The following is a 48,728-nucleotide window of genomic DNA, read 5'->3' as shown; positions in this document are numbered from 1 at the left end:
TTCTGTATGTCCCACGTACTGGTAAGGACTGGGTGACCTACGCCTCGATTTATACGGAAGCGTTGCAGGAAGAGGGTATTTCGTCCTTCGTCCATCTACCACTGTCTGACGCGCCAACGGATGAACAGCTCGCGCAACTACAGCAATGTCAAGGGATCATCATCTCCGGTGGCGAGACAGAATTGTATCAGCAATACTTGGTCGCGACACCGATTGGTGACATCATCCAGTCGCGTTTCGTAAACGGTGTTCCGGTCGCCGGCTTTTCTGCCGGTGCCCTCGTTTCGCCTGAACGGTGCGTGATTCCGGAGATTGACCAACGCGATAATCGACGCCTTCGCTTGCCTGGTCTTGCCCTGCTGAAAGACGCGGTCGTCTGTGTGCATTACGAGACGTGGGGTGAAGCCGCCCACCTCGTGCAATCCTTTACGGAAGAAGGCACGAGCCGTGCCTTCGGACTTGCCGACGCAAGCGGGATCTATCTGTGCGATCAGTACCTGATCGAAACAGAAGGAACCGATCCCGTCGTGTTATCGCGGAGTCCCGTCAGATGACGGCGATCGTCCCTGCTGTCAAAGGCATCATCATTCACGAGCAACGTCTCCTGATCGTCCGCCGGGCTGTCGCTGACTTCGGCGGCGGAACATGGGAATGTCCAGGTGGAAAGATCAACTTCGGTGAACTGCCGCTCGACAGCCTTGTTCGCGAGATAAAAGAAGAGACACAGTTGACGGTTACGCCAGAACGTCTACTCTATGCCTCTAGCTTCCTAACGCATCCCGATCGACAAATCATTTTGTTGATGTACGTCTGCTCGACGAACCAGACGAGCGTTCAGTTATCCGCAGAACACGACGCTTATCTCTGGGCGGACGAAGAAATGATCCGTCAGTTGATCGCTCCAAATATTTTGGCTGATTTTGAGCGATATGATGTCTGGTCTCTCCTTAGTTGAACGTAATATACTGCCCTGTCCAATGCTCTCGTCAGACAAGACAGTATTTTTTTCATTACCGGACAGTTGTTGTGTTTTTAAAGTAATGAACAGGGAATCCCTTAAATATATCTATCGTATACATTATTAAGGGGGAATCTTTCATGGACCGTCAAGCCGAAAAACGAAAAAGTAAGATGCCGTTCTTCATCATTCTTGTCATTGCCATCTTTGTCATCGTTGCTGCTGCGTTGATCATTTATGTCACGTCTGAACCAAAAGAAGAGACACAAGCACTTATGACACATCTTGCGACTGTCCTTCCGATTTACATGAACTAGATTCACAAGACCTTTACACAAGTCGTACAACGCCTTCATACATGTTGAGCCATCTCCTCCCGATAGGATTACGGGAGGAGATATTTTATGCCAAAGAAAAAACGATTACTGGCACAACAATTAAATGGATGGTTGATTCCGATCGTCGCCATCGGACTGACCGTGATCAGTGGTCTAAGCGTTTACGCGTCGTACCAACAATCCGTCGCAGCGACTGAGGAACGGCTGATGCGCGAATTAACGATGTTTGATGCGAACGTCCGGGCAACGTTTCTCGCATATCCGAATGACGCAACAGACCGTACGCGTGCCATTAAACGATTGCAACAGCAACAACGAACCGACTTATCACGTGATGACTACACGACTCGCTTTCAAAGCCTGAACACGAGTGAGGCGTTCCGACCGTTGACACTCGACCCAGCAAAACGGAAACAACTACTACAGCATTTAAAAACAGCTCGTACATATGCCTTTTCAAATCAAGACCAGTTTCTTGTCGCGATGACGATTCCGGAACTCGATGACGTCATCTTGCTGACGACCGATCGTGATAAATTAATCGCTCCTGCTCGAGATTTAGCTTGGACACTCGTCTGGGTCAGCGTGATCACACTTGTCAGCATCAGCCTCTTGATCCGCTGGCGAATTCAACGACAACTAGCACCGTTATCGAAACTCGCTCTACAGATTGAAGAAGCCCATGCGAAGCGATCGTATCGTCCGTTAACGCTTAAGACGACGACCTTTGAGTTACAACAGCTCACGTTTCAATACAATCAATTGATGCAACAGATTGGGGATTTGACGGTCGAGATGCAACAAGCCAGTCAGGAACTTGAATCCGTCCAGCCCCACTTTTCCTCGCATTTATCCGCGATGGATGAATCGGTGCATGCCGTCGATGAAGTCGCCGGTTCCTTACTTGCGCAATCGACGCAGATGAATCAGACGATCATCGCCTCCACACGTTTGACTGCCCAAGGACACGATGCGTTAAGCGAAATGCAAACGACACTTCTGAACAGCCAACGTGCCGTAACTCGTTTTCAACAGACTGTTCAGACGAATCACACGACACTGGGGACATTACAACAAGAAAGCCACTTGCTGAAGGAACAATCCGCGACGACAGAGCAAATCTTGCAACAGACCTCACATCTACAGCAGCAGATGGAGACCTCAATTTCCCACATCCAGCGTGTCGCTGAAGAGACGCGCCGCCTATCGCTAAATGCGCTGATCGAGGCAACTCGTGCTGGCGAAGCCGGTCGTGGCTTCACGGTCGTGGCCAAGGAAGTCGAAAGACTAGCGATCGATATCCGGACGAGTACGGACCACATCCGTCAGGTCAATCAGACGTGGACGACGGGTCTCGATCAAGTCGAACAAGCGCTCTCGCAGATGACGGAACGGTTTCTCTCGACGTCACAACAGCTCGAGACGGCAACGGAGCACTTGCAACAGATGCTGACTGAAGCGACGACGATCGAGACGACACTGGGGACCGTTGAACACCAACGTCAAATCGTCGCAGAAGTCCAGTCGAATATGCAACAGCATCTACAATCTGTCCAAAAGTTGATGTCAGAGCTCTCGTCCTACAGCCAAGTACTCGGGGATCAAATGCAACACCACGTCATTCAGCAAACGGAATTGAAGACACATAGCGCGGTACTCGAGTCACGGATCAGTTCGTTGCAACAGACCGTTCGCTCGAGCGAATCGTCGTCTTAACAAAAAGAGCGCCTGCCATTCCTGGCAAGCGCTCTTTTCCTCTGTTCTCAGCCGATATAACGTGCTTCCTTTTTATCGATGATATTGCGAATCCGGTTCTCAGTCACCTGATACTGCTCCGCCAGTTGACGAATCGTCTTCCCTTTTTCATATTGGGCGCGAATCGCTCGAATCTGGAATGATGACAGTGTCACATGTTGTTCTAATAAGAGATCAAACTCACCAAGTAGTTCGGTATACTGCTGATCAAATGAAGGCAACACGTCTAAGTTCGACAACTGATCATCAGCTCGTTTACCGTTGCGTCGGACGAGTCGCACTTCCGTAACGTCGACCGTCAGAAAAGCTTGCGCAACGAGTAGACCGACCTGCACTCGTTCTCCTCGCCCCCGTTGATAGAGCGTGACTTTCCGATATCCTTCCCGATTGAGCCGCGGTCGGAGCAAGACACCTTTTCGGCGTTGCCGGACGCCGCGACACGTCACGATCGTCCGATCAAGCGACCTTACGCGACCAAGTGACGAGACTTCATATATACCTACATAGCCGATGACGGCCTTCCATTGCTCTTGCATAGTTGTCCTCCTTCAGACAAGGACACGACGGGACTTCATACCTGAATTATATCAAATTACGAACAAACGTTCTAGTGATGTCACTCATCGGAATGTGCTATTCTTAGCAGAAAAAGGAAATGAGGTTCGTCCATGAAATTTGTCTTGTTACTTGGTCCCCAAGCAGTCGGAAAGATGACGATTGGTCAGGAAATCGAACGGTTGACGGAGATGAAAGTCTTCCATAACCACCAGACGATCGACTTGTTATTGCCTTACTTTGATTTCTCTGAACCCGCCCATCACCGCTTAAAAGATACGATTCGGCGCGAGATGTTCAAGGAAATGGCGAACAGTTCGCTTGAAGGTGTCCTGTTTACATTCCTCTGTCTATTCGGCGTCGAAGGTGGTGGTCTCGAGTTCATCGAAGAAACGGTTGAGTTGTTCGAACAAGCAGGTGCTGACGTCTATATCGTTGAACTGGATGCGCCGGTCGCGACCCGTCTGCACCGGAACACGACCGAAAACCGATTGACGCACAAAGTGACGAAGCGCGACCTCGCTACTTCTGAACAAGACTTACGCGAGACGGCGGACGGATACCGGACACGCTCGCTACCAGGCGAATTGCCGGACGTCAATTACCTCTTTCTTGATACGGAACAGTTAAGTGCGCGTGAAAGCGCTGAAGCGATTTGCGAACATTTCAACTGGTCGAAAACAACGGTCTAATCACAAATAAGCCCCGTTCTGCTCAGCAGACGGGGCTTTAATGATGAAGTTCGCGTGCATATCGATTCGCCTGCAACTGAAATCCGTTCCGACGCCAGACCGTGTCACTGCCCGCTTCACTATAAACACGCGTCAGTAATAACGTCCGTGCGAGATAAGACAAAATCGACGTCAAGGCTTCTGTGATGTACCCGTGCCGATCGTCCTCATCAGTCGTCGTGTAACGTAAGGTTCCGGTGGATGCATTCCAAGTGAAGATAATCGTTCCGATGATCGTTTTCTCACGTATCGCATGCAACGTCCACTTACAACCCGATTCTTCATCCGTTGCTTCGACAAATAATCGTGACGTTTTAAAATCCGGATGCCGTCCTTGCATTCAGCTCTCCTCCTCGACCTCAAACGTTGCTGTCGCGTAAGCCTCTCCATTAATCAAAATCGTCAATGTGTGTGTACCAGGATAATGGACACGCGTCGTCATGTTCCGAAACGATTGGCGTCGTTCGACTTGTAAGACACCTTTAACTTCCCGCTCCCGCAGTTGAAACACCTTCCGACTCGTTCTGCGTTGTTTGACGTAATCGATCGCGTACTCCAAGCGTAAACGTTGTGGAACTGAACTCGTCACAGTGAACGAGAAGTCGAGCTCTCCACCAATCGTAACCGGCGAGACGACTAAATTTGTAATCTCGACCTCACCTTGCGTAACGTGACCGAACAATTGTAAGACTTCTGGATTTCCGCGTTTGAGTAACGTCCGGGAGGCGTGGCGCAAAATCCAGTCCGTGTTCGGATCTGTTCCTAAGTGACGTTCGATCCGCTCAATCAGATATTCCGGATGTGTCTTTGAAATATCGTTCAAGTGATTGGCGACACTTTTTCGGACGTAGAGTGACGGATCCTGTAGTAACGCGTCAAGAACCGGTAACGCCGGTCGCGGATCAGCAATCAGACTCGGAATCGCTTGTCCCCATGGCAGACGCGGTCGTGTCCCTTCCGACGCTAAGCGCCGAACATGTTCATCGTCTGATGTTGCCCACATGAGTGCTTGCTCGAGATAACGCTCTTGATCAGCGAGTAGAAAACGCCGGACAGCGAACTCAGACGTCGAATACGGTGTCAATTTAGCGAGTGTCTCTAACGCAAGCTTCCAGTCAACGAGTGTTGCTGTCCGCTCTACATACTCGGGAAAAACGATCCCTGGTAACCCAGTAAACTGTGGTGCGAGTCGTTCCAGCTCCCCAATCGAGTCCGGAAACGGTGGCAGGACGGATTCTAGCGTCTCCGTAACACGACGGACGCGTTGTTTAAACGCAAGCTCGTCCCAGTCCTTGCGTTCGACTCGTCTGCGAAAGTCTGGTACATCGACCGCTTCTTGTAATTCATCGAGCCAACTCGGTGAAAACACATCTTTAATCAAACTCATCCTATATCTAGTCCCTTCCGTGTACGCTCCAGTTTGAGCAATGTTTCCTTGCGTGCAAGTCCCCCGGCGTATCCACCTAAATCCCCATTCGTTCGAATGACCCGATGACATGGAATGATGATTGCTAGTTGATTTGCTCCGTTTGCTCGTGCGACAGCGCGGACGGCGGTTGGTTGACCAATTCGGATGGCCAGTTCTTGATACGAGATCGTCTCGCCACTCGGAATCCGTTCAAGTTCTTCCCAGACGCGGCGTTGAAAGGGCGTTCCGTACCGCATCAGTGGCGTCTGAAACAAGACCGGTTCTCCTTTGAAGTAACGACGGAGCTCCCCTTCAATCTGTTTAAAGACGAGTGACTCCCCAGGCACGATGACAGCACGCGCTTTTTGACGCAATTGTTCAATTTCTCGCTCAAGTCCCCGTCGATCGACGAATTCAAGGAGATGTAAGTGTTGTTCATCAGCAATCGCAAGCATCGAACCGAGCGGTGTATCAAGCCATTTCGCGCGCAAGACCTGTCCGTCAAAACGTGATGGTGCTTCCCCGAGCATCCGTGCTGACGCTTCACGAAAACCGCTGCTTGATTCATAGCCTCCTACTAACTGCCCTTCGATGACCGGCTTCCCAGTCCGAATCTCTTTCATCGCTAACCCCATCCGCCGTGCCCGAGCATAGGCAACGAACGTCATCCCGAATCGTTTCTTGAACTGGCGCCGTGCTGTTGATTCGTCCAAACCAAGTGCTCGGAAATCAGCTTCTTTGAACCGTTTATCTGGTTCCGCCTCGACTGCTTCGATCAAGCGTTGAATCGTACCGTGATCGCCTGGATAAGCGAGCGGATGACACCGTCTGCACGGTCGATAAGAGGCAAGCAATGCCTCTTGCGCCGTCTCGAAAAACTCGCAGTTCTCCGCCTTCGGTTTTCGTGCCGGACATGTCGGACGGCAAAAAATACCGGTCGTCTTGACCCCGACGAAAAACGTTCCTTCGTACGTCACGTCTCGTCGAACGAGTGCTTCATAATACGTGTGATGTTCCATCGCTTTCTCCTCCTTTGCCTTTAGTATAACGGCTTGTCCGGTTACGATGTCGCCGAAAATCAGGCATTGATCTGTTTAAGATTCACTTAAGAATTCTCCTCCTGTTTTCGAAAGGGACGACGTGTATACTACATGCTATACTCAACGGAAAGTAGGGTTTTCATGTTAGATTTCTTTAAAAGAAACACTTCACGGAATCGGTGATCTTCGGATTTCAATCAAAGAAGGAGCACAAGGCATCCAACTGATTTGCTCGAATGCGATTGCTAACACCTATACACCAGAAGAATTAAACGAATGGTTGACGCCGTTCGGAACGTCTGACGCATCGCGTTCTTCCGGCGGTTCCGGTATCGGTCTGTCGATTGTTCAACAAATCATGGCGCGCCATCACGGAAGTGTCCAGCTCACTTCAGCAGACAACCGCTTTTCCGTCACGTGTCGTTTTCCGCGTCATTCGTAAGTCAGCATCCGATGCTCTCGTCGGGTGCTTTTTTGGGCTAGGTTGTTACTTCTTAGACACTTCTTTGAAATTGGAATTCGATACACTAAAGACTGTTAGAAATTAGTTGTCGTTTTAAAGGAGTTGTTCGTGTCTTATGAAATCCTCGTCTCGTTCGATTACATATATGCCAGGGCTTGACGGCTTACGTGCTTTCGCTGTCCTGTCTGTCATTCTCTACCACTTATCTGTTTCATTCTTCTCTGGTGGTTTCCTCGGTGTTGATCTCTTTTTCGTCCTATCCGGTTACCTGATTACTGGTCTTTTGTTACGCGAGTGGCAAACGACCGGGCGCCTCGATTTGAAACGGTTTTGGATTCATCGTTTCCGTCGTTTGTTCCCAGCTCTATTCGTCATGCTGTTACTCGTTCTCGGATATGTAACCGTCTTTGAACGCGAGCTATTGCATACAGTTCGTCAAGATAGTGCCTTTGCGCTTATTTACGGAACGAACTGGTGGTATATCTTCCATGACGTCTCGTATTTCGAGTCGTTCGGGAAACCGTCACCGATCCAAAACCTTTGGTCGCTCGCGATCGAAGAACAGTTCTACCTGCTATTCCCGATCCTACTTTGGTTAGGCATGAAAAATCGTCGCCTGTTCCTTCAATTGATTGGTGTCGCGATCGGCGCATCCGTGCTCGCGATGGCGATTCAATTCACACCGGGTGAGGATCCGAGTCGTGTCTACTACGGTACCGATACACGATTATTCGCCTTATTGATCGGCAGTCTGCTCGCGTTCGCGTGGCAACCGACCCGCTTTAAGATTGATATCCCAAAACGTGGTGTTCGATTGTTGAATCAAACAGGTGCTGTCACGTTGCCACTCTTACTTTTACTGATGGTTGTCACGAGTGAGTTCGGAAGCTTCTTATACCGGGGTGGTTTTTTCCTTGTCGCTGTCCTTGCTGCACTAATAATTGCTACGATCGCCCATCCGGCGTCGATTTGGAGTCGTTGGTTTGCGCGTCCATCACTTATTGCGATCGGCAAACGGTCGTACGGCTTATATCTATGGCATTTTCCCGTCATCACGTTGCTGACACCGGTCGAGCAAATTGGAACATTCTCGGTACTACGGACTATATTGATCATAGTTATTCTTGTTGCGTTAACAGAAGCGTCGTATCGCTTCATCGAGCGTCCGATTCGTCAACTCGGACTGTCTGGTTACTTGAAGCGTTTATCGCTACATCCGCAACAGTTACGTCAGTTCTCAACGATACAGTGGGCGAGTGTTGCCGTGTTGACGATCCTTATCGTCAGCTTCATTGGTAACTTATCGATTCTTGCTGTTTCCGATACACCGAAGCCAGAACCCGCCTTCCATAAGATAGCGGCGCCAAAAGAAAAACCGAAACCGGTCCTCAAACCGACGACACCGAAAGCAAAACCTGATCAACGAAAAATTTGTCGACCGACGCTTGCGATCGGTGACTCCGTCCTGCTCGGTGTCGAAGATTATCTCGGCAGTACACTCAAACAACTGACGATTGATGCGAAACTCGGTCGACAGCTACGAGAAGCGATTCCGCTAAGTGAGCAGTATGCGTCGTACAATCAACATGGACGCCAAGTCATCCTTCATCTTGGGACAAACGGCAGCTTCCGCAAAGATCAGTTGAATAGCTTACTCGACCAATTTGCAAATGCCGATCACATCTATCTCGTGACAGCACGGGTGCCACGCCCGTGGGAAGCAGAAGTCAATCAGATGTTACGAGAGGCATCAAAACGGAAACGGGTCGAACTGATCGACTGGCATGCTATTGCTGTCAAACACCCATCCTACTTTGAAGCAGATGGTGTTCATTTGAATATTAAGGGCGCCCGGGCCTATTCGAAGATTCTTGCGAAGGCCACGAATTGCGCCGTTTCGACAAAATAAAACCACGACAAACAAGGTAGCAGATAGTTCCGCTACCTTGTTTTTTCGTGTTCACCCTGTCGCAAGTAGTCCAAGGTAGATCAGACTGACACTAAGAAGGCTCAGCAAGACACCCAATGCATGTCGTCTGAATCCGAGTAAGAGCAGTGGTAAGGTGGCGATCCCAATCATCAAGACCCACCCGTCCCCTGCTGGACCACTGACCGGTAGTTGACCTAGCGTCGGTTGTTCCAGACGACTGAGTGAAGCGCTCGCCATGAACAGCAATACTAAAATGATACTTTCCATCCGGAGTAGTGGACGCGGATCGTACGTTGAGTCGAAACGCAACCGACGCCGGACAAGTGTGCCATTACAAAAGGCGTAGAACAAAAGCGGCAACAACAAAAGATGCTTCAGCAACATGGCTTGACCGTATGGCACGCCCCATAGATTCGGATAACGTTCAAGCGGAATCGCCAGTTGCATCAGCAACAGACCTGACAGAATGACACCGGTAAAAGCAATCCGAGCAAACGGACTGAACCAGTTTAAAAAGGCGGACCAATGCTCGGTCGAACGGGCACCAACAGCTACCCAAAACACGACACCGATCCAAGCCGTCACACATAATAAGTGACTGAACTGGAGCGTCCACCCAAGCGCCCCGTATTTCGCTGCGGCATGACTCGTTCCTGCAATGCCAATCCATATCGGGATCGTCAAGAGTGCGAGTAGGACGGACCGATGTTTTCGCCAGGCAAGTACGATCAATAGGAGTAAGACAGCGAAGTAAACGACAAGAAACATTTGACCGATATGCAAAAGTAACCCCGTTCGTAGAGCCCCCGTCATCGTTTGCGTCGAAAGCAGAAAACGAACGGCACCGATGACCGGGATACTTGTTCCAAGAACAAGCATTCCGAGCCCCGCTACCGCCCATGACGTACCATCCATTAATGGCGGTTTGTGTTTCGTTGAGATGAAGCATAACACCAGATAACCCATCCAAATCGCTCCACCCAGGTAGACGAGCAGTTCTCCTAGAAACGCACTCATGTCGAACGACGACGGAATAAGAGAAGTAAGACGATGCTGACTAATAGTCCACCAACAATCCAAGGAAGTAGCGTCGGAACGAGTCCTTTTGAAACAGGCTCAGCTTCTGGGACGACCGCTGCCTTTGTTTCCATTGGCTCTGCTTTTTCAACTGTCTTCGCTTCAGTTGTCGCGGCACCCATCACTGTAAATCCGATCGTTCCTTTCACGGGATGACCATCATCTGAAATCGATGCCCATTTAATCGTGTACTGCCCTTTTGCTAATGGTTTCGAGACGACGGCACTGAGTTCATTTCCGATGATGAGTGGTTTCGCAAGGGCTTGTTCGACCCCATTCGCGTCTACTACACGTAAAGTACTCGTTTTTTCAACAGCCTCACTGAACGTCAAGCGGATCCGATCGACAGGTTCAGGTAATGCCGAATCCTCTGCCGGATTGGAACTTTTAAGACTCGTGTGTGCTTCGACCGATATAGGCAACAGACAAATGAGGAATAGAAGTGCAAATCGGATGATGCGCATGTCGTTTACCTCCTTTCTGCTTGATGTGTACAAGAAAACCCGCTGTTACCAGCGGGTCGTCCTTTATTGTTGCGGGCGACGACGGAGTGCGAACAATCCAAGGATCGATGCTGCTGCGATACCAAGCAGTGACCAGACGATACCTGTCGTCGATGATGCTTCTTGCATACCACCGAGACCAGTGTTCGGCATTCCAGATGGTGCACCTTTGAATTTATCTGGGAACTGATCGACGATTGCTGTCGCTGTTCCTTCCCCTACACCGTACATATGCGCATACGCTTCGCGAATCGCCGGGTACGCTTTGTCGTAATCTTTTTCATTGTAGCTATTGAAGGCGAGCAAGAGTTGGTCGATGTGAACCTTCAGTCCTTCTTCCAAATCTTTTGCTTTTAAGCGACCTTCCGTTGCTGCATCGAGGAATGCAGCTTGTTCGACACGGTACTCATCGAGTTCTTTTACAGCCATGTCGCGTGCTTGATCATCTTTTGCACCTGTTGCTTTGACGTAGTCGACGAAGTAGCCGATATGGCTCGACCAGATTTTCTTGAATTGTTGTGCTGCTTCACTGCCATAAACGGAACCGATTGAAGCCGACAAATCATCTGTATTTTGACTCAAGGCACCGGCTGCCGCGTCAAAGTCCTTTGCACCGTCAATTCCTTTTTGCATCGCGAGCACCGCAAGCGCTGCGTGCTCTGAGAAGTTCCGGTTGAGCCCGGCACGAAGATCAGCTGCTGGTGTATCGACTTTCGTATTTTTGAATTTGTCCGGATACTGATCAACGATCGCACCAGATAATCCTTCTCCGACCATATACATATGCTCGATTGCTTCACGTAGATTGCTGTAGGCAGCGTCATAATCACCAGCAACGTAACTATCAAACGATGTTAACAATTGTGTGATGTGGACTTTGAGCCCTTCTTCGAGATCTGCTGCTTTCAATCGCCCGCCTGTTGCTTTATCAAGGAATGCAGCCTGCTCGACACGGTACTCATCCAAATCTTTCAATGCTTTTTGTTTAGCATCTTCATCTTTTGCTCCAGTCGCTTTGACGTAATCGACGAAGTAACCGATGTGGCTCGACCAGATATCTTTAAACGCTTTTCCTGCATCGTCACCGTAGACAGAACCGACAGCTGCCGCTAAATCATCCGTATTTTGATTCAATGCGCCTGCTGCTTGTTCAAAATCTTTTTTACCATCAATCCCTTTTTGCATCGCGACGACTGCGAGATATGCATGTTCAGATAGAATTTGATCGAGTGTCGCTCGCAGATCCGATGCTGGAGAGGAGACATCTAGTGAGACTTTTCCTGAACTGTGAGACATCTTACTATGGTCCTCATGACCATGTGCACTGACACCTGCTGCTGGAATCAACAATGCGGCACTTAGCGGAACAGCGAGATACGACTTTTTCATCTTCATCTTATGAACACCCCTTTGATTTTTTGGACTTCACACAGATAACGTAAGGAGTTCATAAATGGTTTTATCTTTTTACATTTTTTATTTAAAATATTTTTTGGTCGAAATACCTCCGTTCATTACTCTAATTATTTTTTAGTTTTTATTTACTCATTTCAAGAAATAAACAACTTATTTTCTAACGATTTCATTAAAATCTTCTTATCACCATATCTTTTATTTATTATTCAGAACAGGAGTGGACTCATGAAACGGATCGTCATTGGCGCATTACTTGCTTCGCTTGTCGTCTCGCAAGCAGTTGAACCTGTCGAAGCAAAAAGTAAATTGAAAAAGAAACCTGTCGTGCAAGTCGATCAAGACAAAAATGGTATTCCGGACGCTTGGCAAAAACAATATCATTTAGGATATGGCAAACACGTCGCAACAAAAGATCACGATCGCGACGGTTTGACGAATGCACAGGAATATCAACTTCGTCTCAACCCAACAAAATCAGATTCCGATCGTGATGGAATCAAGGATGGGGAAGAGGATTCGGACCGCGACTCCCTTACGAATCAACAAGAATACACAGCGCATCTGAATCCATTGAAAAAGGATTCTGATCAAGATGGTATTTACGATGATAAAGAAGACCAAGATCAGGATCGATTAACGACACGCGAAGAGTTCATCGTCGGTACGCAACCATTGAAAAAGGATTCCGATCGTGATGGCATCAAAGATAACGAAGAGGACCGCGATCAAGATACACTTTTGAATGAAGACGAATTCGAGCTCGGTTCTGATCCAACAAAAGCAGACAGCGATCATGATGGGACACGGGATGATCAGGAAGATACGGATCAAGACGGCGTTCAAAATAATCAAGAACTCAAACGGATCATGATTAAAGTAACGGATACGAACAAGAAAAAGTTCGAGTGGCGCTACAGTAATGAACACCAACGGAAAGAACTCCGTTTTAAAGATGAGATTGGCATCACTGATGTCGCGACGTTAAAAGACCGCCTTCTCGTCACGCCATCGATGACGGAAGAGGAATTATTAACGTTAGTAGCTCAGGCACTTCAATTGCCAAACATTAAAACATTACAAGTCCAAGTCAAGTTCTACAATGGACAAGAGCTTGAATCGGAAGATGAACACGCGGATGACGATGGTGCATCGGATGATTCTGGGGATGAAGGCGATGACGATTCCGATGATCATGGCGATGATCATGGTGGTCACGGTGATGATGATTGATCCTCAATACACTAAGAGAGAACGGAAAATTCCGCTCTCTCTTTTTTCATACTCCTATTAATGATGGTGACCGCTACTTCCACCAGCGGGTTTTGCTCCACCTTGTAAGATTTTTAAATCCTGGGCCGACAGTTTTCCGACGATGAATTGCCGTGTCGGCATGATCATCGCACCTTCACTGCTCGCATGCGCTTTGACATAATACAAGCCGGATTTCGGTAATGTCTTCGCAATCGTGTAGACACCCGGCTTCGTCTCTTCTGCCGGTTCCATACTATAGCGGACTGTTCCGTCTGCTTTCCAGATTTCGAAGTGGACATAATCGACTTTTTGAGCCGGTTTCGCTTCACGCCAAACCGTCGCTTCGAACGTTTGCTTTTTCTTTGCGTCCGGTTGTACGTCTTTTGGGATATTCATTTTGATCGATAACGGATGAACGACTGCGTACTGCTCCGCCGCATCAGAATCAACGGCGCAGCCGGCAAGACTCGTCGTCGTGACGAGCAGTCCACCAAGCACGAATGTTTGCATCGATTTACGCATTGAAGAACCTCCTTACACTCGGAATACGACGAATGACGAGGAAATCGAGTAACCAGACGACGAGCAACGAGAGTCCGACAAGTGGGAAGACAATTCCCAGCAAAACAAGCACAGCGAGGAATCCTTTCAACATGAATGCTTTCGGACCTTTTGGTGCCCCCATCCCCTTACTTGGTTTTCGCTTCAACCACAGATAGAAACCACTGACTGCTACGAGAATGATCCCAAGACAAATCAATAGGCTGATCAATTGGTTGAACCAGCCGAATTCCGTTCCTTTGTGAAGCGTGATTCCGGTCGCGACGATCTTCCCGACGACGCCATAATTGTCATAGCGATAGTCAGCGAGGACGGCACCGGAATATTGATCGAGATGGATCGTTGCTTCATCCTGTGCCTTTGCGGGATACGCGGACAGGGTGTAGACTCCACTCGGATCACTCGGGATGCTGATTTTAAAGCTTGGGTCCATTCCCTGTTGCTTGCCGATCGCAACGATGTCATCGATCGAAGCCGGAACGGCTCCTTCGACTTTCGACTGAGGGACATCAAGTGTTTCAGCGGCCCACGGGACTTCTGCGATATCTTTCGTTTGAAGCGTTGACGTCGGTGCCTCCCCACCCCAGATGGACGGTGGATAGCCCAGTCCTTGGTTCGTGACGAGTGACTGGAAGTTCGTTCCCCAGAAACCGGACCATGGGAGACCTGTCAGGATGAGGAATAACATTCCTGCTGTAATCCAAAATGCAGGAACCGCGTGAAGATCACGACGGAATAACTTCTTACCTTGACGAAGACGCGGGAACAAAACACCTGACAGTCCCTTTTGCTTGCGTGGGAACCATAAGAATAATCCTGTCACGATCAAGACGATTGCCCAACAGGCAACGAGTTCGACAATCCGGTCACCGGTCGTTCCTGCCATCAGTTCTCCATGAATTTCTTCAATTTTGTTCATGATTCGATCGTCGTCCGATAATGTTCCGATGATTTTCCCGGAGTACGGATTGACGAAGACTGTCGCCGACATCTTAGGTGACGAGATGTTCACTTCACTGGATCGATCGTCCGATTCACCCGGTCGGTATGACGTAACGAGCGCGTCCGGATACTTCGCTTTGACGCGATTGATTTGTTCCGTCGCCGTGATGCGATCCGCTTTTGGTGTAACTTCATAATACGATTGATACAGGACGTTTTCGATTTGCGGCTTAAATAGATAGATCGATCCTGTCACGGCAAGCATGACGAGGAACGGTGCAAAAATGATACCAGCATAAAAGTGCCACCGCCAAATCGTCCGGTAAGCAGAAGAAGTCGGTGCTTTTTTGACCGTCTCTTCCGTCTGCATGAGATTCATATGTATCCTCCTTCGACAGAAAATATGTCCACTCTGTGAACACCTTTTAGTATAAGCGGTTACAATCCATTTCCACGCACTGGCTTGTGACGATAAATTGCCAATCCAGTGTGTAAATCAGGTAGCTTTTAAGAAGTGATGTGCGTCATTTTTTGACAATGATTTCACTTTTTTTGTAGATTACTTCTTATTTCAAAAAACTATCCTTATTCATAAAACCAAACTTTAACCTAAAAAGCGAATCCATTATCGGATTCGCCGTTTTATATGTGATTTACATCGAGGACTCTTCTTCTAACGCTTGCTTTTGACGATGATGATGGACGATTCCGATGACCGCTGCTCCAATGAGGATCACGATGATTGATCCAATGACACCAGGATTCACCTGTAGCCAGTTCCACAGTTCCCACCACGTCACAGCTTCTCCGATCCGGACGATCAAAAAAGTCCAGAGTCCTGTATACACGCCTGCTGCTAAGAACGTCATTACTAAATAACGCGGTAACGGATAACCGAGAAGTCCGGCGACATAATGAATCGGATGTCTGACGCCGGGTAAGAAGAACGATAGTCCGATTGCCCATAACCCGCGTCGTTCTATGATTGCTTCTGCTCGTTCTAAGAAACGTGATTTCATCCAGCGTTTGACGAGCGGAATCTCACGGAAGAACCGAGCAAGTAGATAAAACCACGTAAAGGCGATGAAGAAGACCGGCCAAGCGGTCAGCCAGATGACGACCGGGTACATCCCCTCTCGTAATCGAAGTGCTGCAAAACTCATCATCAAGACATCGTCCGACAATGGGGTGAACATGATTCCGCCAGCCAGGCGGACGAGTGCCATGATATCCATCACGTATCCCTACTTTCTGTTTCTCTCTATATTCAGTATCCCCGATTTTTCTGAAGTTGAGCCCTATCCATTTCTTAAGTTCTTCTTTAGTTATACTTTTCTGATCAAAAGAGATCATCATCGATGATTTAAAGTCACTTAGACCGGATGACATGTATACGCAATCGTTTAATAAAACATCCTTTTCCCACATCGAGAAAAAGGGTTTCCTCCATCCGTTCGAGAAGGGGTATAACGTACATCCGAACGCTCATCTGATAGGAGGAATTTCCATGTTGCATCGCCGGAAGACCTATACGATTCGTCCCGAACGCCTAGAAGAATTCACTGAGTTTTTTCATACCTACCTGTATCCGCTTCAAGTCAGTCATGGTGCCCGTCTCGTTGGTCGCTGGGTGACGGAAGCAGAAGATGAAGTTATCGCTATCTGGGAATACCGCGACCGTGAACATTACGAACAAGTCGATCGTGATGTCCGAAACAGTGCCTTACGCCGTGAAGCGATGAAAAAACGTGCCCGACTCGGCAAAAATCTCTATATCAAGTCGTATGAAGACTTCATGACGGCGACCGGTACGTACGCTCCTCCTCGTGCCATCGTCAGTGTGACCGCGTACATCACAAACGATGCCGGTGAAGTCCTGCTCGTTCGCAACCTCCACCGGGGTGATACGTATGAGATGCCGGGTGGACAAGTCGAAAATCATGAGTCGATTCTTGACGCGATCAAACGAGAAGTCAAAGAAGAAACCGGAATTGATGTCACAATCGATGGAATTACCGGTATCTATCAAAACATCTCGAGTCACGTCCTGTGCGTCTGCTTCCGCGGAAAAGCGGTTGGCGGTGAACTTGCGACACAAGAAGGTGAAACAACAGATGTCGGCTTCTTCCCGCTGACACGTGATTCGCTGAGTGAATACATCAAACGGGATCATTTCCAGTTGCGGACGCTTGATGCCATGGATCCGCACTACTTCCCGCATGCCTTATATAAAGTCAGACCGTATGAGCTGATCAGCCGGTATGACGGTAATGCAACGTCATCTTCACGATAAAACAAAAAATCCCCTTGCAGATTTTTCTCTGCAAAGGGATTTTTTCAGTTATGTTGTCAATCGAGCAGTGATTCCAGCATCATCGGTGACATAGACAGCATCTGCTTGATCCGTAACGGTATACGCAGAAGACTTCAACGTCTCGATTGCTGCTCGGAGCGTCGCTTGATCCGGATAACGCAGCGTCCAGTAGACAAGTCCGACCGCATCTTCCGGATTCGTCGGTGCGTCAACTCCCGACCAGACGTTCAGACCGATGTGATGATGGTAACCGCCAGCAGCGACAAACAACGCACGCATTCGAGAAGCGTCAGCCGCAACCTCAAAGCCAAGCGTATCGACATAAAATGTCCGCGCTGCTTCCAGTGTCTTGACGTGGAAATGGACATGTCCCATGACGGTCTCGGCCGGCATACCATACCAGTCTTCTTCTCCAGCTTCGACGAGCATACTTTGCCAATCGACAGGATCGGTCGTCATCTTAACATCTCCATTTGCTTCATACGTCCATGTCTCACGTGGACGATCGGCATAAATCTCGATCCCGTTCCCATCCGGATCCGATAGATAAAAGGCTTCACTGACAAGATGGTCACCTTGACCAATCTCAATCCCTTGTTCGATCAAATTGCGGATGACGAAACCGAGTTCTTTTCGGTTCGGTAGCAAAATCGCAAAATGGTATAACCCGGCAACCGAGTTCGGTGGGAAACGGCGGGCATTCGGATGAACTTCGAGCTCAACGAGTGGTGTACCTTGTGCGCCAAGAACTGTTAGCTGATCCGTTTGTGTCAGTATACGTAATCCGAGGGATGCTGTATAAAATGAAACGGAACGGTCAAGATCGGTGACGCGTAAACGAACGGGACCGAGTGTAATCTGTGGGTGAATCGACATGTTGTTTCCTCCTTCAATGAAATAGCTTGTACCTCTATTATTACGCGGAAGTGATGGAAGCGGAAGTAGGCACGAATAAGTGGTATAGTATCCTAAACGATACCATGAAGGAGGAAGACCGATGGAAGAGACACCAAGCTGTCGAGTCGAGACCGCACTCGAAATCTTGACCGGAAAATGGAAACCGTCGATTTTACTCGTCTTGATCACACACGGAACGCTCCGCTTCAGTGAATTGAAACGACAATTGCCGAACATTACGCAAAAGATGCTGACAGCTCAATTGCGCGAGCTCGAACTAAACGATATCGTGCATCGCGAGATTTACCAAGAAGTCCCGCCACGCGTTGAGTATTCGCTGACGGATTACGGTCGGACACTTATCCCGGTTCTTGACGCCATCAATGCATGGGGCGAACAGCACGTCATTCATCTTGAAAATAAAGAAAAAGTAGCTTCTGCCTCCCAATGAGAAATCCATTTCGATGTGATTTCTCATTTTTGTATGGAATAAACTGTCTATTCCCCCGTATACTAACCTAATAGACTTCTGTTTTCGGAAAGGAATGAGTCCTCATGCATCAACTCCATGCAATCGAGCAACTCGTTGCTCGGCTCAAACAAGATCCTGCAGTCGAAGCCATCTTCTTGAAAGGATCCTTCGGACGAGGAGAAGAAGACGTTCATTCAGACATCGATCTGTACTGTCTCGTCTCGGAAGAACGCCAAACGAAATTTTTATCACGTCGACTGTCCCACCTCTCTGTTTATCGCCCCATAATCTGGAAAGATGAGATCGACATCATCGCACCACAGATGATCGTCGTCTATGATGATTTGTTACATATCGATTTATTCACGGTGACGCTTGATTCGCTAAACCATAAGGATCAATTGCGTGTCCTGTACGATCCAAAACAGCAATTGACGGACTTTACGGATACTTGCGACTTGACGCTTTCCGCACAAGAAGCGACCGATGAAGCGATTGATGCCGTCTGGTTTTTATTCCAATACAAAAAAGCAGCGGCACGGGGAAACGACTTATGGGCAGTCGAGATGCTCCGGAGCGCCTTGATCAAGTTCGCGAAAGTCTTGCTTCATCACCATACTCCAGATCGGGCGCAGCTCGGATTAAAGACGATTCCGACGACATTGCCTGACGGTCCACGCCTTTCTCTTGAAGCAATCTATGAAGTCTTGACACCCGCAACGCATGCTGAAGCGGCTCAACGTTATCTGGCATGTCTAGAGACTGAACGGAAGACACTCGATCGGACGCTCGTCACGCATCCCGAAACACTCGACTTACTCGATCGATTAACGTATGAACTATCGATGCAACAAGTAAAACGATAACAACAAAGGAGTAGCAGGCATTTGCCTGCTACTCCTTTGTCTGCTCACCTATCATCGTGTCAATTGAATCTCTTTTGATTGTCCACCTGCCCAGCCAAAACCGGATGAGACTTCAAGCTTCGGATTTTTGACCTGTTTCGGTAATTCAAAGACGATGTTGCCGGTTTTTTCGATATTCGGGTTGATCGTCTCTAGGAAGAAGCCCATGCCGTCTTCATTCGCATAGAGATCGAGTTCCGTATCGGCTGAATACTCGGTATCGCCGACATTGACTTTAAACATGTTGCTATCAACGAACCGTTCTTCCTTGTCTCCATTTAGAATCGTCAGACCGATGACTAAGAATTGTCCTGACGTTTTCTTTTCGCCGAGGACGTTCGACAATGTATCGACCATCTTGACGTCATTGACGACATACGTCAATTTCCCGACCTTTACCTGATCCTTGATGCCATAGGTTTTCTTGACCGGCTTCGCCGCTGCTTTTGCTTTCACTGGTTTTGCTTCTGATTTGACTGCTTCTTGTTCGACCTCTACTTTTTTCTCTGGTGCTCCTTGTTCTTCATCATCTCCTAGATTTCCAAGGATGACTGCTCCGATTACGATGATTCCTGCCCACTTCAATCCTTTTTTCATGTTACTTCCTCCTTTTAATGTGGCTGACTCACGTCTGATAGCCCTAGTATAGGAAGAAGCAACCCCTTATCCTTTACACTTTTTTAACCAGGTTATTTTTTGTTTATGGTTTGATAAAAAGATTGACAAAAATAAAAGAGAACGCTGATTTCAGCGCCCTCCTCTTCTTATTCTCCTTTGACCCGGATGACGATTTTGCCTTTTGCATGTCCCTCTTCGCCATAATCATGCGCTTCCTTGATTTGGTCGAGATCAAAGATCCGGTCGACGACGGGTTGTAGCTCGCCACGTTCGACGGCTTTAGCGATATGTTGCAAACGCTCACCGGTCGGTTGCATGAAGACATACGCAGAACGCACATTATGTTGCTTCGCTTGCTCCTCATCGGGTGGTGTTGAAATCGAGACGAGCATGCCGTTCGGCTTCAGCATCTGATACAGTTCCCCTTGCTTGTCGCCGCCCATCGTGTCAAAGACAAAATCGACGTCGCGAATACGATCCGCCGGATTTTCCTGTTTGTAGTCGATGACTTCGTCGGCTCCAAGTGCTTTTACCCAATCGACGTTTTTTGTACTCGTCGACGTAATGACGTACAAACCGTTCGCTTTCGCAAGTTGAATCGCAACCGTTCCGACGCCCCCTGATCCGGCACCAATGAAGATCCGGTCACCCGGCTTCGCATCCATCACTTCGAACATGACCTGCCATGCTGTATGCGAGACGAGTGGAAGAGATGCTGCTTCAGCAAAACTGAGCGATTCTGGTTTTTTCACGACAAGATGCGCATCGACTGCGACGTACTCCGCATACGTCCCTTGACGGGCGATTTCCGGACGACTGAAGACGGCGTCCCCGACTTGAAGATCGGAGACGTTTTCTCCAACTTCCTGAATCACGCCAGCAACATCCCAACCGATGACGAGCGGCATTTCGTAGCTCAACATCTGACGCAAGTATCCTTCTCGTAACTTCCAGTCGACCGGGTTCACACTTGCGGCATAGACTTCGATTAACACATCATCCGGTCCGATGACTGGTTTCTCCAGTTCTCCGACCTTGAATTGTTCCGATCCACCATACTGTTCAATGTAAGCTGCTTTCATCCGTTGACTCCTCCTTCGATAATCGTTCCCTATCTTCTTCCCCGTCCGTTCCACCGACAAACAGTCTGAAGATCGACAACAGCTCCCCACCAATCGATGAGGAGCTGTTTCGTTAACGATTCGTTTGCTGCAAGGTGGATGCCGTCTCGTTCAAAGCATGAATCGCCTGTTGCAGTTCCATGACCTGTCCGACTTGGTGACGTGTCAGACCGGATAACGATTCACTTTGCGCGAGCAAGCCGTTCATGAACGTATCAAGTTGACCAGTTGCTGTCGTGATAGCAGTAAGACTGCTCGTCATCGTCGCGAATTGGATCTGCGCCGACTGGATCGAACCGACGACTTCGGTCGCATCCGTTTCAATCGTTTGCAGCGCCAACTGACTCTCTGCCATCCGTTCTTCCTGCTCACGTAACAAGGTCGTACTGGCATGAATCGAGTTGCCGGTTTGTGTGACGTCCTGATCAACACGTTCGATAATCGCATTGATTTCTTTTGACGCTTCTGCCGTCTGTGCTGACAGGTTGCGAATTTCTTGCGCAACGACCGTGAAGCCTTTTCCGAACTCACCCGCGCGAGCTGCTTCAATGGAAGCATTGAGACTGAGCAAGTTTGTCTGAGCCGCAATCGCATTGATGCTCGACGTGATCGCGACGATTTCCTGGAAACGCCCAGCGAGCTGTCCGAATGACGTGACCGATTCATCCATGCTTGTCGTCAATTGTTGCAGCGATTGTCCGGCAAGACCGATCGTCTGCCTGCTTTGTTCAGCTGTTGTCCGCGATGACGAACTCCGCTCGAGCGCACGGTCGACTGATACCGTTACCTCTTGCATCCGGTTAACTTGTTGTTCGTTCAGTTGACGGATTTCACGAATCGCTTGGACGCTGCCTGCCGCTTCACTTGCCAGCTGTTGCATCGCTAGATCGACCTGACTGAAGGAATCCTTCGCCGCGTCGACCGTCTCACTCATCTCTTCTGTGAACGTCGTCACTTCCGTTGCCGTTGCTGCCGTTTGCTCAAGGGCGACTTGCGATGTTGCCGCGTAAGCTTCCGACCGTTCCTGTTCTTGGCGGACTGCCAGCATGACGTTCCGTCCGAAGACGGCAACGAAGACAGCCGCTGAGAAGATCATCAAGTAGATGACATATGCGACGATCAAGTCAAATGTGTTCGTAAAAACAATCGTACCGTTGGCTGTGAATAACGCCATTTCAAGTAGTCCGAAGATCCCAGCCAGAACGACGAGACGCGGAATCAAATAGACGATCGAAATCGTCAAATAAAGATAAGCAATCGTCCAGATACTTAGGGACGGTAATGTCGTCAAAACCAAGGCGAGGACGAGATACGTTAATGTCACTTGAACATATTTCCCACTCGGACGATGTCCGAGGAGGCGGTTGCCGACCAGCAACGCGACCGTCAAGATCAGACCACCGACTAAAAACTGATAGAACACACTGATGGGAACGTAATTCATTTGGGCAAATACGAAAATCAACGGATGCGCAATTGTAATCAACGTTGCAATCAGACGGGATAAAATCTTTGTACTTTGTTGCTCGAGGGCAGATACCATCTTGTTCAAACTCCTTCATCATAGTAAAGTCATACAATTGTTCATCGGCAGAAAGAATTCAATCGTTAAGTCCCTCGGATGACTTTTTTTCTTGACGCTTTCTTGAGAGCGGGAGTACGTTTAACGTAGACTTTTTTCAGAAAAGAGGATTCCTATGCTCTATGTACTCGTAGGTCTCGCAGGTGTTCTCGGTGCCTCTGCACGTTATGGACTTGGACTGCTGATTGGCGACTTTACGACCGGTCCGTTTCCGTGGCCGACGCTTGCGATCAACTTGATCGGTAGCTTTCTGCTCGGCTATGCGACACACTTCCTATTTCGAACGAAACTCTTGCATCAATATGCGATTACAGCTATTGGAACGGGCTTCATCGGCTCATTCACGACATTTTCGACATTCAGCGTCGAGACTGTGACCTTATTTAACGAACGTCATTTAGCGGATGCGTTCCTCTACGTACTCGTCAGTCTATTCGGCGGTCTATTCCTGTCTTATGTCGGTTACGCGCTCGGAACACGACGACTGCGTCACGTGACGAAAGGACGTGAGTGAATGGAATTACTCGCCCTTGCCATCGGTGCTTTTTGTGGAGCCATCAGTCGTTTTGCTGTCAGTCAATGGATGAAGACGTTCTGGAAACATGAATTTCCACTAGCAACATTCCTGATTAATGTATTTGGCTCGTTTTTACTCGGACTCGTCATCGGATCGCATCTCGATACGACCTGGACGTTACTGCTTGGTACTGGCTTTCTCGGATCGTTTACGACGTTCTCGACGTTCAAGATTGAAACGTTACAGCTCTTACAAGATGGAAACCGTAAAGTACTCGCCTTCTACTTGATATGCAGTTATGGATTCGGAATCCTCGCTGCCTTTTTCGGTATCACCTTGACCGCTTGATTAAAAAAAAGAGGCGATGGAAAAATCCATCGCCTCTTACATGTAATTTTAATCATTCATCCAGAACAGACCGACCGTCTCTGCTCCGGCATGTGTCCCAATTGCCGGTCCGAACGTGCCTTCAAGAATTGTCAGATCCGGGAATTTCGCTGCGACCTGTTGGCGCAGTTCTGCTGCCATTTCGGGTGCCATCGTCGTCGCAACATATATCCGGTTCTTATAGAACGTGTGTTGACGCATCGACTCATCGATTTGTTTGACCATCTCGATGTAGGCTTTCTTAAGAGAACGCGCTTTTTTGAATGGTACGACTTTTCCCGCTTCATCCGTCGTGATGATCGGTTTGATGCTGAGTAAGTTCGCAAGGAACAGGTCTCCTGACGAGACACGTCCACCGCGACGCATCGTCTCCATATTACCGACAATCATATAAAAATGGGTCTTTTTCGTCAATGCTTGTAACGCCGCAACGATTTCTTCGACCGATTTCCCCTGTGCCTCAAGTTCCATTCCGTAACGAATGAATTCCTGTTGGTTTTCGAACGCGGTATGGGAATCGATGATATGAACCGGGAAGCTTGCCGCTTCCGCTGCTGATGCTGAGCTTTGAACGGTACTTGATAAGCCATTCGTACAATGTACTGCAATCGCGCAGTCATATCCTTCTTCTTTTAGCCGTTCGTATGTCCCGACGAACTCACCAAAGATCGGTTGTGAAGTTTTTGCAATCAGCTTTTTGTCCGCATCCAGGGCACGAAACAGACGCTCGACCGTAATGGCATTCTCTTGATACGCCGTATCACCAAGTAAAATTTGAATCGGCACGACATTGACGCCAATCGCTTCCGCCTCTTCTTTCGTGAAATAGGCCATACTATCGGTCACCCATGCAATTTTAGTCATTTTCCTTAGCCTCCGTTAGATTCTTCTCGCTCTATCCTACCATATACAGGAGTGGAAATCGCAAGATACCTCATGACATCATCTGAAAATGAAACGATGTACGCTTATGATAGTGCTCACCGGCACGCAAGACAACGGAAGGGAAATCTGGTTGATTGATCGCATCCGGTAGCCCTTGTGTCTCAAAACAGATGCCCAGGTACGGCGTTGCCCGTCTTCCACAAATCGTGAACTCGCCTGACAAGTGATTGGCCGTGTAGACGACGACCCCCGGTTGGTCGGTTACGACCCGTAACCGCCGCCCGCTGATTGGTTCGTCAAGAACGATCTCCCCACCTTCTCTAAGCAGGAAGGGATGATCCACCCCGCTACCCGCTTGACGAAGTTGTTCGTCTGGTGCGTGTGTGACTTCATGTAGAAAACGGGCATCGAGAAAATCAAAAACGGTGTCTGTTACCGGGAGAATGTCACCGGTCGGTACGGCATCTTTCGTCAACGGAATATAAAAAGGGGCGTCCATTCGCAGGACGTGCTGTTCGATTGTCGTCTTCGCCTCACCCGTCAAATTGAAGTACGTATGATTCGTCGGACTGAACGGTGTCGAGGCCGTCGTCTCCGCTTCATAATGAACATGCAGGACGTTCTCGTCTGTCCATTCGAAGGTCAACTCAAACGATAAGTGACCTGGGTAGCCGTTCTCTCCATTCGGACTATCTAATCGTAGGACAAGTCGGTCATCGTTGATTTCGTGCGTGAACATCCGGTTCGCCCAATTCTCGCTTCCCCCGTGAAGATGATGCTCGCCTTCATTTTGTTCAAGTACATACGTCATTCCTTCGAGCGCGAACGCTCCGTTCGCGATTCGTCCTCCGACACGTCCGATCGTTGCGCCTAAATGGTGTGGATCATCCTGGTATTCTGACAGGTCATCAAATGCGAGTACGACGTTTTCAATCATCCCTTGCTGATCTGGAACCCGTATCGCAAGAATTTTTGCGCCTCGGTTCAAGATATCGACACTATGTCCATGAACATTCTCTAACGTGAACCGCAACAAGTACTGATCTCCTAGTTGACCCACTTCTGTTGTCGTAATCATCATCTGCTTCCTCCTGTACAATACGTTTTGCTGTTTTCCTATTTACCCTTGAAGCAACACAAAAAAACAACAGTAGCAAAGTGCCACTGTCGTCAAGGCGATGGAAAAGGTAGCCGGACTTCGATTCGTGTTCCTTGATGGATAATGGAATAGACGCGTAGTGACGCAGCCGGACCATATGTCACATCCAGTGCGCGTCGAATCAAGAACAGATTCGAATCACCTGATTCTTTTTGATCCAGTTGTTGCATCACAGCAAGCGGCATTCCTTGCCCATTGTCTGCGACTTCGATAACCCAACCCGTCGTCGACTTAAAGGCGCGGACATCAATCCGGTGATGCCGTCCTGCCCTTACGAACGCGTGACGTAGTGCATTATCGACAAGCTGTGTCACGAGGAACGGGAAAACGAAGTATTCCTCAACGGAAGTCTCGATGTCGAGATCGACCGTGATATCAGCGGATGTCAATTGATTCGGACGGCGGCGTGTACCTTCGAGCGATAGATAAGCTTTTAGCGTCGCTAGTTCCTCACGCAGTGGATGTTCATCGTGCCGCGTCGCTGTCGTCAAAAGTTGAAGCAACGCATTCAATTGATGTTTTACAGGAGTTCCGGGATCGGCTGTCCGCTGAATTTCTTCGATGATGCCTTTGAGATAACTGACGTGTAACATAGGTTTCATCTTTCTACCGCTTAATCGGAGCAACTGCTCTTCTCGGTGCATGTATAACTCTCGTGCTAATAAACGGACAAGTTGTTCCGTCATTCGCTCGACCGTATCGTCAAATAGATCTTTCGAGAAATAACAGATGACACCCGCCTTTTGACCGTTGATGCGTATTGGATGAAAGCTTAGAATCTGTCCCGTCAGTTCATCTTCCTGTCGGACGGGTTCTTCTGCCTCAATCCATTGTTGTTCCTCACGTCTCGGTTGTTCGCCACAGACAGCAGGTTGCTGTTCCGTCATATCAATGACGACTTCCGTCGCTCCGAGTAAGACGACACGTTGCATTTTCGTCTCCTTTAATAATGTCGCTCCGATTTGTCGGGCGACTTCTGACGTCAACCCCTGCTTTCGTAAGGGTTGCAACGCTTGTAATAACCGATCAGAACGCTCCGTTTGTCGGACGAAGAGATCACCTTCGAGTCGAAGTTGCGTTCGTAAAATCATGATAAACAGTACCACACCACATGTGTTCGCGAACAATAGCGGAAACACCGCATGACTGATTAAATCAAGCGCCTGCGTCGTGTCTGGAGCCAGCAACAACGTGATTCCACTTTCAAAGAACAATGCGGCTAAGACGATGCCGACTGGTGGAATCAAGGCATAGTCATCCCGTAAGCGCCAACGTTTCCGGTACCATCCACTCACGAGTCCAGCTATCATCGCAATGATCCAACCTGCTTCTGCTCCTAGAGAACCGAGTAAATAGCGGTGCAACCCGACTAGACATCCTGTGATCCCACCGACGATTGGTCCACCGATCAGACCGCTCGTCACGATGACTGCTAAACGTGTATCAAGTAATAAAGCATCCTTTTTGACGGATAACCCGAGTAACGGATCGATCGTTGTATCATTCGAAAGCACGATTCCCGCATAGTTCATTAAAATACCAGATGATACGAATGCTAAAAGAAGTGGTACATTCATCCCGCGGTCCATCTTGAATATGTATCGAGAAATGCGCCACTGGGACAATAGAAAGGCTAACAGTGCTAACATACCTAAACGACTCAGTAAGAATGGAATCTGATCAAGCACGGAATACCTCCTCGTTTCATAGGACGCGAATCGACAATACGGTAGTTGTAGATTACATTCCCGCTCACTCCACCATTCTCCTATCATGACCGTTGAAAGTTCACACAATCCGCAAGTTCTTAATTTTTTGACTGATGTGATATAAAAAAATCGGCTCCTCGATGAGGAACCGACCATCTTATCCTTCTGCTTCTACTTGTTCAGCTGGATGCAACCAAATCTTGACGCGATTGATTTGATAGTTCTCCATCTCCATTACTTCAACCGAAAAGTCTGGTGTATCGATGTGCTCACCGGGTTGAAGATCAATGTTGTGCATCTGAATCCAGCCGCCGATCGTATCCACGTCCTCGACGTTCGTAAATCGAATGTTGAAACGTTCTTCTAAATCCACGAGTAATACAGTACCGTCCAGTAAAAATTCGTCAGATTTGATTTGTTCGATTTCTTCGACTTCATCTGCATCGAATTCATCACGGATTTCGCCGACGATTTCTTCGAGTAAGTCTTCCATCGAGACGAGTCCTGCTGTTCCACCATATTCATCGACGACGAGTACGAGGTGTGTCCGGGTCCGTTTCATCTTCCGCAATGTGTCCTGAAGTGATGTTACTTCAGAAACGACCGGTAGTTCCTTGACGTAATGTGTCACCGGATGTTCGTTCCCGTTCGCAAAATCCGTCAAGACTTCCTTGACGTTGACGTATCCAAGAATCCGGTCTTTATCGTTCTCTTCTGTGACCGGATAACGCGTATACGGATTATCCATGAAGATTTCCATCAGTTCATTCTTCGTCAAACGTTCCGAGATCGTCTCCATCCGCATTCGTGGAACCATTAAGTCTTTGACAATATGCTCGTCAAAGGCGAAGACGTTCTGCATGAGAGCAAGTTCCGTCTGATTGATTTCACCACTTTGGAAACTTTGCGCCATGATGATTTTCAATTCATCTTCTGAGTGGGCTTGTTCATGTCCTGCTGGTTTGACACCGAACAGACCAAGGAACATGCGTGCTGAACCGTTGAGTAACCAGATGAACGGATACATGATCTTCCCGAACACATACAGCGGACGAGCAAATAACAATGTCATGCGTTCTGCATACTGAATCGCGAGTGTCTTCGGAGCAAGTTCGCCGATGACGACGTGTAAGAACGTTACGGATACAAATGCGATACCAAACGACAAGAGTGTTGAAACAGCAGCAGAGATCCCGAAGTCATCGAAGACCGGATGCAAGATCTTTTCGACTGTCGGTTCTCCAAGTGCCCCAAGACCGAGTGCCGTGACGGTAATACCGAGCTGACAGGCAGACAAGTAATAATCAAGATCACCGGCGATTTTTTTCGCAAGGACCGCACTTTTATTGCCTTCCTGGATCATCTGATCCAAACGCGACATCCGCACTTTGACGACAGCGAATTCCGATCCGACGAAGAACGCCGTCAACACAATCAACAACACCACTAAAAATAAATTGATGAATAATATAGTATCCAAAATCCCCTAAACAGGGGTCACCTCCATTGTTTTGTATTAAAGCTGTGCAATCAGAGAAGCAATCAATGTCAGACGCCGGGACAGTTCTAAGCGAATCGCTTGTTTTTCGACTTCCGTCGACTGCAACAAACGTTGCTCGAGTCCTTCAACCGTCGTCTGTAATTGTTGTACTTCCTGATAAATCGTCTCTCCTGTTTTTTGTTCTCGTTCCGTAAAAGAAGCAAGAATCTCTTGCAGGGAAAGCCGTTGAGACTTCAAATATTCAATCTTTTCGATTTGATGAATGACCGATTCGTCATACAAACGGTAGCCCGATGCAGTACGCTCTGATGTTAAGAGACCGAGTGATGTGTAGTAATCAATCGTTCGTTTTGATAAGCCGGTGGTCTCCGCGACCTGACCGATTCGAAGTAACGCCTTCCCAAAAGATTCTCACCTCCTTGCCATAGTTAGTCCTTTTATTTTATCATGTCAAAACCGTACAGTAAAACGTCATGCTTTTAATAAAAAAACGATTACTCCCGTTGATACGAGAATAATCGTTTATACACTTCTAATTTTAAACTGTGGCAATTGGCTCTTCGACCGCTATACCAACGATCGAGCGTTCTAATAATTCGACGACATCATACGTGGCGACCGCTTCATCCACTTCCTTCGCCTTCGTACCGTCACTAAGCATCGTCAAACAGTACGGACATGCTGACCCGATGACGGATGGTTGGACGGTCAACAATTGTTCCGTCCGCGCGACGTTGACACGTGCACCAACTTTTTCTTCTTGCCACATCATACCGCCACCAGCACCACAACACATGCCTTTTTCACGGTTACGTTCTGTCTCGACGAGAGTGATGCCTGGAATCTTCTCGAGAATATAACGCGGTGCGTCGTAAATATCATTGTATCGACCGAGGTAACACGAATCGTGATAGACGACCCGCTCCTTAACTTCATGTAACGGTGTAATGCGTTTCTCATCAATCAGACGAGCGAGCAATTCGGTATGGTGATAGACTTCGACATCCAGACTGAGTCCGAAGTCTGGGTACTCATTTTTGAATGTATTGTAGGCATGCGGATCAATCGTGACGATCTTTTTGACGCCATACTTCTCAAATGATTTGATGTTTGCTTCCGCGAGTTCTTGGAACAAGACTTCGTTACCGATTCGACGTGGTGTATCGCCCGAGTTCTTCTCATCGTTTCCGAGAATCGCAAACGAGATATTTGCCTCGTTCAGAATACGCGCAAACGCCCTAGCGATTTTTTGACTCCGGTTATCGTACGATCCCATCGCCCCGACCCAGAACAGGTACTCGAACTCTTCGCCTGCTTTCTTCTTTTCTTTCGCTGTCGGAACGACGAGTTCATCACGGTTTTTCCGCCAGTTTTCGCGCTCTTTTCGGTTCATCCCCCACGGATTACCTTGACGTTCGATGTTTGCCATCGTCCGTTGCATTTCCGGATCCATCTTGCCTTCCATCATGACGAGATGGCGACGGAGGTCGATGATTTTATCAACATGTTCGTTCATGACCGGACACTGATCCTCACAGTTTCGGCACGTCGTACACGCCCAAATTTCTTCTTCCGTAATGACGTTCCCAATCAATGAATCCGGGACGATATCCATCTGTCCGGCTGCTGCGAGCGCGGCAATTTGATTTCCTTGCGATCCTTCGAACGCAAAAGCAGGTGCCCATGGTGAACGTTGTGTGATGGCTGCCGTTTTCATATTAAGATGGTCCCGTAATTTAACGATCAAATCCATCGGTGACAACATCTTCCCAGTTCCGCTTGCTGGGCACATGTTCGTACAGCGACCGCACTCGACGCAGGCATATAGATCAACGAGTTGCTTTTGATTGAAATCTTCAATCCGATTGACCCCGAAGCTGAATTCCGCTTCGTCGTCTTCTGCTTCTTCCATGACGGATAGATCAATCGGTGCCAAACGACCAACCTTCGATGTCCGCCCGAGCCAGACGTTTGCTGTACCGGCAATCAAGTGCGCATGCTTACCTTGTGGGATGTAGACCATGAAGCTAAGTAGGAACAAAAGATGTGCCCACCAGAAGAAGACGAATAATCCGAAAGCGACCGATTTCGGTACCCAGCCGAATAAGAACGCAATGCTTGAAGCGACGGGTTCACCGAGCGTCGAGTGGTTCTCATAGACAAGGAAGAATCCATTTCCGAAGAGGACGGCAACCATCAAGCCACCGATGAAGATCAAGGCAAGACCTGCTAAGAAATTTCGCTTCAGACGGACGAGCTTCTCGACATACCGGCGATAAAAACCCCAGACGACGGCAATCAAGATGACGAGCATGACGATCTCTTGAAAGAATGTAAAAAATGGATAAAGTGGACCGAGCGGGACATGCGGAAAACGCTGACCAACGGCAAGTCCTTTCCAGATAAAATCAATCGCTCCGAATTGAACGAGTAAGAATCCATAGAACATCATGACGTGGATGGCGCCACTTTTCTTATCTTTTAATAGTTTCTTTTGACCAAAGACGTTAACTAAAACTGCGTCTAGTCGTTCTTTATTCGTCAGCGTCCATTCCGCCTTTTTCCCCCGTTTAATGGCGGCATAACGACTTTTGACGAGTGATGTGAACAGATAGCCTGCATAACCGATGACGAGTAGGAAGGCAATCCAGTTAATGATTAAAAACGTATTCATGTTCGAACAAACCCCTTTCCCCCTAAAGCAGTTGTGTTGAAATGAGTATAGCATATAATGAATGACTATTCATTCATAAATTTTNNCATTCTAAGCAAAAGAACGGATACACTCCTTTATAAGGATGATCCGTTCTTTTTGCTTACCACTTCATCTCTTCAAACATATAATAACCTTTGTGTTGTTCTGTTAAGTATGTATATAACGGAAGACGGACATCCTCACTTGTGATGTATTCCGTTAGCTCCCTTTGATTGATCCACTTCGTCTCGCTAATTTCTTCATCAGGATCATTCGGATCGAGTACTCCGCTCACCTCGCAATCAAAATAAGTGACGAGACTGTGCGCTTGATAAGTTGGCATGAAGTTCTCCGTCAAGAAGGCAAACGACGATGATGTGACTGCCAAGCCAGTCTCTTCAGCAACCTCACGACGAAGTGCTTGCTCGAGTGTCTCCCCAGCTTCAATCTGTCCACCGGGTAAGCTCCACCGATTGTCCTGACCCGATTGATTGTTGACAATGAGCAGTTGATCGCCCTTCCGGATGATCGCGACGATGATTCGATAGAGTGGATACATGACGCTTCCTCCTAAAAAGACCACCTTGTCTAAAACAAGATGGTCCACTGATTGTTTATTCTAGACCGAGCGACTGTGGCAGACGGACTGCACGTGCGAAGGCATTTTTATAATCCTTTTTCGCGACTAACTTTTCGACTTCACGGATCGCTGGATGCTGTTCGTCCGCAAACGCACCCAGGATCGTCAAGTAACGCTCATATACTTGATCGTCTTCCTGACGTGCTTTCAAAAGCGCTGTATACAGCATGACGGTATCTTCACCGTATAAGACAGGTAATTCTTCATTGATTAAAAGTAGCGTATCGATTGACTCCGGATCGACCTTCGGATTGTATTCCGTGATGACCTGCTCTGCGAGTCCTTCGAGTTGATCACGCCATTCGTTGTAGCGCGGCTCATCGTTCTCGAGCCACTCGAACCATTCCTCTTCCAACATCTGTTCCATTTGACGTACTGTTTGTTCAAATGCCATTCGTCTCACTCCGTTTCCAAGTTAAATCAATCGTATACGTACCGACTGCTTGTCCATTCATTTTTAATGTATAGCGAAACTTCATCTGCTGCGGTTTCATCTCAATCGTCTCCGTGTCTGTCTCCATCAACATTTGACCGAACTGACTGCCATACTGGCTTTTAGTCGTCTCTTTTAAAATGAAGACATGATGCATCGCAACAGGACCTTTGCGATTCAGGGCGATCTGGTCTTTTGACCATTTGATCGTCGTATCAATCGGTTGTTCATCCGGTTGAACGAATTTCACGGCAAAACCATCCTTTGTTTCGAACAACGTGCCGTCCGCCTCAAGTTCGACCGATTCACGCATCGGACCATCTTCAATCGTCGTCACCTGTCGTAATGACACCGAGTACTTTACTGGTTTCACTTCTATCACCTCATCGTTTAGCGTACACGATTTTTTCGTCTGATGCATCTTCTGCTTACGCACAACAAAAAAACGGATTCGATGTACTTCGAATCCGTTCAAAACATATTAGCGCACACGGTACAGACGAGCTTCGAATGGACGAAGTTCCAGTTCTGTTCCTTCGTGGTGCATCGTCGGATAGTTGCCAAGCAACATATTATCCGAATGCAAGATGATATCCGTATCGATTTCTGCTGTTTCGCCTTTTAAGTTCGTAACGATCAAGAACTGTTCGTCACCAAGCGTCCGTGTATAGGCATAGACTTTCGTATCTTCCGGTAAGATGAGATCATACGCACCATAAATCAATGTCTCTTCCATCTTACGGATTTGAATCATTCGTTTATAGAAGTTCAAAATCGAGTCTTCGTCTTGTTCTTGTGACGCGACATTGATGTCCGCGTAGTTCGGGTTAACACCGAACCATGGGGATTGATTCGAGAAGCCACCATTTTGCTCGTTCGTCCATTGCATCGGTGTGCGTGAGTTATCGCGGGACGAGTTCCAGATGACTTCCATGATTTCCTCATGTGTCTTCCCGGAAGCGAGTTGCATCTCATACATGTTTTTCGTCGCGACGTCATCATAATCCGAAATATCCGGGAACTGAACGTTCGTCATCCCGATTTCCTGACCTTGATAGATGAACGGTGTGCCTTGCATGAAGAAATACATCATCGCAAGCGACTTCGCGCTCTCTTTCCAGTACTGTTCCTCGTCACCCCAAAGGGAGACCGAACGAACCTTATCGTGGTTTTCGAGGTACAACGCATTCCAACCGGTTGCTTCAAGTCCTTTTTGCCACTTCGTCAGCACTTGTTTCAGTTTGACGACGTCGACGCCTTTTTCCGCATCTGCGCGCCAGAGATCCATGTGCTCGAACTGGAAGACCATGTTCATCTTGCCGTTCTCTTCTCCGACCCAAAGGTCTGCTTCTTCCGGCGAGACGCCGTTTGCTTCCCCAACAGTCATGATGTCGTATTTCGAGAATGTCTCATCCTTTAGCTCTTCAAGATACGCATGGATGCCTTCGACGTTCATATGCATGTCAAACGACGGCACATACGGCATACCAAGTGGGTTCGGGAGATCGCCGAACGACTGATCCTTGTTGATGTGACTGATCGCATCGATTCGGAAACCATCGATGCCTTTATCAAGCCACCAGTTGATCATTGTATAGACCGCTTGACGCATATCGCGGTTTTGCCAGTTCAAGTCTGGCTGACGACGGGAGAAGACGTGCAGGAAGTATTGCTCAGTCTTCTCGTCATATTCCCATGCTGATCCACCGAAGATACTTTCCCAGTTGTTCGGTTCTCCTCCATTGATCGCATCTTTCCAGATGTACCAATCGCGTTTCTCGTTGTCTTTTGACGAACGCGATTCAAGGAACCATGGATGTTCATCAGATGTGTGGTTGACGACGAGATCAAGTAACACTTTGATGTCTCGTTTATGCGCTTCTTCCATTAAGAGATCGAAGTCTGCCATTGTTCCGAACTCATCCATAATGTCTTCATAGTCACTGATGTCATATCCGTTATCATCGTTCGGTGACTTGAACATCGGACAAATCCACAAAACGTCGACGCCAAGATCCTTCAAGTAATCCAGTTTTGCGATGATACCCGGAATATCGCCGATTCCATCGTTATTTGCGTCATAAAAGCTGCGTGGATAGATTTGGTATGCTACTGCTTCTTTCCACCAAGCTCGTGTAATTGTTTGTTGGGCCGTCTCAGGGCGCGGTATCATTTGTGTCATGTGTTAGAAATCCTCTCGTAGGTGAGTCATTAGTAGGAGTTAGGTATATTTGTTCGTCCTTCATTTTGTTTTGCGCAACCGATTGCGCAAACCCTTTACTTTTATCTTATCAAATCCACTTTTAAAGTCAATGTCTCGAGGATGATTTCACCATTTCACATCAATGGGGATCACTCTTCGTTTACATCGAATATTTCAGTTGAATTTACATTACATTTACTGAATCATCCTACACTGTTTATCGGTCAATTTCTACCTTTTTGCATAACCTTTCCTTTCCAAAATGAATCTTTTTTTATTCGTTCGGGTATACCCTAACCAATGCACGTAAAAAAGGGGGATTTTCAAGATGAAGGGACAATTCTTTATTGGTGGACAATGGCTGGATCACGGACGAGAACGGACAGATGTCACGAATCCAGCAACCGGAGAAGTCGTCGGTAGTGTACCAAACGGAACAAAATCAGACGTCAATGATGCTGTCGAAGCAGCACGGAAGGCTTTTCCAGAATGGTCGAAGCGGACAGTATATGAACGCGCTGAACTCTTGGAAAAACTCTATGCCAAAATGATCGAGAAAAAAGATGAACTCGCCCGGTTAATGACGCTTGAGATGGGAAAACCGCTAGCTGAATCAGAAGGTGAAGTCCAGTATGCGGCAAACTTCGTCAAATGGTTCGCAGAGGAAGGAAAACGGGCATACGGACGTGTCATACCGACACACGATGCTTCTAAAAGACTTCAAGTCATCAAACAACCGGTTGGTGTCGTCGCCGCGATCACACCATGGAATTTCCCAGCAGCCATGATTACCCGAAAATTGGCTCCGGCTCTCGTTGCCGGATGTACGTTCGTCATCAAACCACCCACCGCGACTCCATTAACAGCACTTCGTTTACTTGAACTTTGTCAGGAAGTCGGGATTCCAGAAGGCGTCGTCAATGCCGTTACAGGTAGCGGGAAAGCACTCGGTGAATCACTCGCGACACATCCGCATGTCGATAAGATCACCTTCACTGGTTCGACCGAAGTCGGACGGACACTGATGGCTCAAGGAGCAGAGACGATCAAAGCGATGTCGCTTGAACTCGGCGGACATGCACCGATTCTCGTCTTTGATGATTGCGATCTCGATTTAGCTGTTGCGGAGACGATCAAGTCGAAATTCCGAAACGGCGGACAGACGTGTGTCTGCGGAAACCGGATCTATGTATCTGATTCGATTTATGACGCGTTCGTTGAAAAACTCGGTCAGGAGACGGCAAAATTGAAAACCGGGAACGGTCTGGATGCCGAAACAAAGATCGGTCCAATGATTAATAAAGCGGGTTACGATAAAGTTAAAAAACATGTTGATGACGCTACTTCAGCCGGTGCTCGTGTCGTCACGGGTGGAACAGGAACAACGGACGAGGAGAACGATGTCTATTATTATGAAGCAACCGTGCTCGCTGACGTAAAACCCGGCATGTTGATCATGAACGAGGAGACGTTCGGACCTGTCGCTCCCGTCCAGCGTGTCAGTTCTGATGAAGAAGCGGTTCGTTACGCCAACCAGACACCATTCGGTCTCGCTTCATACGTCTTTACGAAGGATTACGCGCGTGCCATTCGTGCAATCGAAGGGCTTGATTATGGAATCGTCGGCTGGAATGATGGGGTTCCTTCTGCTGCACAAGCACCATTTGGTGGAATGAAACAATCCGGTCTTGGACGCGAAGGCGGTAGTGAAGGACTCGAAGCGTATCTCGAGACAAAATACATCTCAATCGGTGGACTAGCATGAACGCGGCGGATTGGTTCGTCCAATGTTTAGAGGCAGAGGGAGTCACGCATATCTTCGGTGTTCCCGGTGAAGAGAACATCACATTGCTCGAATCACTTAGTCGTTCGTCGATCACGTTCATCACGACGCGTCACGAAACGAACGCTGCGTTCATGGCAGCGATGTTCGGTCGCCTGAGTGGACGACCGGGTGTCTGCTTATCGACGCTTGGTCCTGGTGCGACTAACATGATGACGGGAATTGCGAGTGCAACGATGGACCATTCTCCTGTCGTTGCCATCACAGGACAAGGAGCACTATCACGGCAACATAAAGCGTCGCATCAAATGTTTGATCTCGTTGATCTATATCGTCCGGTCACAAAGTCAAGTACGTCCGTTCTGACACCAGAAGTGATTCCGGAAATCGTCCGTCGTGCCTTTGCGACGGCACAGAGCGAAAAGCCGGGAGCGACGCATATCTCTTTCCCAGAAGACGTCGCAAAACAAGAACGAGATCAACCTGTGACTCCTGTCAAAAACGACAGTGCTCCGACATATCTTCATCCGTTGACGATTGATGATCCGGACGTTTTACAATTGATCGATCGATCGCAACGTCCTGTCATCATTGCCGGTTTCGGGATTCACCGTCAACACGCACTTGAGGCGTTTCGGGCATTCGTCGAACAGCTGGATGCTCCGGTCGTCGAGACAATGATGGGAAAAGGCTCCATCTCCTCACAACATCCGCTTGCCGCGCATACGATCGGTTTGCCGGATGTTGATTACAACCAACGAATTCTTGATGCGAGTGATTTAATCATTACGATTGGTTATGACATCACGGAACTGCCCCCGGAAAAATGGAATCCGAAAAAGACGCCGGTCGTTCATCTGGATACGAACCTTCACGAAATCGATGCCTACTATCCAGTCGTTGCAAATCTAGTCGGCAATCTTTCAGATGTATTGACCGTTTTGACACCACTGCTTCCAAAGCGTTCCTGGAACGGTTGGCAACGGAATCGCGATAAGTTGCGTCAAGAGATTCAAGAAACATATTCCCTCGCGCTCCCTTTACATCCTCAAAGCATCGTTCGTGAGCTCGAACGGACGGTTGGTGAAGCCGGAATGGTTTTCTCGGATGTCGGAGCACATAAAGTCTGGCTCGCTCGCCATTATCAAACGACACATCCAGATCAATTGTTCATTTCGAATGGGTTTGCTTCAATGGGCTATGGTTTATCGAGTGCACTCGCAGCCAAACTTCTCTACCCCGACCGACGTATCGTCTGCGCCGCTGGAGACGGAGCTTTTCTTATGAACGGTCAGGACCTCGAGACCGCCGTTCGTTTGAAGCTGCCACTCGTCGTATTAATTTGGCGAGACGGGACATATGGTCTCATCGAATGGAAACAACAACAAGCATATGGAAAATCATCGTACATCACCTTTGATAATCCGGATCTCGTTCAACTGGCTCATGCTTTCGGTGCGCTTGGACTTCGCGTCGGTGAACACGGTTCGCTTGCCCATTGTCTTGATCAAGCTTTCGCGAGCGATGGACCCGTATTGATTGACTGTCCGGTCGATTACCGGGAAAATCTAAAGTTAAGTGAACGTCTCCGGACGTATGGAGGGTGATATATTATGACACAACCACGTAAACTGCAGTCTATTTCTGATTTTGATCAATTTGCGTCCGAGCATAGCGCGTTCGTGATTTGCAAACACAGTACGACGTGTCCGATCAGTGCCGCAGGATTCTCAGAGTATACGAAGTTCGCGGATGAAACATCTGTTCCGACAGCATATCTCTTCGTCCAAGAAGCTCGGACCTTATCGAATCACATCGCTGAACACTATAATGTCCGACATGAGTCGCCACAAGTTCTTTTCATTCAGGACGGCAAATCTGTCTGGACAGCATCTCACTACGACATTACAAAGGATGCACTCGAAACGAACGTTCAGTAACGCTAACTATGAAACAAGCTTCTGGCTGTTTCAAACTGAAGACAAAGCGCAATTTTCCTCTAACGAGAAGGATTGCGCTTTTTTATTTCCTACGAATCATTTTCCTCATTTAAAAAAACGCTTTCAAAACTACATAAAAAATAAAATTATCTTTCTTAGCTATTATTATTTGTAATTCGAACTAAATCGGATTAAGATAAACTACAGATAGAACGACCGTATAGAAATCTGTACCGTTAGTTTAGTTAGGAGGATATTCATGCAACAAAGTGCAACTCACACAGCTCGAGCTCCTTACGGCATCCTCGCCGTTTTGATGATCGGGGCATTCATCGCTTTCTTAAATAATACCTTGCTCAACATCGCCCTTCCTTCAATCATGAAGGATCTAGCGATCGAACCAGCTACTGCTCAATGGCTGTCGACTGGTTTCATGCTCGTCAATGGTGTCTTAATTCCGACATCTGCTTTCTTGATTCAAAAGTATTCGGTTCGTCGCTTGTTCTTACTCGCGATGACTCTCTTCTCGACCGGAACGATTCTTGCCGGATTCGCAGACGTCTTCCCTGTGTTGCTCGCAGGACGGATGATTCAAGCGTCGGGTTCTGCCATCATGATGCCGCTACTGATGAACGTCATGCTCGTCAGTTTCCCGATTGAAAAACGCGGGACTGCGATGGGCTTCTTCGGATTGATTATGATGGGGGCTCCAGCGATCGGACCAACGTTATCCGGTTGGATCATCGAGCACTATGATTGGCGGATGCTGTTCCACTTCATCACACCAATCGCCTTAATCGTTCTCGTCGCTGGTTTCTTCTTGCTTCGTGACGTCAAGGAACGGTCTGCGACTCGGATCGATCTGACTTCCGTTGCACTTTCGTCACTTGGTTTCGGTGGCTTATTGTACGGATTCAGTTCTGCTGGCTCTAAAGGTTGGGATAGTTTCCACGTCTATGGAGCACTGATCGTCGGGGTCATCGCACTCGTGACATTCATTTATCGTCAGCTGCATATGGAACGTCCGATGCTCAACTTCAAGATTTATCGTTACCCGATGTTCGCCTTGTCTTCTGCGATCTCGATGGTCGTCACGATGGCGATGTTCTCGGGCATGTTATTGCTTCCGATCTATGTCCAGACGATTCGCGGTATTTCACCACTTGATGCGGGTCTCATGCTGTTACCGGGTGCCATCTTAATGGCCGTCATGTCACCGATCAACGGGAAGCTGTTTGATAGGATCGGTGGTCGTCCTCTTGCATTGACTGGTTTGTTCATCACAGTCGTCACGAGTTATTACTTCAGTCAACTTGAGATGGATACGACGTATACCCATCTGATCATCCTGTATTCGTTACGGATGTTCGGGATGTCAATGGTCATGATGCCGGTCTCAACGAACGGTTTGAATCAGTTACCAACACGCTATTATCCACACGGCACAGCGATGAACAATACGTTGCAACAAGTATCTGGTGCAATCGGAACGGCGTTGCTTGTTACGATCATGTCAACGCATGCTAAGACTCGTGGCACAGAGCTCGCGGCCGAAGCGGCGAAGAACATGACAAGTCAACCGACAGCTGAAGCAGCTGCTGCTTTAAAACAGCAGATTACGATGCAAGCGACGCTTGACGGAATCAACTATGCATTCTTCATCTCGACGTTCATTGCTGGTCTAGCATTCGTCCTCGCCTTCTTCATTAAACGGGCGAAACAAGCTGAAGACATCATTAGCGATCAACGCTCATTGAACGAAACGATCGTCAAACCGCAAGTCTCCAATCAATAAGTGCAAAAGCAGTCGTCTCTCGCGACTGCTTTTTTTATTGTTTGAGCTATATACTGGTACCCCCCATACCTATATGTTAGAGTAAAGATAACAACAAGATTACTAAAGGAGGCACGACTATGGCACACGATCACCCTGTCGTCCCACGAACACATGAAGAACAAGACGCTTTAATGAAACGATTAAAGCGTATCGAAGGACAGGTCCGCGGGATTGCCAACATGGTTTCTGAAGACCGGTATTGTATCGACATTTTGACGCAAACCGCATCGATTCAAGCAGCTTTGCGGCAAGTCGAACTGCAAATCATCGAACGCCACGTCAAAATGTGCATGCATGAGGTCGCGACTCGTCAAGACAGTACGGACGCTTACGTCGATGAGTTGATGGCAGTCATTGCCCGTCTGAAAAAGTAAGGAGGGTTTTCTGATGTCAAAAACGATTGAGTTTGATATTGAAGGGATGACATGTGCCGCCTGTTCCGCTCGGATTGAAAAAGTCCTGAACCGGATGGACGGCGTCGAAGCAACGGTCAACTTACCACTCGAGACGGCTCGTGTCTCGATTTCTGATGCCTATGATGATCAAGCGATCATCGAAAAAATTCGCAAAATCGGCTACGAGGCCACGGTCAAACAAGCACCACACGCAACAAAATCGAATCGTCGGATGCTGTATCGCTTCGTCATCGCAGCCGTTCTTTCGCTCCCTTTGCTCGCAAGCATGCTGACGCATATTCCGAACAGTCCGTTTCATCTTCCATTCTTGATGAATCCGTGGCTTCAGTTTGCTTTAGCGACACCGGTGCAATTCATCATCGGTGCGCCCTTCTATAGCGGAGCCTACAAAAGTTTACGGAGCGGTAGCGCCAACATGGATGTCCTTGTCGCGCTCGGGACATCGGCAGCCTACTTCTATTCCGTTGCTGAAATGCTGTTCGTCTCTGATATGCCACACCTCTACTTTGAGACAAGTGCGATTCTGATTACACTCGTCTTGCTTGGGAAGGTTCTCGAAGACCGTGCGAAACAACAGACGACAGGAGCGATTAAAAGTCTGCTTTCCTTACAAGCGAAAGAAGCCATCGTTTTGGAAGATGGGCAGGAACGGATCGTTTCAATTGAGGCGATCCAAGCCGGGATGGTGTTGCTCGTAAAACCCGGAAATAAAATTCCGACAGACGGTATTGTTCGCGCAGGTGATGCGTATCTCGATGAGTCGATGTTGACCGGTGAATCCGTTCCTGTTCATAAGACTGTTGGCGCATCCGTCATTGGTGGTACGCTGAATACGAACGGTTCCTTACAAATCGAGGCGACAAAGATCGGGCAAGCAACGGTTCTCGCACAAATCATTCGCGTCGTCGAGCAAGCGCAGACCGAAAAAGCGCCGATTCAGCGCCAAGCCGATCGGATTTCTGGTGTGTTCGTACCGATCGTCGTCGCCATCGCGCTTCTGACATTAGCCGCTTGGTGGATGTTCACCGGTTCCTTTGCAGAAGCGATTCGTCCTGCCATCGCGGTTCTCGTTATCGCCTGTCCGTGTGCACTCGGACTCGCAACACCAACTTCAATCATGGTCGGAACCGGAAAAGGAGCGGAACGAGGGATTCTCTTTAAAGGGGGGGCTCAACTGGAGAACCTCCAACATGTCGATGCTGTCGTCTTTGATAAGACTGGAACACTGACAGTCGGTCGCCCTGTCGTCGTCGAGACGTTTGGCACGGAGACAGCGCTCGATTTCGCTGCCGCGCTCGAACGTCAATCCGAACATCCTCTTGCCCGTGCCATCACAGCAGAGCGGGATGTCGTCTTTGATATCGAACAGTTCCATGTCGAATCAGGACGTGGGATCACAGGACAAATCATGGGACATGATTTGATCGTTGGTTCAGCGCGAATGATTCAGGAACGAAAAATCGCCCTTCCTGACTGGACGTCACTCGGAGCGACACTCGTGTATGTCGCCGTCGATGGAGAAGTCGCTGCCGGATATGCCATCCGTGACGCGTTAAAAGATTCAGCGAAAGAAACAATCCAGCGGTTGCGAGAGACTAAGGACGTGTATCTCTTGACCGGTGATCGTCGTGAAGTTGCTGATCATCTAGCGGAAGAACTCGGACTCGATCGAGCGTTCGTCTTTGCTGACGTCTTACCTGTTGAAAAGGCAGATGTCATTCAGTCACTTCAACAAACGAAACGTGTCGCGATGGTCGGAGACGGTATCAATGATGCTCCCGCTCTTGTAACGGCGGACGTCGGCATCGCGCTCGGCAGCGGCACAGATGTCGCCCTCGAAGCAGCCGATGTGACGTTGCTTGGACATGATTTAAAACAAGTTTTACTTGCGATCGAACTAAGTGAGCAGACAATGAAAAACATTCGTCAAAATCTCGTTTTCGCACTCGGCTACAATACGATCGGCATCCCTGTTGCTTTTCTTGGTCTGCTTGCTCCATGGCTTGCGGGCGCCGCCATGGCATTCAGTTCTGTCTCTGTCGTGACGAATGCGTTACGATTAAAACGTACCCCACTATCTGAAGGAGGAACTTCATCATGAAAGAAACAACGTTATCTGTTATCGGTATGACATGCAATCACTGTAAAGCGAGTGTCGAATCAGCTTTATCTGAAGTCGAAGGTGTACAACATGCTACTGTCTCACTGGAACAAAACCAAGTGACGGTACAGCATGAAGACGTTCCTCGTGAGCGCCTCGTCGATGCAATCGAAGAGATCGGCTATGATGTGCCGACTGCTTAAACATCCATGCCAAACTGCTTCTAACACGCAGTTTGGCTTTTTTATTTTTTGAAAAGCGGGAATATACGGAGTAAGGAGGGGTTCGTATGGTACCGCAAATCGAATTCGTAGAACACTTCGACGACAACAAAGGAAAACGATTCAAAATCGAACTTTGGAATCTCGGAACCTTCACATTCAGTGCCGAGTCAGCTCGTGGACCTGTCACCCGTTTCACCTCCATCGATATTCAATTCGTTCAAACCTGCGTTCAACGAATGCGCTCGATCGTGGACGCCAAAAAAGCATTCCAGGAAGATCAACCGGTCTAATCCTGTCTTTTTTCATTCTCCTCATGGCACTTGCCATGAGTTTTTTTGTTTCCGGTCAATGTTTTTCAATATTCTCGTCTTTTTTTCGAAAACCAGTATCGCTTCGTCAAGATGAACCGATAAGAAACAGACATCATTTTATTCACATCTTGAGTATTGGAGGCAACTACGTGCGCAATCCTTTTAAAAGTAAGACTACTTCGGTTTATCAAGCTACAATCGGCTTTCCTGATTCTCATCTCATCACGAAGACGGCAGATCCTGATCTTACATCTCGTCTCGTATACATGGGGTATACAGAAGAACAGCTACAGACACTTAAATCGATGGCACCTGTCGTTCAAGGCATCTTAGATGAGGTCCTCGAGCAAGTGCTTGACCATCTATTATTGAATCCAGAGATGGCAACGATCGCGAAACAATCATCGACACGCGAACGATTGAAAAAAGTCTTTGCGGACTACTTCACGAGTCTTCTGACAGGAAACATGGATGAATCCTTCCTTGCGATGCGGACACGGATGGGACAGACGCATAAACACAACTTCGTTCCCGTCACTTGGTTCATCGCTTCATATGCTGCGTTTCAGACGTTGTTGATTCCTAAAATCGTCGAACATTATCAGCATGACCCAGCGCAACTGACAACAGCCGTGCTTGCATTGACTCACGCGATGAACTTAGATGCTCAAATCGTAACGAGTCAGTACGTCGATTCTCGTCTTCATGAAGTAACGGCAGCGAACGAGTCGCGCCGTCAACTGCTGACAGACGTCGTTCGTGTCAGTCAAGAAGTCGCAAGCTCCGTCGAACATACGGATCATGCCATCATCGAAACGAGCCGACGTGCTTCACAAGTGTTGGCAGAAACAGATCAGACGGAGCAGACGAGCCAGCAACTCGTCCAAATGACGATTGCTAACGAACGACAGATGCAACAGATGGAGCAACAATTCGCTCAATCAACACAACAAGTTGGTACTTCGCTTGAAAGCATCCACGAATTGAAAACGACGTCGGATGAGATCGTCCAGATGACACAAAGCATCGAAGCGATCGCCAATCAAACGAACTTACTCGCGTTAAATGCTTCGATTGAAGCAGCCCGCGCCGGTGAACACGGTAAAGGATTCGCTGTCGTAGCGACGGAAGTCCGGAACCTTGCTGAAAATGCCAAGTCATTAAGTAGCAGCATCAATGGTCTGATTCAAAAGAACAATGGCAACATTACACAACTGGTTTCTCAGATGGAAGACATCACACGCGCCAACACTGCATCTCAGCAAGAATTACAACAAGTCAAACAAGGAATCCAAACCGTTAAGAGTGAAATGGAAAACTCACTGACGTTGTTTGGTCGTAATAAAGAAAACCTTGGACAAATCGTCGAGACAATCCAAGGTCTCAGTAAAACGACGCAAGGCTTGACGACACTGACGACGGATCTTGTCGCAGCTTCAGAAACACACTAAAAAACAGGTCTCTCTTTTTCGGTCATAGCCGAAGTGAGAGACCTGTTTTTTTAATTGTCTTGTTCTGCCGTGACGACAAGACGTTGATCGTACCCTTTTGAGTTTGTAAACGTACCAATGCATGAAATGAGCGTCAGTTTGTTCATGACGGTCGCACCAAAGATTGATCCGACTGGTGCTTCATCGACAGGATAGGACATGACGTTCGTCACCACGTATGACACCTGTTGTCCTGTTTTCCCTGTCACTTCAATCCGTTGCCCTTTTTTCATCTTGGCTAAATCATAAAAGACAGCAGGTCCCTTTTCATCGTCTAGATGTCCTGCTAATACGACATTTCCGGTTTGACCGGCTTTCGCACCGTATTTATACCACGCGACTTGATCCGTTTTTTTTGGCACATCCATCCGTCCTTGCTTATCCTTCCCGACGACTTCGATGTTTGCTTTCACATCGAGCGTCGGAATCATAATACGCGTTGGAATGAATGCTTCTTCGTCCACCATTTCGGATGAAGTGGACGAAGAAGACATCGTTTCAGTTTGTTTTGGTTTTTCCGGCTTTGTAGTACCTGGAGGTGATCCCGATTGGCATCCGGCTAATACGAGTAAGAGAAGCAGACTACTCTTAAGCGTTTTGTTTACGACGGACGACATACGCTGTTCCTACTAACAAGGCAGCTGCTGCGACTGCCCATGGTGTAGCAGAAGTCGTATCAGCAGAACCACCAAGTCCTGTATCTGGCATTGATGCCATTTCACCGCCATCTGGAATTAAGAGAACATCAAACGCTGGCTCGCCTTCTAGTAAACCGATTGCGAGAGCTGTATAGTTTTTGCCACTGTCGAGTTTGACGCCATCAAGTGCTTTGACGACATCCGTTGCGCCTGCAGGGCGGACTTCAAGGTCATACGTACCTGCATCGAGTGTACCGTAGTCAGAGACTTTTGAGAATTCAAGGTTGCTAAAGAGTGGGTCTCCACCTTTTGGTGCGACATCAACAGCAGGTGCATCTGGTGCAAAGTGTGCGACACGGACCATTGATTTGCCGTCTTCGCCTTTGCCGTTGTCTTCCATGACAGCAAGTTTAATATCAGCAAGTTTACCGATTGCTGCGACAGAATAGAATTTACCAGCTTCCACATTGAGTGTTTGAGAGAGCACAGGATCTTTTGTTGTTCCTGCAGCGAATACTTCTACTTTATGTTCGCCAGCTGGTAGTGTGAGGTAATCTGTGACATCTTTGAATTTTGCTCCTGATACGGCTTTTTTGCCATCGACCGCGATATCGACTGCCGGAGCATCTGGTGAAGCATGAATGACACGAACCATTGCGTCATCTGCTGCGCCTACCGGAAGCACGAATAGTGCAAACAGTAACGTAGCAGTCACAAACGATAAGAGTTTCTTCATCTTTTTTCCACCTTTCTGATTGTCAAATGTACATCGCTCTCAAACCAATGTTCTTACACTTCAGAATATTTCCGTCGTGGTGACATCTTAAACTTAAGATACTTCCGTATATGTGTAAAGATTTCGGTGTGCTATGAACTTGTTTTGAAAACACACTGACCTTCTTTTTGTTTTCGAAATAAAATACATAACAAATCAATTGAAAAGAAGGTTAGTTATGATACAGCCTCGTCACGGTTAAGTGCCTACCTGTCCGTTTTACTTCTGACGTTCTTGAATCCGATGACGAGCGGACAGGATGCCGTTTTGTTTCTAATCGGTATTTTTCTTGGTTCTGCCACCTGGGGGAGCATCCTGGCAAACATCACACACCTGCTTAAACACCAGATTGCGACGTCCGTTCTACGCGTCGTCCAATAGACATCTGTCAGTCTGATCATCGGATTCGGTGCATTCGGAGTCGTTCAGTTCTTCTTCTAAACAAAACAAAAGAGACCGACATCACGTCTGGTCTCCTTTGTCTATTTATTTAATGAATCCAATCATCATCTCGCGCAACACTTTTGCTGCTGCGATCGCTGTCATATCCGATTGATCATACGCTGGGCATACTTCTACCAAATCAGCTCCGATGACGTCGACGTCTGCTCGTGCAATCATGTGAACGACTTCGAGTAGTTCCTTCGTCGTCACCCCACCGATTTCTTGTGTCCCTGTTCCTGGTGCTGCTGACGGATCAAGGACATCGATGTCGATCGTGACGTAGACCTTTTTCCCGGCAAGTGTTGGAAGAACTTGACGAAGCGGCTCGACGATCTCGTATTTGAAAAGGTTGTAGCCTGACGTCTTCGCCCATTCGAACTCTTCTTTCATCCCCGAACGGATTCCGAACGAATAGCAGTTCTCCGGTCCGATCAAGTTCGCGATTTTCTTGAGTGGCGTCGAGTGTGACAACGGCTCACCTTCGTACTCGTCACGCAAGTCCGTATGCGCATCAAAGTGAAGCACAACAAAATCATCATAGTGTTTATCGAACGCTTTGACGACTGGCCACGTGACTAAATGTTCGCCACCCATACCGAGCGGGAACTTGCCTGCTGCCAGTAATGAATCGACGTATTCTTCAATCATATCAAGTGATTTTTGTGCATTCCCGAATGGTAACGGGATATCTCCTGCGTCAAACAACTTCGCGTCGGCGATGTCGCCATCTAAGTACGGGCTATATTCTTCTAAACCAAGTGAGACTTCACGGATACGTGCCGGACCGAATCGTGAACCGGGACGGAAACTGACCGTCCAGTCCATCGGCATGCCGTATAAAATTCCTTTTGCATCCTCGTGAGTCGGTTGACTCGCGATAAAGACTTTTCCTGAATATGCTTCATCAAAACGCATGATCCATTCCCCCTGTTCATTGGTCGTTTGCTGCTGCAAACGCCTCTTTACCTGACAACAGAGCGATTTCGAAGATCGAAACCGCTCTGTTCATGTGTGCTATAGTGACTGAACTCAGCCGTTCGTCAAATCTTTAACGAACTTCGGAAGCGCGAATGCTGCCGTGTGAAGCTCAGGCGTGTAATACTTCGTATCGATCTCGTGGAAACGCTCTGGTACGACAGCAAGCGGATCGTGTTTTTTTGATCCGATCGTAAACGTCCAAAGACCACTTGGATATGTCGGAACGTTAGCGATGTAGAGCTTCGTGATCGGGAAGATTTCTTTGACGTCGCGTTGAACATCACGGATCAAGTCTGGTGTGAACCATGGGTTATCCGATTGTGCGACGAAAATACCGTCTTCTTTTAATGCTTTTGAAATACCAGAGTAGAAGCCTTTCGTGAACAAGTTGACCGCTGGACCAACTGGTTCTGTCGAATCGACCATGATGACATCATACTCGTTTTCTGCTTCTGCGATATGCATGAATCCATCCCCAACGATGACTTCGACGCGTGCATCGTCCAATCCACCTGCGATGTTCGGGAGGTATTTTTTCGAATACTCGATGACTTTTCCGTCGATTTCAACCAAAACAGCTTTTTCGACGGACGGGTGTTTCAAGACTTCACGGATGACTCCGCCGTCTCCTCCACCAACGACCAGAACCGATTTTGGATTCGGGTGTGTGAACAATGGGACGTGCGCGACCATCTCGTGGTAAACGAACTCGTCCTTATCTGTCGTCATGACCATTCCGTCAAGTAACAACATCGTACCGAACTCGTCCGTTTCAACCATCTCTAGGCGTTGAAACTCCGTTTGTTCGCTCTCATAAACGTGGTT

General features: G+C 48.0%; 50 protein-coding genes. 22 read left to right on the top strand and 28 right to left on the bottom strand.

The annotated features are described in order from the left end of the window. The 4 genes from B2751_RS07135 to B2751_RS07120 form a co-directional block, all read left to right on the top strand. Positions 1-554 (top strand): Type 1 glutamine amidotransferase-like domain-containing protein (locus B2751_RS07135; protein ID WP_290773835.1); only part of this gene is annotated, 554 nt, incomplete at its 5' end. Continuing rightward, the gene (locus tag B2751_RS07130; protein ID WP_290773832.1) at positions 551-955 is read left to right on the top strand and encodes an NUDIX hydrolase; all 405 of its coding nucleotides are present in this window, start codon (positions 551-553) and stop codon (positions 953-955) included. The genes B2751_RS07135 and B2751_RS07130, both read left to right, overlap by 4 nt. A gap of 143 nt (positions 956-1,098) precedes the next feature. Then, positions 1,099-1,275 (top strand): hypothetical protein, encoded by a 177-nt coding sequence (locus B2751_RS07125; protein ID WP_290773829.1) that lies wholly within the window; start codon positions 1,099-1,101, stop codon positions 1,273-1,275. Between the two features lie 87 nt (positions 1,276-1,362). Continuing rightward, positions 1,363-3,012, top strand: coding sequence for a methyl-accepting chemotaxis protein (locus tag B2751_RS07120; RefSeq protein ID WP_290773826.1), 1,650 nt, complete (start codon positions 1,363-1,365; stop codon positions 3,010-3,012). A gap of 47 nt (positions 3,013-3,059) precedes the next feature. On the opposite strand, the gene B2751_RS07115 is transcribed toward B2751_RS07120, so the two are convergent. Then, entirely contained in the window at positions 3,060-3,587 is a 528-nt protein-coding gene (locus tag B2751_RS07115) for an NUMOD4 domain-containing protein (RefSeq protein WP_290773823.1), read from the bottom strand. 132 nt (positions 3,588-3,719) lie between these two features. Between B2751_RS07115 and B2751_RS07110 the strand changes: the two genes are divergently transcribed. Then, positions 3,720-4,298, top strand: coding sequence for an AAA family ATPase (locus tag B2751_RS07110; RefSeq protein ID WP_290773820.1), 579 nt, complete (start codon positions 3,720-3,722; stop codon positions 4,296-4,298). A gap of 37 nt (positions 4,299-4,335) precedes the next feature. On the opposite strand, the gene B2751_RS07105 is transcribed toward B2751_RS07110, so the two are convergent. The 3 genes from B2751_RS07105 to B2751_RS07095 are packed head-to-tail and all read right to left on the bottom strand — an operon-like array spanning position 4,336 to position 6,764. After that, positions 4,336-4,677, bottom strand: coding sequence for a GNAT family N-acetyltransferase (locus tag B2751_RS07105; RefSeq protein ID WP_290748183.1), 342 nt, complete (start codon positions 4,675-4,677; stop codon positions 4,336-4,338). Then, positions 4,678-5,724, bottom strand: coding sequence for a DNA alkylation repair protein (locus B2751_RS07100; RefSeq protein ID WP_290773817.1), 1,047 nt, complete (start codon positions 5,722-5,724; stop codon positions 4,678-4,680). Further along, on the bottom strand, positions 5,721-6,764 hold the full coding sequence (locus B2751_RS07095; protein WP_290773814.1) for a bifunctional transcriptional activator/DNA repair enzyme AdaA: 1,044 nt from the start codon (positions 6,762-6,764) through the stop codon (positions 5,721-5,723). Before B2751_RS07095 ends, B2751_RS07100 begins: the two co-directional genes overlap by 4 nt. A 169-nt stretch (positions 6,765-6,933) precedes the next feature. Between B2751_RS07095 and B2751_RS15265 the strand changes: the two genes are divergently transcribed. Both B2751_RS15265 and B2751_RS07090 read left to right on the top strand, forming a co-directional pair. Further along, positions 6,934-7,227: an ATP-binding protein gene (locus B2751_RS15265; protein WP_313586511.1), complete on the top strand. Its 294-nt coding sequence runs from the start codon at positions 6,934-6,936 to the stop codon at positions 7,225-7,227. A gap of 136 nt (positions 7,228-7,363) precedes the next feature. Next, on the top strand, positions 7,364-9,157 hold the full coding sequence (locus B2751_RS07090; RefSeq protein ID WP_290773811.1) for an acyltransferase family protein: 1,794 nt from the start codon (positions 7,364-7,366) through the stop codon (positions 9,155-9,157). A 51-nt stretch (positions 9,158-9,208) separates the two neighbouring features. Here the strand turns inward: B2751_RS07090 and B2751_RS07085 are convergent, their stop codons facing one another. The 3 genes from B2751_RS07085 to B2751_RS07075 all read right to left on the bottom strand — a co-directional run bounded on the left by B2751_RS07085 (position 9,209) and on the right by B2751_RS07075 (position 12,153). After that, positions 9,209-10,195, bottom strand: a complete 987-nt coding sequence (locus B2751_RS07085) for a copper resistance D family protein (RefSeq protein WP_290773808.1) — start codon at positions 10,193-10,195, stop codon at positions 9,209-9,211. Next, positions 10,192-10,719 (bottom strand): copper resistance CopC family protein, encoded by a 528-nt coding sequence (locus B2751_RS07080; protein ID WP_290773806.1) that lies wholly within the window; start codon positions 10,717-10,719, stop codon positions 10,192-10,194. Before B2751_RS07080 ends, B2751_RS07085 begins: the two co-directional genes overlap by 4 nt. A 63-nt stretch (positions 10,720-10,782) precedes the next feature. Continuing rightward, positions 10,783-12,153, bottom strand: coding sequence for a copper amine oxidase (locus tag B2751_RS07075; RefSeq protein ID WP_290773804.1), 1,371 nt, complete (start codon positions 12,151-12,153; stop codon positions 10,783-10,785). A 246-nt stretch (positions 12,154-12,399) separates the two neighbouring features. On the opposite strand from B2751_RS07075, the gene B2751_RS07070 reads away from it, so the two are divergent. Then, entirely contained in the window at positions 12,400-13,404 is a 1,005-nt protein-coding gene (locus B2751_RS07070; protein WP_290773802.1) for a hypothetical protein, read from the top strand. Positions 13,405-13,461: 57 nt separating this feature from the next. Here the strand turns inward: B2751_RS07070 and B2751_RS07065 are convergent, their stop codons facing one another. The 3 genes from B2751_RS07065 to B2751_RS07055 form a co-directional block, all read right to left on the bottom strand. After that, entirely contained in the window at positions 13,462-13,947 is a 486-nt protein-coding gene (locus B2751_RS07065; RefSeq protein WP_035411256.1) for a FixH family protein, read from the bottom strand. After that, positions 13,940-15,307 (bottom strand): PepSY-associated TM helix domain-containing protein, encoded by a 1,368-nt coding sequence (locus B2751_RS07060; protein ID WP_290773800.1) that lies wholly within the window; start codon positions 15,305-15,307, stop codon positions 13,940-13,942. Before B2751_RS07060 ends, B2751_RS07065 begins: the two co-directional genes overlap by 8 nt. A gap of 274 nt (positions 15,308-15,581) precedes the next feature. Beyond that, positions 15,582-16,163 (bottom strand): DedA family protein, encoded by a 582-nt coding sequence (locus B2751_RS07055; protein ID WP_290773798.1) that lies wholly within the window; start codon positions 16,161-16,163, stop codon positions 15,582-15,584. A 272-nt stretch (positions 16,164-16,435) separates the two neighbouring features. On the opposite strand from B2751_RS07055, the gene B2751_RS07050 reads away from it, so the two are divergent. Then, on the top strand, positions 16,436-17,221 hold the full coding sequence (locus tag B2751_RS07050) for an NUDIX domain-containing protein (RefSeq protein WP_290748216.1): 786 nt from the start codon (positions 16,436-16,438) through the stop codon (positions 17,219-17,221). A gap of 48 nt (positions 17,222-17,269) precedes the next feature. On the opposite strand, the gene B2751_RS07045 is transcribed toward B2751_RS07050, so the two are convergent. Beyond that, on the bottom strand, positions 17,270-18,118 hold the full coding sequence (locus tag B2751_RS07045; RefSeq protein ID WP_035411267.1) for a VOC family protein: 849 nt from the start codon (positions 18,116-18,118) through the stop codon (positions 17,270-17,272). A 121-nt stretch (positions 18,119-18,239) separates the two neighbouring features. Between B2751_RS07045 and B2751_RS07040 the strand changes: the two genes are divergently transcribed. Both B2751_RS07040 and B2751_RS07035 read left to right on the top strand, forming a co-directional pair. After that, positions 18,240-18,590 (top strand): winged helix-turn-helix transcriptional regulator, encoded by a 351-nt coding sequence (locus tag B2751_RS07040; RefSeq protein ID WP_035411270.1) that lies wholly within the window; start codon positions 18,240-18,242, stop codon positions 18,588-18,590. Positions 18,591-18,694: 104 nt separating this feature from the next. Further along, positions 18,695-19,477: a nucleotidyltransferase domain-containing protein gene (locus B2751_RS07035; protein ID WP_290773796.1), complete on the top strand. Its 783-nt coding sequence runs from the start codon at positions 18,695-18,697 to the stop codon at positions 19,475-19,477. A 51-nt stretch (positions 19,478-19,528) separates the two neighbouring features. Here B2751_RS07035 and B2751_RS07030 read toward each other — a convergent pair whose 3' ends face one another. From B2751_RS07030 to B2751_RS07020, 3 genes are all read right to left on the bottom strand, one after another. Continuing rightward, positions 19,529-20,113 (bottom strand): DUF4352 domain-containing protein, encoded by a 585-nt coding sequence (locus B2751_RS07030; RefSeq protein WP_290773794.1) that lies wholly within the window; start codon positions 20,111-20,113, stop codon positions 19,529-19,531. Between the two features lie 167 nt (positions 20,114-20,280). After that, on the bottom strand, positions 20,281-21,216 hold the full coding sequence (locus B2751_RS07025) for an NADP-dependent oxidoreductase (RefSeq protein ID WP_290773792.1): 936 nt from the start codon (positions 21,214-21,216) through the stop codon (positions 20,281-20,283). Between the two features lie 112 nt (positions 21,217-21,328). Next, positions 21,329-22,798, bottom strand: coding sequence for a methyl-accepting chemotaxis protein (locus B2751_RS07020; RefSeq protein WP_035411278.1), 1,470 nt, complete (start codon positions 22,796-22,798; stop codon positions 21,329-21,331). Positions 22,799-22,952: 154 nt separating this feature from the next. Between B2751_RS07020 and crcB (B2751_RS07015) the strand changes: the two genes are divergently transcribed. Both crcB (B2751_RS07015) and crcB (B2751_RS07010) read left to right on the top strand, forming a co-directional pair. Next, a complete protein-coding gene (crcB, locus tag B2751_RS07015; protein ID WP_035411280.1) occupies positions 22,953-23,351 on the top strand; it encodes a fluoride efflux transporter CrcB in 399 nt (132 codons plus the stop codon). Next, positions 23,352-23,702, top strand: coding sequence for a fluoride efflux transporter CrcB (crcB, locus tag B2751_RS07010; RefSeq protein WP_035411282.1), 351 nt, complete (start codon positions 23,352-23,354; stop codon positions 23,700-23,702). A gap of 48 nt (positions 23,703-23,750) precedes the next feature. Here crcB (B2751_RS07010) and B2751_RS07005 read toward each other — a convergent pair whose 3' ends face one another. The 10 genes from B2751_RS07005 to B2751_RS06960 form a co-directional block, all read right to left on the bottom strand. After that, the gene (locus B2751_RS07005) at positions 23,751-24,605 is read right to left on the bottom strand and encodes a DegV family protein (RefSeq protein WP_035411284.1); all 855 of its coding nucleotides are present in this window, start codon (positions 24,603-24,605) and stop codon (positions 23,751-23,753) included. A gap of 70 nt (positions 24,606-24,675) precedes the next feature. After that, positions 24,676-25,707, bottom strand: a complete 1,032-nt coding sequence (locus B2751_RS07000; RefSeq protein ID WP_035411287.1) for an aldose epimerase family protein — start codon at positions 25,705-25,707, stop codon at positions 24,676-24,678. Positions 25,708-25,796: 89 nt separating this feature from the next. Continuing rightward, entirely contained in the window at positions 25,797-27,473 is a 1,677-nt protein-coding gene (locus B2751_RS06995; RefSeq protein WP_035411291.1) for a LytS/YhcK type 5TM receptor domain-containing protein, read from the bottom strand. Positions 27,474-27,651: 178 nt separating this feature from the next. Further along, positions 27,652-28,974, bottom strand: coding sequence for a hemolysin family protein (locus B2751_RS06990; RefSeq protein ID WP_035411294.1), 1,323 nt, complete (start codon positions 28,972-28,974; stop codon positions 27,652-27,654). 36 nt (positions 28,975-29,010) lie between these two features. Next, complete coding sequence (locus B2751_RS06985) at positions 29,011-29,379, bottom strand: MerR family transcriptional regulator (RefSeq protein ID WP_035411297.1); 369 nt, start codon at positions 29,377-29,379, stop codon at positions 29,011-29,013. A 154-nt stretch (positions 29,380-29,533) separates the two neighbouring features. Then, positions 29,534-31,669 carry a (Fe-S)-binding protein gene (locus tag B2751_RS06980; RefSeq protein WP_290773784.1) on the bottom strand — a complete coding sequence of 712 codons (2,136 nt, stop codon included), beginning with the start codon at positions 31,667-31,669 and terminating at the stop codon, positions 29,534-29,536. 142 nt (positions 31,670-31,811) lie between these two features. Then, positions 31,812-32,249 carry an NUDIX hydrolase gene (locus tag B2751_RS06975; RefSeq protein WP_056064029.1) on the bottom strand — a complete coding sequence of 146 codons (438 nt, stop codon included), beginning with the start codon at positions 32,247-32,249 and terminating at the stop codon, positions 31,812-31,814. Between the two features lie 55 nt (positions 32,250-32,304). Further along, positions 32,305-32,724 carry a hypothetical protein gene (locus B2751_RS06970; RefSeq protein ID WP_050677289.1) on the bottom strand — a complete coding sequence of 140 codons (420 nt, stop codon included), beginning with the start codon at positions 32,722-32,724 and terminating at the stop codon, positions 32,305-32,307. Beyond that, positions 32,714-33,136 carry a DUF1934 domain-containing protein gene (locus B2751_RS06965; RefSeq protein WP_231496909.1) on the bottom strand — a complete coding sequence of 141 codons (423 nt, stop codon included), beginning with the start codon at positions 33,134-33,136 and terminating at the stop codon, positions 32,714-32,716. The genes B2751_RS06970 and B2751_RS06965 overlap by 11 nt, the downstream gene beginning before the upstream one ends. Positions 33,137-33,244: 108 nt before the next feature. Then, the gene (locus tag B2751_RS06960) at positions 33,245-34,945 is read right to left on the bottom strand and encodes a glycoside hydrolase family 13 protein (RefSeq protein ID WP_056064035.1); all 1,701 of its coding nucleotides are present in this window, start codon (positions 34,943-34,945) and stop codon (positions 33,245-33,247) included. A 349-nt stretch (positions 34,946-35,294) separates the two neighbouring features. Here B2751_RS06960 and B2751_RS06955 point away from each other — a divergent pair, with 349 nt between their 5' ends. The 9 genes from B2751_RS06955 (at position 35,295) to B2751_RS06915 (ending at position 45,029) form a co-directional block, all read left to right on the top strand. Continuing rightward, on the top strand, positions 35,295-36,731 hold the full coding sequence (locus B2751_RS06955) for an NAD-dependent succinate-semialdehyde dehydrogenase (protein WP_035411314.1): 1,437 nt from the start codon (positions 35,295-35,297) through the stop codon (positions 36,729-36,731). Next, on the top strand, positions 36,728-38,356 hold the full coding sequence (locus B2751_RS06950) for an acetolactate synthase large subunit (RefSeq protein WP_290773782.1): 1,629 nt from the start codon (positions 36,728-36,730) through the stop codon (positions 38,354-38,356). Before B2751_RS06955 ends, B2751_RS06950 begins: the two co-directional genes overlap by 4 nt. Before the next feature lie 6 nt (positions 38,357-38,362). Next, on the top strand, positions 38,363-38,689 hold the full coding sequence (gene ytxJ, locus B2751_RS06945; protein WP_035411320.1) for a bacillithiol system redox-active protein YtxJ: 327 nt from the start codon (positions 38,363-38,365) through the stop codon (positions 38,687-38,689). Between the two features lie 259 nt (positions 38,690-38,948). Further along, complete coding sequence (locus B2751_RS06940) at positions 38,949-40,484, top strand: DHA2 family efflux MFS transporter permease subunit (protein WP_290773779.1); 1,536 nt, start codon at positions 38,949-38,951, stop codon at positions 40,482-40,484. A 119-nt stretch (positions 40,485-40,603) separates the two neighbouring features. Further along, complete coding sequence (locus B2751_RS06935) at positions 40,604-40,900, top strand: metal-sensitive transcriptional regulator (protein WP_035411326.1); 297 nt, start codon at positions 40,604-40,606, stop codon at positions 40,898-40,900. Positions 40,901-40,913: 13 nt separating this feature from the next. Further along, positions 40,914-43,043 (top strand): heavy metal translocating P-type ATPase, encoded by a 2,130-nt coding sequence (locus tag B2751_RS06930; protein ID WP_290773777.1) that lies wholly within the window; start codon positions 40,914-40,916, stop codon positions 43,041-43,043. Further along, the gene (locus B2751_RS06925; protein WP_023466808.1) at positions 43,040-43,246 is read left to right on the top strand and encodes a heavy-metal-associated domain-containing protein; all 207 of its coding nucleotides are present in this window, start codon (positions 43,040-43,042) and stop codon (positions 43,244-43,246) included. Before B2751_RS06930 ends, B2751_RS06925 begins: the two co-directional genes overlap by 4 nt. Positions 43,247-43,332: 86 nt before the next feature. Then, positions 43,333-43,557 carry a hypothetical protein gene (locus B2751_RS06920; protein ID WP_035411332.1) on the top strand — a complete coding sequence of 75 codons (225 nt, stop codon included), beginning with the start codon at positions 43,333-43,335 and terminating at the stop codon, positions 43,555-43,557. A gap of 170 nt (positions 43,558-43,727) precedes the next feature. Continuing rightward, on the top strand, positions 43,728-45,029 hold the full coding sequence (locus tag B2751_RS06915) for a globin-coupled sensor protein (RefSeq protein ID WP_056064050.1): 1,302 nt from the start codon (positions 43,728-43,730) through the stop codon (positions 45,027-45,029). Positions 45,030-45,079: 50 nt separating this feature from the next. Here the strand turns inward: B2751_RS06915 and B2751_RS06910 are convergent, their stop codons facing one another. The 4 genes from B2751_RS06910 to speE form a co-directional block, all read right to left on the bottom strand. Continuing rightward, positions 45,080-45,685 (bottom strand): class F sortase, encoded by a 606-nt coding sequence (locus tag B2751_RS06910; protein ID WP_290773774.1) that lies wholly within the window; start codon positions 45,683-45,685, stop codon positions 45,080-45,082. Then, entirely contained in the window at positions 45,657-46,442 is a 786-nt protein-coding gene (locus B2751_RS06905) for a DUF4397 domain-containing protein (protein ID WP_290773772.1), read from the bottom strand. Before B2751_RS06905 ends, B2751_RS06910 begins: the two co-directional genes overlap by 29 nt. 525 nt (positions 46,443-46,967) lie before the next feature. Continuing rightward, positions 46,968-47,840, bottom strand: coding sequence for an agmatinase (speB, locus tag B2751_RS06900; protein ID WP_290773770.1), 873 nt, complete (start codon positions 47,838-47,840; stop codon positions 46,968-46,970). A 114-nt stretch (positions 47,841-47,954) separates the two neighbouring features. Continuing rightward, the coding region (gene speE / locus B2751_RS06895) for a polyamine aminopropyltransferase (protein WP_290773768.1) at positions 47,955-48,728 on the bottom strand (774 nt) is incomplete at its 5' end.

It is taken from the genome of Exiguobacterium sp. UBA6282 (genome assembly GCF_002440475.1).
In the GTDB taxonomy this organism is placed as follows: Bacteria; Bacillota; Bacilli; order Exiguobacteriales; family Exiguobacteriaceae; genus Exiguobacterium_A.
The sequence above is the reverse complement of the archived record's forward strand: the minus strand, read 5'-3'. Positions and strand labels throughout refer to the sequence as shown.

What these genes read in the sequence shown, in the direction of transcription:
- B2751_RS07130 (WP_290773832.1), top strand. Translation starts at nt 551, where the DNA reads ATGACGGCGATCGTCCCTGCTGTCAAAGGCATCATCATTCACGAGCAA.
- B2751_RS07125 (WP_290773829.1), top strand. Translation starts at nt 1,099, where the DNA reads ATGGACCGTCAAGCCGAAAAACGAAAAAGTAAGATGCCGTTCTTCATC.
- B2751_RS07120 (WP_290773826.1), top strand. Translation starts at nt 1,363, where the DNA reads ATGCCAAAGAAAAAACGATTACTGGCACAACAATTAAATGGATGGTTG.
- B2751_RS07115 (WP_290773823.1), bottom strand. Translation starts at nt 3,587, where the DNA reads ATGCAAGAGCAATGGAAGGCCGTCATCGGCTATGTAGGTATATATGAA.
- B2751_RS07110 (WP_290773820.1), top strand. Translation starts at nt 3,720, where the DNA reads ATGAAATTTGTCTTGTTACTTGGTCCCCAAGCAGTCGGAAAGATGACG.
- B2751_RS07105 (WP_290748183.1), bottom strand. Translation starts at nt 4,677, where the DNA reads ATGCAAGGACGGCATCCGGATTTTAAAACGTCACGATTATTTGTCGAA.
- B2751_RS07100 (WP_290773817.1), bottom strand. Translation starts at nt 5,724, where the DNA reads ATGAGTTTGATTAAAGATGTGTTTTCACCGAGTTGGCTCGATGAATTA.
- B2751_RS07095 (WP_290773814.1), bottom strand. Translation starts at nt 6,764, where the DNA reads ATGGAACATCACACGTATTATGAAGCACTCGTTCGACGAGACGTGACG.
- B2751_RS07090 (WP_290773811.1), top strand. Translation starts at nt 7,364, where the DNA reads ATGAAATCCTCGTCTCGTTCGATTACATATATGCCAGGGCTTGACGGC.
- B2751_RS07085 (WP_290773808.1), bottom strand. Translation starts at nt 10,195, where the DNA reads ATGAGTGCGTTTCTAGGAGAACTGCTCGTCTACCTGGGTGGAGCGATT.
- B2751_RS07080 (WP_290773806.1), bottom strand. Translation starts at nt 10,719, where the DNA reads ATGCGCATCATCCGATTTGCACTTCTATTCCTCATTTGTCTGTTGCCT.
- B2751_RS07075 (WP_290773804.1), bottom strand. Translation starts at nt 12,153, where the DNA reads ATGAAGATGAAAAAGTCGTATCTCGCTGTTCCGCTAAGTGCCGCATTG.
- B2751_RS07070 (WP_290773802.1), top strand. Translation starts at nt 12,400, where the DNA reads ATGAAACGGATCGTCATTGGCGCATTACTTGCTTCGCTTGTCGTCTCG.
- B2751_RS07065 (WP_035411256.1), bottom strand. Translation starts at nt 13,947, where the DNA reads ATGCGTAAATCGATGCAAACATTCGTGCTTGGTGGACTGCTCGTCACG.
- B2751_RS07060 (WP_290773800.1), bottom strand. Translation starts at nt 15,307, where the DNA reads ATGAATCTCATGCAGACGGAAGAGACGGTCAAAAAAGCACCGACTTCT.
- B2751_RS07055 (WP_290773798.1), bottom strand. Translation starts at nt 16,163, where the DNA reads ATGGATATCATGGCACTCGTCCGCCTGGCTGGCGGAATCATGTTCACC.
- B2751_RS07050 (WP_290748216.1), top strand. Translation starts at nt 16,436, where the DNA reads ATGTTGCATCGCCGGAAGACCTATACGATTCGTCCCGAACGCCTAGAA.
- B2751_RS07045 (WP_035411267.1), bottom strand. Translation starts at nt 18,118, where the DNA reads ATGTCGATTCACCCACAGATTACACTCGGTCCCGTTCGTTTACGCGTC.
- B2751_RS07040 (WP_035411270.1), top strand. Translation starts at nt 18,240, where the DNA reads ATGGAAGAGACACCAAGCTGTCGAGTCGAGACCGCACTCGAAATCTTG.
- B2751_RS07035 (WP_290773796.1), top strand. Translation starts at nt 18,695, where the DNA reads ATGCATCAACTCCATGCAATCGAGCAACTCGTTGCTCGGCTCAAACAA.
- B2751_RS07030 (WP_290773794.1), bottom strand. Translation starts at nt 20,113, where the DNA reads ATGAAAAAAGGATTGAAGTGGGCAGGAATCATCGTAATCGGAGCAGTC.
- B2751_RS07025 (WP_290773792.1), bottom strand. Translation starts at nt 21,216, where the DNA reads ATGAAAGCAGCTTACATTGAACAGTATGGTGGATCGGAACAATTCAAG.
- B2751_RS07020 (WP_035411278.1), bottom strand. Translation starts at nt 22,798, where the DNA reads ATGGTATCTGCCCTCGAGCAACAAAGTACAAAGATTTTATCCCGTCTG.
- crcB (WP_035411280.1), top strand. Translation starts at nt 22,953, where the DNA reads ATGCTCTATGTACTCGTAGGTCTCGCAGGTGTTCTCGGTGCCTCTGCA.
- crcB (WP_035411282.1), top strand. Translation starts at nt 23,352, where the DNA reads ATGGAATTACTCGCCCTTGCCATCGGTGCTTTTTGTGGAGCCATCAGT.
- B2751_RS07005 (WP_035411284.1), bottom strand. Translation starts at nt 24,605, where the DNA reads ATGACTAAAATTGCATGGGTGACCGATAGTATGGCCTATTTCACGAAA.
- B2751_RS07000 (WP_035411287.1), bottom strand. Translation starts at nt 25,707, where the DNA reads ATGATGATTACGACAACAGAAGTGGGTCAACTAGGAGATCAGTACTTG.
- B2751_RS06980 (WP_290773784.1), bottom strand. Translation starts at nt 31,669, where the DNA reads ATGAATACGTTTTTAATCATTAACTGGATTGCCTTCCTACTCGTCATC.
- B2751_RS06975 (WP_056064029.1), bottom strand. Translation starts at nt 32,249, where the DNA reads ATGTATCCACTCTATCGAATCATCGTCGCGATCATCCGGAAGGGCGAT.
- B2751_RS06970 (WP_050677289.1), bottom strand. Translation starts at nt 32,724, where the DNA reads ATGGCATTTGAACAAACAGTACGTCAAATGGAACAGATGTTGGAAGAG.
- B2751_RS06960 (WP_056064035.1), bottom strand. Translation starts at nt 34,945, where the DNA reads ATGACACAAATGATACCGCGCCCTGAGACGGCCCAACAAACAATTACA.
- B2751_RS06955 (WP_035411314.1), top strand. Translation starts at nt 35,295, where the DNA reads ATGAAGGGACAATTCTTTATTGGTGGACAATGGCTGGATCACGGACGA.
- B2751_RS06950 (WP_290773782.1), top strand. Translation starts at nt 36,728, where the DNA reads ATGAACGCGGCGGATTGGTTCGTCCAATGTTTAGAGGCAGAGGGAGTC.
- ytxJ (WP_035411320.1), top strand. Translation starts at nt 38,363, where the DNA reads ATGACACAACCACGTAAACTGCAGTCTATTTCTGATTTTGATCAATTT.
- B2751_RS06940 (WP_290773779.1), top strand. Translation starts at nt 38,949, where the DNA reads ATGCAACAAAGTGCAACTCACACAGCTCGAGCTCCTTACGGCATCCTC.
- B2751_RS06935 (WP_035411326.1), top strand. Translation starts at nt 40,604, where the DNA reads ATGGCACACGATCACCCTGTCGTCCCACGAACACATGAAGAACAAGAC.
- B2751_RS06930 (WP_290773777.1), top strand. Translation starts at nt 40,914, where the DNA reads ATGTCAAAAACGATTGAGTTTGATATTGAAGGGATGACATGTGCCGCC.
- B2751_RS06925 (WP_023466808.1), top strand. Translation starts at nt 43,040, where the DNA reads ATGAAAGAAACAACGTTATCTGTTATCGGTATGACATGCAATCACTGT.
- B2751_RS06920 (WP_035411332.1), top strand. Translation starts at nt 43,333, where the DNA reads ATGGTACCGCAAATCGAATTCGTAGAACACTTCGACGACAACAAAGGA.
- B2751_RS06910 (WP_290773774.1), bottom strand. Translation starts at nt 45,685, where the DNA reads ATGTCGTCCGTCGTAAACAAAACGCTTAAGAGTAGTCTGCTTCTCTTA.
- B2751_RS06905 (WP_290773772.1), bottom strand. Translation starts at nt 46,442, where the DNA reads ATGAAGAAACTCTTATCGTTTGTGACTGCTACGTTACTGTTTGCACTA.
- speB (WP_290773770.1), bottom strand. Translation starts at nt 47,840, where the DNA reads ATGCGTTTTGATGAAGCATATTCAGGAAAAGTCTTTATCGCGAGTCAA.